The following is a 56,676-nucleotide window of genomic DNA, read 5'->3' on the forward strand; positions in this document are numbered from 1 at the left end:
CACCGCGACGACTTCACTCACCCGGTCCGGTGGCAACAACTCGCGCTTGCTGCCCTTGTGCCCGGGCTGGCCCCCGGGCTTCCGGCCGGTCGGCTCCGACTTCCTCGGCAGCGTACCGGGCGGGTCCGAAGAGGGAGGCTTCGAGGAGTTGCGCGAGGTGCTTCGCAGCCGCGCCTCCAACTCCGCGATGCGGACGTCCTGCTCCACGATTCGCGCGAGCGCCGCACTCAGCAGTCGCTCCAGTTCAGCGATTCGCGCATCTCTCGGGTCGGGCGTGGCCACGTCCCTGTATTTCTAATCCGTCCTCGGTCCACGTCGAGCGGGGTGAGGCCCACCGTTCGCAGCCCAACTGGCCCCTCAGGCGTGCACCACCCCGTGAACGCTTACGCCGTGCTTACCTTTCCCCTTCGAGGGGAGCCACACGAAGTGCGGGGGAGCCGCCGAAGCGGGTGCCGCTCACTCCACGCCGCCGATGGACGAGGAATCACCAAGCGGAGGTCCTCGACTCCAACCTACCTGAGGTTGCGCTAATGTCTGCCCGTTGTGGCTGCCACCACCATTGCTGCTGCACACCAATATGCCTTCTGAGCTCACTATTTTTCCTACTGGGGCGTCAACGGAGGAAGAATTCATTGCGCAGTGCGAAGCGGACTATGTGTCCGCTGAAGTCACGACCGTCGCTCACTCGATTTCCGGTAGGCCGCCGTTTACCCATTTGCTTGGAGTAGTGGAGTTGCTCCATGGCGGACTTGAGGCGAATCCCCTAATTGGCCGCAGTCCGTCTGCTGGAGGGTATCCTCGACGCTGCGATCTCGGAAAACGTGGAGGAAAACTCTTCGTCCAACGCTGGGTACTTGAGGTCCGAGCCGGTCTACTCTGGTACAGTCAATGCAGAGCGGGGTCTATGAGCGTTCCGGGAACCGATAAGCCGGTTCAGCTTGGACAGCTTGCGAGTGACCCACCTTGGCCTCACTTTGTGGTGGAGGCAGAGAACTTCTGGCGCTACTCCGAATTCTGGGGGCACCGGCCAGGGAATTCGCGCTGGCATCGTTTGCTGTCATCTAGTCCGGTCGACGTCACCTCTGGTTGGGAGCTCGATGAATTCAGGCGGGCGCGTGAGTGGATGTCATCCGAGGTGCATATCGATCTTTTCTCGCGGTCGGTCCTTCTTGGATCTTGCCACCTTCGTCTTCCCAATCCGGTCTACCGCAAGCTCGACAGCCATATCGGCGCTGACAGGAAGAGCATTACTTTCGACCTCGTTCCTTACCCGAACAGAGCTTCTGAGGAATTGGAACTGACCTTCTGGAATCGCCGCGCGTGGGGATGTTCTGAAGTTCGCCGCTTAGTCCTCCGTGCAGGCAAAAATCTGCTGCGTATCCCTGAGGGCGTTGAACAGGCCACTCATGCTGTCACCTCTCCGACACGGGGGATTCTTGAACAGTCAGGTCCATACATCTTCCTCGAGACAATTCGAAGTGAAATCAGGTACGCGACCGAGCGTCGGCTCGTGGATGGCGTGCCTAAGGCAGATGGCACCGCGTCGCAAAGCTACACGATAGATGTCTCTGGACACGAGCAAGTCATCAGCGTTGGCGAGCCACAATCCAACGAGACACTCGGACGACTGAGGGCTGATGAAGCCGAGCAGCAGGTGGAAAAGGCGTGGTCGCAGCTTGCCATTCAGTGGTTCGACGAAAATGAGAGGGCAGGAACGCATGCCATCCGAGACATCATTGGGATGGCGCATGAGCGGATTGACTTCCTCGACCCATACTTCGGGCAGAGTGACTTGCGAAGCTTTGCGCTCGCAACCACTCGGCACGGCCTGCCCGTTCGGATCCTCACCTCCGCAGATTTCTGCACGAAGAAAGACCCTGGAGTGAGCATGGAGAATGGCGACGCTCTCCTGCATGAACTCGCATCGATTAGAGCGCAGGACCCGCGACTCGCAATTGAAATCAAAGTCATGGCGGGTGCGAAATCGCCAGTTCATGACCGTTTCCTTGTCGTGGATGACGCTGTCTGGGTCATCGGCGCGTCGCTTAACGAGTTTGGAAGTCGAGGTACGCTGATATTGCGCCTCCCACCACCGGCGATGCGCGGACCGGGCGGAGCCCCTTCATTTTCTTTCTCGAAAGATGTGTTTGATGCCCACTGGGGCCGACCGGAGGCGCTGAGCACTCCGCTGCAGGAGTGGGTCGCGCAGCGCGGCCTCCGTCGGACTGGTCCTCAGGTCCGTGCAGTCCGTAGAACTGTCGCGGAGCGACTTCGAGAGACCCAGAAAATTATCGCTGACGGTTTGCGCCGTATTGGGGAGGTATGGCGTGCGTGACCCTCGATTTGCGTTCACAGAGACGACGGCCGACACACAGGCACAAGTTGAGACTTCGCGTCTACTCGGCACCGCCGAAGAACGACACGACCTCGAAGTCATCCTCCAGGATTGGTGGCTCGAGGCAATCGCGAGACCCGGCGCTGACAAGGATTCCGCTACCACTGAGGCGGAGTGCCTTCGGCGCAAGTGCGGCTCCTTACTAAGAGAGAAAGTGGAACTCGGGGTGTTCGCTTGCTCGGCGCTTGTCGCACGCGGTGACGGGCCTGAGTACCATGCAGGCGCATTCATGCTCGGGACTGCTGCCGCTACCGCCCTGCGGAGCGAGACGAACAGTGATGATCGGTTCGATCGGGTTGTGAGTGTGCTTCTCCGCGCGAACTGTTGGTCGGCGATCGAAGTCATGTTGAATGCTCTTGACCAAGAGCCGCGCTGGCCCGCTGACCCGGGCAGACTCTCGCACCTCCCGAATACGCTTGATGAGCTTGTCGGCAAAAAAGGCCGCAGGGTACCGGATGACGTCCTGATCGCTGACGAGAAGGCAGCTCGCGCGCGCGGTATTTTGAACTATCTCTGGGGTCGCCATCACGAGGGAGTTGTTTTGAACCAGCGTGTGTGGTGCCGGCTCTCGCTGTTGGCGCGACGAGATTGGGGCCAGCTTGCTGCGGCGGCAGAGACTCTCCCGGTCCGGGAACTCCGTGAGGATCTCTGGTCACGCCTCCATATCTTCGAGGACAGGGAGGCGATTCTCGCGCTCCTTCGTTCCTCTGCCCCTGTATTCAAGGACGGCACGTGGACCGGGTCTACCGTCGCGCTCTCCATGCTTGAGAACGCTGTGACTCACGCAGATCAATTGCGCCTCCGGGTGCAGCAGAGTGGGTGGAGAACACTTACCTCCGAACACGCTCCTTATGCGGAACTCACACGCCTCGAAAAAGAGGAACTCCCGAGCTGGTTCGGGCAGGTTGCGAATGTCTTGCAAGGGCGGATCGACGGAAGACTACTGATGCTGTTCTTCGCGTCGTGGCTGGTGGAAGAAGCATTGCGACCTGGATCGGCACACAACCGCTGGTCATCAGTGGGGCTTGTCATCTCTGCGATGGCCAAGTTGTTGCAGCCAAGTCCGACTGCCCGTGAGATGAAGGAGGGGGCGCAGATTAGTCTTCCGAAGAGTGTGGAGGATAGGAGGTCTGCCGTTGCCCTCGTAACTGGTGCGATCCTCGGCGGAGATGAGAAGGCGCGTTGGAGTGAGTACCGTTTACTGCTGTTGGCGAACGACGAGAGTCTATGCTGGCATGCACGGCAATGGAAAAAAGCATGCTGTTATGATGCTCTCGCCAAGGTTTTGGACACGCTGCCTCAGCCTTTTGAAGAGTGGATGTCTGCTTGGAGTTCTATATTCGTGACAGATCGAGAGCGTGCTCGCTTTGACCTCACCAGTCAGAATGCGCTGTTGCCAAGTGTCCATTTAGTTCGCGTTGGTGTAGCGTTACTTCGACGCTCTCCTGGACGCGACGGCTCTCGATCATTTTATCCCGCATTGCGCGGACATATTCGGAGTCTTGTCGAGAATGACGCTCGCCAGGTGAGCCCCCTTGCTGACGGATTTGTTACAGAGGCGCTCGATGTTGCACCCGCTGTGCTTGGGGACATGCTGTCCGATGCTCTCGCCGTCGAACGCCCGAGTTTGAGGACGTCCAAGATGCAGATCTATGCAGTCGGCACGTTGCTTGAGGGCGGCGCACGTCTAGAGGTGATTGAGGCGGCGCTCGAAATACAAACATTTCAGTTAGTCGAAGTAGTTCGTGCGATGGAAAGCAACGGCGATTTAGATAACTTGATTCGGCCGTACTGCCAGTTGATCCGCGGCGCATATGAGGGAAGGGGGCCCAGTTGAGAGGGGAGGGAGGGTGCAGAGGGGCCGAGGAGGGCCGCAGCCGGGGCCGCCCGAGCGATGCTCCCGGCCGGTGGACAGGCCGCGCGAGCCCCTTGGGGCACACGCCTGCCCATGCCGCGCGCCCATCAGGTGCGTGGCAAGAGCCTGGGCCTGTTGGCGCCTCTTGAGCCTCAACACCACACGGCCTGGGGTGGCCCTCGTGCCGGGGCCCACCTCGCACATGCCGCGGGCAAGCCCAGGACGTGTGTTCGTGACGCTTGGAAAGGAGCGGAGTCACACGCGGGGGAATTCGCGCCCCACCCGCGTGGCGAGCCACGCCATCGGCAGGTAGGCCCCCACGATGTCGATCACGATGAACCACGTCGGTGCGGGAATCATGAAGCTCGCCGCGATGCCGCCGGCCAGGAAGAGCGTGCCGACCGCGAACGCGAAGACCCTGCGACGACTCCCCGCGATGAGGAACGCGACCAGTGCTCCGGCGAGCGTGCCGAGCGCATGAGCCAGGAACGGAAACACGAAGTGCTTTGGCTCGAACAGGTGAATCGAAGCGGCGAGGTTTGCGGAGTTGGAGGCAACGACACCGGCGGGGGCGGGAATCACCCGCGGGCCGAGCGTCACGAGCGCCATGTTGACGACAGAGCCCACGGCAAAGCCGATGATGACCGCGAGGATGTTGCGAACGATTTTCATGGGGGGCCGCGCAGTGTGACGCGCCTCTGCGCGGCCGTCCCTCTGCCCGTGGCTACGGTGTTGTCGTACAGGCGTACGGCGTCCAGGCGGAGGCGCCTGCCGCGTTCTGGGAGCGGATGGCGAAGCACATGTACGTGCCAGACGCGAGGCCGCCCCAGGTATACGTGGTGGTGTTGGCGCCGAGGTTCCGCGTGGTGACACCGTTGGTCATCTGGAACTCGGTCTCGTTGCCAGAGGTGTCCGTCCAGTTCACCCGGATGCTGGAGCTGCTGATGGCGGTGGCCGTCTGGTTCGTCGGCATGGCGGGCACCGCGGGCGTGGTGGTGCGGGCGTACGGCGTCCATTCGGAGGTACCCGTGGCGCTGTAGGCGCGGATGGCGAAGCACATATAGGTGTTGGGCGACAGGCCCGTCCACGTGTGGGTGGTGGTGTTGGTGCCTACGCTTACGGTCGTGACACCGTTGGTGATCTGGAACCCGGTTTCATTGCTGGACTTGTCGGTCCAGTTGACCCGGATGCTGTTGCCATTGAGCGCGGTCGCGGTCTGACCGGTCGGCGCCGCCGGAACGGTGAAGAAGGCGCTCTTGTTCGCGGCGAGGGAGTTCCGGTCGTAGTCGTTCAGACCGATGGTCGGATAGTCCCACCAGAAGCCCATCACGGAGGTCTCCATCCCCCAGCCCACGCTATCGGGGTGGGGAAGTCCGAAGCCGTGGCCGAGCTCGTGAGCGACGGCGCCGGTCTGCTTGCGCTGGCCGGACCACCAGTATGCGCCCTCGGCCACGTGGCCCTGGAGGCTGTCGATGGCCCAGTCGCCGACGATGGCCTGGCCGCCGTTGCCGCCGGTATACCCACGGCCTCCAGCGAAGCCGCCGGCGCCCTTGAAGAAGATCATCGTGACGTAGCCGCTCTCATTCTGCGCCGGAGGGGTAGGGAATCCGCGCGAGTGCAGCTCCGCCATGACGGCCCCCTCCATGTTGCCCGTGATGGTGATGACCCCGTCGTCGTAGATGTTCCCCGGACCCCACGAGATGCCGTACGCCTCCTTGGTGCCGTTGGCCTGAACCACCTGCACTGGGTTCCGCACGAAGGTCGCCCCGTTGTTGTGGGCCGCATAGAAGCGCTGGATGTCGGCCATCGCGTTGTTGATGGCGGTGGCCTCTGCCTGCACCTCGGCGCTGCTCACGCTCCAGTCGGTGGGCACGAACAATACCGGCACCACCGAGTAGTCCGGCCAGGGATACGGAAACGTCGGGCTGGCCGTCGCGACTCCTGGCCCCAGCGCGCCGGAGAGGAGGAGGGCCGCCCAGAGGATGCTGAGATATCGATTCATGAGACGCTCCTGAAGCAGGATTGCCCCGGTCAGGGATTCGAGCCGAGGAGGGGATGGCGCGTGGGAGTGTAAGCCGCGCATGTGTTGCCCGATAGAATGCCTGGGGGGCGGGGCGGCCCTGCTGCTGGTGGTAGTTTACAATGGCAGTGCGATTGTTCGGTGAACCCATACTGCTCGGGGGCTCCGGGCTCGGAAGCTTTCGCCTGTCGAGGTGGCTTTCGACCTGTCAATGACCCCGCCGGCCTCGCGCGGCTTGCGACTCGGGCGGAGCTGATGCGCCCGGGCACCGGCGAGTCCGCGTTCGGAGGACCGGGCTTCGGCGGCATCGGGATGGGGACCTGCTCGCTGGAAGCGTGCTCACGAGCCCCGCAGGCATCACGATGGGCAGCACATGCGAGTGCAGGCGGTTGAAGTGCCGTACACAGACGCATTCAAGACGCAGAAGGTGAGTGGCAGGAGCCTGGGCCTGTTGACTGTCTTGAGCCTCAACACCACAAGACTTGGGGTGGCCCTCGTGCCGGGGCCAACCTCGCACATGTCGTGGGCAAGCCCAGGTACTCCAGAGTAGCCCGCCCCCCCCGGGGGCCCTTCACTTACGCCAAGACCCTTGAGCCTGCTTCCACACCTCACGCAGGCGAACAGGTCGGAGTCGAACGTTCTCCTACCTCGCGGTACTGCCGAATCCGAGGCTGAGCACCGAGGAATACAGACTGGAAAGCGATGCCGCCTTCGCGGACTTGGAGACTTTCCTGGCTGCGATCGGATCGCCATTTCCCTCAGGAAGGTGAGGGCGGCTCGGACGTCCACCGAGCAGGCTGTTCGCTTGGCGGGCTCAGTGCTCCTGCCCGACGACGCAGGCCCGCGTCACCGAGAACGGAACGACAGGGCGTGGAGGTTCCGCCAGTCGCCCATGTGCCGGACGGGCGCGAAAGAGGGCGGTACGGGGTGGGAATCGGGACAGGTGAACGGCTCGAAGCCTAGTTGACCACCCAGATCAGCTCCTGCTTTGCACGCGTAATCGCAACATACTCGATATTGCATTCTTCCGTCCCGATTCGGCTGAACGTGTCCTTGAGGAGAAACACCCTCTCGCGCTCCAACCCCTTGGCCTTGTGGACGGAACTGCAAATGATGAGAGGCTGGGCGCTTTCGGCGACATCGTCGAAGAGGTTCTCGATGCGGGCCTCCAGCTCCTTCGTCGTGAGGAGGTCCTCGCTGAGCGCCAGGAGCATTCCGGCCTGGTCTGCGATGCGCTCGATGACCGGCTCTGGGTCCTTCGCCGCCAAGCGAGCGCGCTGCGCCTCGCGCTCTTCCCATGCTGCGAGCTTGGAGAGGAAGCTCTCGATGGTCGTCCCGCCGAGCTTCTTGACGATGGTCAGGAGGCTGCGCCCGATGTCCTTCCCCTCGACCTTCGCCCTCTTGCCCCGCTTGAGGAGCTTGATGCACGTCGAGACAAGCGGCGCGTTCTTGCGGCTGAGGATGAAGCATCCGGGCGTGGCTTCCTCGACCAGCTTCGAATCCGACACGTCGCGAACGATGCCTGCGGGGGCGGTGTCTGCTGCCTTGTAATCAGGCACAAGCTGCTGGGCGAGGGCCACTATTTTCTTCGGGCAGCGGTAGGTCGTCGTGAGGAAAAACTCGACCGCGCTCAACTCGCGCTTGAGCCGGTCAATGCTCTTCGAGTCGGCACCGCGGAACCCGTAGATTGCCTGTCGGTCATCGCCCACGACCACCGTGCGCCCACCCTTGCGGACCAGTTTCTGGGCAAGCAGGAGCTGGGTCAGGTTCATGTCCTGCGCCTCATCGATCACCACGAGGTCGTACCTCGGATGGATCATCTTCATCGCCACGGGGGCGAAAATCATGTCGTCGAAGTCCACGGTGCCGTCGCGCTGAGTGGCAAGCTGCATGGCTTCGTGCGTGCACCGGGCGACCGTCTCGGTGTCCCAGCCGCGCTCCCTCCATTCCGCGTCGGGTTCGACTTCGAACTGGATCGCCAACTCGACCAGGTCGGCTATGGAGCCGAACGGAGCGACGTTCTTGCCGAACGAAGCGAGCTTCCTGACGAGCTTGACCATCGGGTCGGGACTGTTGTTCCCGGCTGCCCGGCGGGCGAGAGTCAACCCCCGGTCCTTATCGAGCGCAGTGCCCTTCCAGTACGTCTTCACCGCAGCGAAGCCGAGCGCATGCAGGGTCTTCGCCGTGGCGGCGGGGTTCTTCAGCTTCGTCACCAACTCGTCCGCGATTCGCTTGTTGAACGCTGCAAGCACGATGTTCTTCTCGGGTGCGTAGGTGATGCCCTCCAGGATGGTGGTGGTCTTGCCCGTGCCCGCCCTCGCGCGAACGACCGCGTTGCCCGTCCCCGTGGCAAAGAAGTCGAAGATGGCCTTCTGCTGAACCGACCATTGTGTCCCCGCCTGAGCCTCCGAAAGGGAGGGCTGTCCTGGCTGCTGTTCGCCCGCCCGGGACGCAGGCACCTCTGGCACTACAGCTTGCGGAGGAGCCAGAGGAGGTACGGGGGCGGCGATGGGGGCTGCCTTCACGGGGCTCTTGTCGAGCTGTCCCTGGGCGAGACGCTGTGGAGTCTCACCGTGGACGTCGGCGGCGCCGATACAGAGGTCGATAGTTTGGCGCTTGCGATTGATGGGGACGGCTGCCTTGGGGGCCTCTGGTAGAGGGTCGGAGCGCTTGAGCCCGCCGTAAGTGACCCAGATGACGAGCAGCTGCACGGCGATGAGCGGCGGCCAGAACAGGTTGATGACCGTCAGCGCCGTCCAGATCAGCGCGGCCCCTTGCAAGTGCCTTGGTGAGATGAGGCGAACCAGGACCAACGTGACCACGATCGCCAACTGGTACCCGAGCACCGCCATCGGCCACTCCCGTTTCGCCCGCCAACGTGGGTGGGAGGAGGGTAGCACCGCAGGCGCCCTCATCTGAGCCGTGCGGGGCGAGTGAGGCAGCCTGTTTTGAGCACGGGGCTGGCCATATGGGAGTAATCCGACTGCCAGGCCGGCCCTGGTGGATGCGCTGCGGAACTCTTGGCGCATAAGAGGGAAGGGGCGCTGTTGAGGGGAGGGAGGATGCAGAGGGGCTAAGGAGGGCCGCTGACGGGGCCGCCCGAGCGAAGCTCCCGGCCGGTGGACAGGCCGGGCGCGCCCCCTTGGGGCGCACGCCTGCCCAGGCCGCGCGCGCATCAGGTGCGTGGCAGGCGCCTGGGCCTGTTGGCTGTCTTGAGCCTCAACACCACACGGCTTGGGGGTGGCCCTCGTGCCGGGGCCAATCTCGCACATGCCGAGGGCAAGCCCAGGTGCTTCAGAATCGCCCGCATCCCGGGAGCTCCTTCACGTGCGCCAAGACCCTTGAGCCTGCCTCCACACCTCACGCAGTAGGCGTGACGCCGGGCCCCATCAATGGCGCCGGGGATGCACGGCCGGGCAGGCGCTTGCCGCCTGTGCAGCCGGGCACCCCACCCGTGCAGTGGGCTGCACACTCGGTGGGGGCGCGGGGCGGCGGCCGGGCCCATCTCCTCGGAATACGGGGGGCTTCCCGGCTGGCCCTGTTGGTGCATTGCTGACACTTCATGTGCCGGGAACGCGCCGCCCCCCTTTTTGACGGCCTTCGCGCCGCCCAGCCCAGCGAGCACGCCCGCTGGCTGGCGGAGCCCGATGAGCCCGCGCTGCGCGAGCTGCTCCACGCGCGCTACGCCGGGAGCTACTCCTACCGCTTCCTCCATGAGCCTGGAGGGGCCTCGCGGCTCTGGCGGGCCGGCGCGCTGCTCAGCCTGGGGGAGTTCGACGCCCAGGGCACGCTCCTCTGGCACACGGGGCTGTGGTGCAAGCCGGGGCGGGACTCCCTGGACTCGGGGCTCTCCCTGGCCCTGCCCAGCCGGCGCACCGCCATGGATCGCTCCGAGCACCAGCGGCTGTGGAGCCACCTCCTGGCGCTGCTCAAGGCGCACGTGGGCTTCATGCACCAGCAGACGTCCACGCTGCACCTCATGGCGCAGCGCTACGCGTCGCGCTTCATGCGGGCCGTGCCGGTGGGCCTCATCGTCGACTACACCGAGGGGGAGAGGCTGGTGGGGGTGGAGGCCTCGGGCCTGCCGATGCAGGCGCTGGCGATGACCACGGTGCTCGCGCCGCTGCCTCCGCGTCGGCGCTTCCTGCCCGCGGGGCCGTGGGGGGAGTGGCTCGCGTCCATCCTCGCCGCCTCGGGCCTGCCGGGGACGGTGGAGCTGACTCCGCTTGCGCGCCGCCCTCGCGCTGGGGGCCTCGTGCCGCGCCCGCTCGACTGGAACGAGTCCCTGCGGCTCGAACGGCGGGAGCTGGTGGGGCCCGCTGGGGAAGGGCAGGGGGCCACGGCGCTCCCGTCCTCGCGGGCGCGCGTGGACCTGGTCCACCTGTCCATGGGCGAGCCCCAGCGGGTGGCCGAGGCCACGCCCGTGCTCCTCGCGGCCGGCTACCTGCCGACGGGCCTCCGCCCGCGCCTGGACGCGCCCGACGACATCGTCTTCCAGCACCTGCCGGCACCGGAGCGGGCGCGCGAGGCGGTGGGGCGGGCGCGGCTGGACGGCGAGGCGGCCCGGGCCCTGTGGAGCGGATGGGTGGAACGATGCGCGCGAACTTCGTAGACACGCTCCTCGCGCGGCTGGACGGCGAGGTGGCCACCATCTGGGCCACGGTGCTGCTGCGCATCGACGCGCGGCCCGACGTGGCGCGGCTGCGCGGGGCCTTGCGCGCCCTGGTGCGCGAGAGCGAGCGCCTCAACGTGGCCTGGGACGACGCGCGCGGTGCGTGGGTGCCCGCGCCGCGCACGGACGAGGCGGTGGACGCGGCCCTGCTGGAAGGCGCCGAGCCGCTGGACGAGCCCGAGGCGGTGACGCGGGTCATCAACACCCGGGTGGACCTCGCGAGGGACGTGCCGCTGCGGCTGCACCTCCACCCCCTGGCGGATGGCGCGCCGGGCCCGTGGCTGCTCGCCATCCAGCTCCACCACGCGATTGGGGACGCCAAGGCGCTCGCCCACCTGCTGGAGCGGCTCTGGCTTCACTGCGCGGGGCGCGCGTCGGAGTCGCCCCCGCTGGGCCCCTCGACGCTGACGGATGGCAAGGTGCTGCTCGCGGCGCTGCGCGGGCCGGGCCGGGTGCTGGGCCTCGCGAGCCCCCGCCGCCGGCTCCTCGCGCAGCGGGGCCTGGGCCTGCGCCGCAGTGGAGACACCGCGGGCCGCTCGTTGATGGCGACGGCGCGCCTGACACTCCCGCCTGGCCGCACGGACGTCCAGGCCTCGGAGGTCTTCTTCGCCGCGCTGCTGGCGGGCGTCGCGCTGCGCGAGCCCACGAAGGACGGGCTCATCCGCCTGCGGGTGCCGGTGGACCTGCGGCGCATGCTGGGCCTGGGGCGGATGCTGGGCAACGGCTGCTCGACGGTGCCGCTGGAGTTTCCCCTGCGGGAGGTCCGCGCCCGGCTGGAGGACGCGCCCGCCCTGGCGGCGCTGGTGCGCGAGGCGCTGCGGCGCGTGCTCGACGAGGGCGTGCACTGGACGACGGCGCTGGAGTGCATGGCGGTGGCGCGGCTCGCTCCGGGGCCCGTGCTGCGGCGCAACGCGCGCCCCGGGCTGGTGGCCGAGCCCCGCACCAACACGCTGGTGGCGACCTACCTGGGGCGGCTCGACAAGCACTTCGTGGACGCGCCCTTCCGCATCCACTCCCTGCGCAGCCACACGCCCACCTGGGGCGCGACGGGCCTGGGCTTTGGCGACACGCTCAACATCAACACGGCGACGTTCGAGGGACTGTGGACCCGAGGCGAGCTGCGCGACTTCACCGAGCAGCTCGCGGGCTGGGCGTCCTCGGGCTTCGGACTTCCGGCGGAGGTGGTCGGATCATGAAGGGGCTTCGCGACGCGCCCGCGCTCTACCTGGGCTTCATCTCGCTGCACCTGCTGCTGGGGCACCTGGGCGCAAGCCTCGTCTACCGCCTGCGCTTCGGCCGCAGCCCGCTGGCCTACCGGAGCACCGGGGCCGACTCCGCCCACACGCGCCTCACGCGGCGCATCAGCGGCGCCTCGCTGGTGTGGGCGGGCTCGGTCGTCGCGGCGGCGCTCTGGCCGCGCTGGTCCGAGCTGCCCTGGGGCCGGCCCCTGCTGGCCCTTCCGCCGGAGGTGGGCTGGGCGCTGGGCGTGCTCGGGCTGGTGGGCATGCTGGCGGCGCAGTACGGCATGGGCGCGACGTTCCGCATCGGCGTGGACGCGGGGGAGGCCCCGCCCGTGCTGCACGAGCGAGGACTCCACCGCTCCTCGCGCAACCCCATCTACGTCTTCTCCTACCTGTACCTCGTGGGCGCCTCGCTCTGGGCTCCGTCGCTGGTGACGCTCGGGGCGTGCGCGGTGCTGGGGGGGCTGTTCCACGGGTTGGTGCTCCACGAGGAGCGCTACCTCTCCGCCCGCCTCGGCGAGGCCTACGCGCGCTACCGCCAGCGCGTCCCCCGCTACCTCTAAAGGCCCCATGCAGCCCACCCTCGCCCCCGTCCGCGCTTCACCCGCTGCCCCCGCCGGGCCGGGCCCCTCCCGCGACGAGTTGGTGGAGCTCTTGCGCATCCGCCCCGCGCGGGCCCTGGGCATGGCGGCCCTCCACCTGGGCGTGTGGGGGCTGGCCGGCGTGGGGCTCGCGCACGTCAGCGGCTTCTGGCTGAAGCTGCCCCTGTGGCTGCTGGGGGCCCAGGGCGTCATGGGGCTCATCCAGCTCGACCACGACGCGTGGCACGACACCCTCTTCCCGAGGCCCTGGCAGAACCGCCTCTTCGGCAACGGGCTCAGCCTGCTCGTGGGCATCGCCTACGAGCCGATGCGGCACGACCACCGCGCGCACCACCGCTGGAACCGCACCGAGAAGGACCCTGACGCCTACAACGCGGGCCGCCGCTCGCCCGGGCTGTGGGCACTCTTCTACGCCACCGTGCTGCTGGGCCTGCCGCTCAGCCTCGTCTACTTCAACGTCCTCTACCCGGTGCAGCACTTCGACGCCGCCCGCCTGCGCCGCCATGCGCTGGTGCTGATGGGCTACGGGGCCTTCTACGCGCTGCTCTTCTGGCTCCTGGCGGTCCACGGGCTCCTCGGGGGCGCGGTGGAGTGCTGGCTGCTGCCGGTGCTCTTCGCCAGCCCCCTCAACGGGCTCAAGTCCATCTCCGACCACCACGCCAACGTCTGGCGCGGCGACCGCTTCCACACCGCGACGACGGTGCGAAGCACCCGGCTCGTCACCTTCCTGTGGAACGGCCTCAACCACCACCTGGACCACCACCTCTACCCGCGGGTGCCCGGCTACAACCTCGCGCGGCTGCACGCGCGCCTGCGCCCCGAGCTGCTCGCGCGCGGGGCCCCCGTCTTCGACAGCTACCTCCACGTCATGTGGCGGGCCCTCCTGGCCGGCCCCATGGTGGTGGAGGAGGACGTGCGACTCGTCACCCTGGAGCGAAAGCGCCCATGAACGCCCTGCGCCGGCTGTACGCGGACATCCGCTACGAGGACGGCCGCTGGCCGCTGACCCGGTGGGACCTCAACCTGCGCTACCTCACCAAGAGCCTCCTGCACCTGCCGGAGCCGCGCTCGGCCGAAACCGGGGAGCACTTCGCGCGAGTCGCCCGGTACCTCGCCTCGGGGAGCTGGCGGCACGCGGGCGCGCCGGAGCTCCGGCTGAGCGCCGTGGGCGACATGATGTGGATTCGCAGCGGCTTCCACCGCGCCCTGTCTCCCGGCGTCCGGGAGGTGATTGCGGGGGACGCGGTGGCCTTCGCGAATCTGGAGACGCCGGTGGACCCGTCGCGGCCCGTGCCCCGGCTCGTCTACGAGACGCTCCACTACAACGCCCCGCCGGACTACCTCGCGACCTGGGAGGGCACGGCGCGCCACCGCGTCTTCTCCCTCTGCAACAACCACGCGCTCGACCAGGGCGCCGAAGGGCTTGCGCGGACCCGGGGGACGGTGCTGGCCTCCTCCCAGCACCGCTGCGTGGGAGGCCCACGGCCGGAGGACGCGGTGGCCGCCCTGGAGGTGGACGGGGTGCGGATGGGCATCGCCGCCGTGACGTATGACATCAACCACCTGGTGGGGGCGCCGCCCGCCGGGGTGCCGGTGACGCGGCTGGGCAGCCCCCTCCACGCGCCGGACTGGGCGCGGCTGGGCGCGCTCATCGACGCCGCTCGCGCGGTGGGGCCGGACCTGGTGGTGCTGATGCCGCACTGGGGCTTCGAGTACGAGTACTGGCCCGAGGCCCTCCAGCGCGAGCACGCCTGCCGGCTCATCGAGCGCGGGGCGGACGTCCTCCTGGGCTCCTCGCCGCATGTCCTCCAGCCGGTGGAGTGGGTGTCCATCGACGGCGCGGACGCCACCTGCCCCACGCAGGTGCGCCGGGGCGGGCCCGCGCGGATGGGGCTCATCGCGTACTCGCTGGGCAACTTCCTGAGCATCATGCCCACGCTGGCGTGCCAGACGGGGGCCGTGCTGAAGCTCGCGCTCGCCCGGGACGCGCGGGGCGTGCTCCAGCCGGTGGATTTGCGCGCGGTGCCCACCGCCTGTGGACGGGGACTCGGTGGGGAGGGGTTCCTCGACGCGGGCGTGGTGCGCCTGGACGAGCTGCCCCGCAAGCGGGCGGAGCCGCACCTCGCGCATGCCCGGCGGACGTTGGGCGCGCTGCTTTCGGAACGGAGGGACTGAGGATGTCGTCGATTGAGGAGCAGTTGGAGGCGCTCACCGTCGGGATGGCGCGGCAGGTCGCGAGCTGGCTGCCGACGGTGACGCCAGAGCGCTACGTGGCGTTCCTCGACATGATGTACCACTACACGCGGCGCAGCGGAGACCGGCTGCGGCTCGCGGCCGAGCGCGCCACGCTCCCCGAGCTGAAGGCCTTCTTCGCGGAGCTGGCGGGGGACGAGCAGTCGCACTACCTGCTGGCCCAGGCGGACCTCGCGGCCTTCGGGCGCGAGCCCTCGTCCGACACGCCTCGCGAGGTGGCCGACTTCCACGCCTTCTGGGAGGGAATCGGACCGGAGCGGCAGCTCGCCTTCCTGGGCGCGCTGCGCGTGCTGGAGGGCGTGGCGGGGCACCTGGGAGGCGAGGCCCGCCAGGGGCTGGGGCGGCTCGGGCTGGAGCGGACGAAGGCGCGCTTCATCCTCGTCCACCTCGACGTGGACCTGGAGCACGGCGCGCGGGCCCAGGCGCTCTGCGCGGCGCTGGGGGCCGGGCACCCGGAGCCGCTGCTCGAAGGGGCCCGGCGGGCCGCCGACTTCTGGGTGGCCATCCACCGCGCGGCGCTGGCCGGTGAGGCGCGGCCCTGAGCGGGCGCCTCGGCGTACGGAGAGGACGCGGCGCTCCTCGTAGACGAGGCGCCGTCATGGGAGGCAGGGACCTCCTCAGGATACGTGGATGGCGACCTTGCCGCGGGCGTGTCCCTCCTCGAGGTACGCGAGGGCCTGGGGCAGCTCCTCGAACGGGTAGGTGCGGTCGATGACGGAGCGCACGGAGCCGTCGGCCAGGCGGTCGCGCAGGTACTCCAGGTCCTCCAGGTTGCTCTTCATCGTCAGGGCGCCCATGCGCTTGCCGCTACCGAGCGAGCGCAGCGGCCCGAGCAGGAGCGCCGCCGCCATCTGCTTTCCCGCTCCGCCCGTCATCACGTAGCGGCCGCCGGGCGCGAGCGCGCGCTCGTAGGCGCTCAGCGAGTGGTAGCCGTTGGCCGCGAGGATGACGTCGTAGCGCTGGCCGTTGCGTGTGAAGTCCTCCTTCGCGTAGTCGATGACCTCGTCGGCTCCGAGCGAGCGGGCCAGGTCCTGGTTGCGGGCGCTGCACACCGCTGTCACCTTCGCGCCCAGCGCCTTGGCGAGCTGCACGGCGAAGGTCCCCACGCCTCCCGAGGCGCCATTCACCAGCACGGACTCGCCCGCCTGGAGGCGACCCTCGCGACGCAGACCCTGCAGCGCCGTCACGCCGGCCAGCGGCGCCGCGGCGGCCTCTTCGAAGCCGAGGCTCGCGGGCTTCGAGGCGAGGACGCCCTCGGGCGCGCAGACGTACTCCGCGAAGGCGCCCCAGTTGCTGCTGCCCAGCTCGCCCATCACTTCATCTCCGGCCTTGAAGCGCGTGACGCCGGAACCTACGGCCTCGACCACGCCGGCCAGGTCGCAGCCGAGCACGTTGTACCTGGGCTTGAAGAGTCCGACCGCGAGCCTCGCGAGGAAGGGGTCGGCGCGCAGGAGGTGCCAGTCGGCCGCGTTGAGCGCGCAGGCCCGCACGCGCACGAGGACCTGGCCTGCGCCCGGTGTAGGGACGGGGCGCTCCTCGTGCTTCAGGACCTGGGGTGAGCCGTACTCGTAGAAGGTGATGGCGCGCATCAAAGGGACGGCTCCAGCGGCAGGGGGCACGAGGCCCGGGAAAGCGAGGAACTTGTTCTGCCTATCACGTGAACAGATCCACCTGGCGCGGCATCGCTCCTTCCAACCGCAGCAGGAACTGCTTGGTCGGCAAGCCGCCGCCGAAACCGGTGAGGCTGCCGTTTGCGCCGATCACGCGATGACAAGGCAGCACGATGGGAATCGGATTGCGCCCATTCGCCGCGCCCACTGCGCGCGTCGCCGTGGGTCTGTCCACGCGCAGCGCGAGTTCGGCGTAGCTGATCGTGCCGCCAAATGGAATGTTGGCGAGTTCCGACCACACCTGGCGCTGGAACTGCGTCCCCAGTGGCGCCAGAGGCAGTTCGAAGCCCCGGCGTTTGCCCGCGAAGTATTCGTCCAGTTGCTTCTGGGTGTCCCGCAGTACCGCGTGGTCGCCTTCATGCCAATCCTCGCTACGACGCATCGGGTGGCGCGGTGCATGGAACTCGATAGTCCGCAGGCCCGCGTCATTGCCGGCAATCAGCAACGCCCCGACCGGGCTTTCGATGTGGCGATAGAACAGTTTGCTTTGCATTACGCGGTCACCTCCATCGAATCCTTCCACAGATGAATCACCGCATAGGCGCGCCAGGGACGCCAGGCTTCCGCCCGCGCGGTCAGCGCCTTCGCGCTCATGCGCGAACCATCATTGGGTACCGCGCGCTGCAGCACCAGGTCGTCGGCGGGGAATGCATCGGGATGGCCCAGTGCGCGCAGCGCGATGTAGTGGGCGGTCCACGGGCCGATGCCGGGCAACGCGACCCATCGCGCCGTGAAATCGTCCAGCGTGCGCTCCGGCTTGAAGTCGACGTGGCCATCCAGAAGCGCGCGCGCCATGGTCCGTACGGTCTGCGCACGCGCGCGTGTCAGGCCGATCGCACCCAGGTCGGCGTCGGCCAGGGCATCGGGCGTGGGGAAGATGTGGTCGAGTCCAGGCGCGAGGGGTGTGGGCAGTGGCTGACCGAAGTGATGCGAAAGTCGCGTCGCCAGTGTGCGTGCGCCGGCGACGCTGATCTGTTGGCCGATGATCGCGCGCACCGCGATCTCGAATCCGTCCCAGCCGCTGGGAACGCGCAGTCCCGCGCGCTGCTTCAGCAACGGACGCAGCCGCGCATCGGCGCCGAGCGCTTCGATGATGGTCCGCGGATCCGCGTCGAGATCGAACATGCGTCGCAGCCGATGGACGATCTCCAGCATCTGCGAAGGGCGCGCGCCGTGCAGTTCGAGCCGCAGGGCATGGTCGTCCGCCAGGCGATGCGATGCGGGCCATTGCGAAACACGCAGCCAGCCCGGCGCATCGCTCGAGCCGATCACTCGCGAGTAACTCGTGGCATCCACCACTTCGACACCGGGCAGCGCGCGCCCGCGCAGGAAATCGAGCATCGCGACGAAGTCGTAGGGTGGGCGATAAACCAGGCGCAGCGTCAAGGTCTCGCCGGGAACTTCGACTCGTTGCTTGCGCAGGTCGCGCGGAGCCATCCGATAGGCTTGGAGGAAGGCGGCGTTGAAGCGGCGCAGGCTGCCGAAACCGGCCGCAAGCGCGACTTCGGTGATCGGCATCGCCGTTTCCGTCAGCAACTGTTTGGCGAACAACAAGCGCCGCGTGCCATGCACCCCCGTTGGCGACACGCCGAGGCGTTCGACGAACAGCCGACGCAATTGGCGTTCGCCGATGTCGACGCGTTCGGCGAGCGCCGACAGTGGCTGTTCGTCGAGAACGCCTTGTTCGATCAGTTTCAAAGCGCGCGCCAACAGCGCATCACCACGACGCCATGCGCCGTCGCCGGGTGACAGTTCCGGGCGACATCGCAGGCAAGGCCGGTAGCCGCCGGCTTCCGCGGCGGCTGCGCTGGCGTAATACGTGAAGCGCTTGGCCGTCGGCGCCGGACAGACGGGGCGGCAATAGATTTTGGTGCTGGTGACCGCGGTAAAAAACAGCCCGTCGAAACGTGGGTCGCGGGTGAGTCGCGCCTGCTCACAGGTGTGCGCGTCAGGGATCGCAGTGGCGTTGGCAAGCGTCGACATAAGTGCAGGCTAGCACCGCGCCGGGAGGCGGACTCGCCGGATTCGGACATCGTCATGAATGTCCGGTTCGTTCAGCGATTTTGTTCAGCCGACGCCGCTCAACCGGTCACTTCAGCGCGCGCATCAGAGGGACGGGGGCGCTGTTGAGAGGGAGGGGCAGAAGGGTGCCGCGGGATTCCTCGAGTGGCTCACCCATCCGCATCTGGGCGGCGTGACGCGGATGCTCGGCGGAGGTGGATTGGGCGCTCGCGTTGGCGGGCGTGTCGCTGCCTGTGCGGAGGCTGGAAATCGTCAGGCGGTATACGCTGGCGACGTGAACGAGGCCCTGCACAGCTACTTGGAGCGCGCGGCGGAGTCCTTCGAGCGGAAGGAGGAGGAAGAGGCCTTCGGCGCGGTGATGGATGCGTGGCGCGAGTGTCGCGCGAGCGAGCTGGTCTTGTTCGCCCAGCAGTTCGAGGCGCGACTCGACTCGACGCATGCGGGGCGGGAGGGGGAGTACGCGCAGGCTCGTCACGCGGCGCGGGACCTGGCTCGCGGGCTGGGGGCGCAGGGGCAGCCGCGCGAGGTGGAGGCGCAGCTCGATGCCCTGCTCGACTGCCTGCCCGACCCCCGGTTCATCCCCGGGTTGCTCGCCATCGCGAGCCTCCCCTCGGCGGAGGAGCCTCAGCGGGTGTCGAGGCTGTGCGCGGCGCTCCGGCACGTGGGGCCGCCCTTCGACGTCGAGCCCCTCGATGGACTGTATGAGCGGATGAGGCCGGAGTCTTGGGCCTCGGCCGCGCGGCTGTCTTTCGTCATCAGCCTGGGGCGTGACTGGGTGCCGCGGGAACTCGACGCGAAGGCGCGGGAGCTGCTCGCGGCGCTGTGGGAGGCCATGCGTGTTCGCGCGGATAAGGAGTCGCGAAACGTCAGCATCCGGGAGCAGTGGTTGCCCCGTGTCTATGCCAACCCCGAGGACGACGACGTGCGGCTGGTGATGGCGGACCAGTTGCTGGAGACGGGCGACCCCCTGGGCGAGTTCATCGCGCTCCAGTGCTCTCCCATTCCGGACGAGAAGCGCATCGACGCGTTGCTCGCGACGCACCTCCGGAGCTGGGAGATGCCGCTAGGTGACCACATCGATAGTGGGGCGACCCGCTTCGAGCGGGGCTTTCCCGTGGCGGTGCGGATGGCGAGGGAGGCGGCCTCCCTGATTCTCCCCGAGCCGGGACCGGCCTGGAGCACGGTGCGGGAGATCGACTGGGCGGCGGTAGCCTGGTCGGTGGTTCATGCGCAGTGGCTCGCGCATCCGCATCTTCGGGGCGTGACGCGGATGCGACGGGTGGAGCTGTACTGGGCCCGGTTGATGGGGCAGCCGCCTTCCGTCAGTCGGCTGGAGCTGTGGGGGTCTGTCGCGATCGAAGCGGTCGGCACGCCCGCGCTGGGGGATGTGTTCGACAGGCTGGCCCTGTGGCCGAACCTGTCGTGGCTGGAGGTGCGCGCCGGGCACGCGTCGGACGTGAGTCTGTGCGCGAGCTCCACGCTGGCGACGAAGCTGGAGCGCTTCGATGTCACCCTTCCGGGCGTCTGGACGCTCACGGTTCGCCCGGGCGACGAGGTGCCCATCGAGGCGATGCTGGTGAGCGCCCGGGCTGTCGAGTCGTTCGCGAGGCTCCTTTCCGCGGCGGAGGGTTTTGGGACTCGGGGCCTGCGGGTGCGCTGTCATCCCGCGGTCGACGCCGCGAGCATCAATGACCTGCGGTGGGCCACGTCTGGCTTCTCCCACGTCGAATGGGTGAGCGTGTCCGCCTTGCTGTAGAATGGCGACGTGGATGACATCGCGTACGCTCACCTGGAGCGCGCCGCGGACGCCTTTGCCCGGCACGACGAAGCGCAGACGCTCGCCGAACTGTTGGCAGCCTGGCGGGCGTGCCACTCACCGGCCCTGGTCAGGATTTGTGACGAGGTCGAGAGGCGCTCGGTCGCGATGCGCATCGCCGTGGATGCCGACGCCGGGCCACTGAGGCCAGTCCCGTGTGCCCGTCGAAGCCTCGGCGCATGAGAGGAAAGGAGGTGCTGTAGAGGGGGAGGGCCCCTTCACGTAAGCCAAGACCCTTGAGCCTGCCTCCACACTTCACGCAGACGAACACGTCGAAGTCGAACGTCCTGCTGAGCAACTCGGCGTAAGTCCAATCGCGGTGTCCTCTCTTTCATCCGTTCCTTCCTGGCCGCTGCCTCAAGCCCCGCGCTCGCCTCCTCCTCATCTGCTTGAGGGAGCACGGGAGGACGCCATCGCCGCGCGAATCCCTCGCGGCGACGTGTTGGTGTTGGGAGAGGTCATGCAGATGTCGCTGGATGTAGCCGTTGGTCGTCCATGTCTGGGAATGCCGCGATTCGCGACCAGCCTGCATGGGTCGGTGCGTATTCGGTTCGAGGCGCCGTCACCGTCAATTGCGTGGGGTCGGCCGCCTTGAGTGGATGACGTTCAACGTGTGGCACATCCAGGGAGAAGACAAATGCGAGGATTCATTGCGGTGCTGGTGGCGGTGGGGGCGTTGATGACTGGCTGCGGAGGGGTGGAGGCCGACGCGACGGAGGCGGACCTCCGGACGGAAGACTCGGGTGACAAGAGCGCACAGGTCGTCCACTGCTCTACCTGCACCCTCGCGTACAACCGGTGCCACACTGCCGCCAATGGCGACCCGGCGAAGGAAGCTGTGTGTTCCGACACCTTGGTGGACTGTCTGGCCATCTGCACCTGACCGTCGCTCACGAGGCTCGAAGGGTGCGGCCGTGCTGCTCAGGCGGTCGCACCCTGGAGGTGGCTCGTGCGGGCTGATGGCCGCATCAGGTCGGCGCTTCCCGCACCATAGGGAGGGGGGCGCCAGTTCAGCGATGAGGCTGTGCGTGTAGCCCTCCAGCGCCTTGGGCAGGGCAACGCCCGCCGGGCGCTCCACGAGAGCTTCGGCATCCTCCTCGGACATGGTCTGAAACAGGGTCAGGGGAACTCTCTGGCCAGGGAATGCCCGAGCCTCACCGTGCGGCGCTTCGCCCAGGACGGACAGGAGCATGTGTCTCGCTCCTGGCGCCAGTCCGTGGTGTAACGGCCCGCCTCAGCTTCTCGAAACGGGAACGGAGCGCGGCAGCCACACGGTGAACGTGGTTCCTTCCTCCTGGCTGGAGCGGGCCTCGATGTGCCCCCCGTGCGCGCGAGCGATCTCCTGGGCGATGAAGAGCCCCAGCCCAAGGCCGGACGTCGGATGCCCCTTGTCCGTCGCCCTCCTGAAGGGCTCGAAGAGGTGCGGGAGCAGGTCCGAGGGAATCGCCGGGCCTTCGTTGTGAATCTCCACGCACACCTGCTCTCCCTCGTCGCGCAGCACGAAGTCCACGGGAGTGTCCACGGGGCTGTAGTCCAACGCGTTCTTGCCCAGGTTGCCGAGGAGCTGCGTGAGCCGGTCGGCGTCCCACTCGCCCTGGAAGTGGCCCTCGTGGACGCTCATCCGGAGCGCCCGCTGCGGATGGCCGATCTCCAGCTCCTCCCTGACTTGTTGACAGAGGGCGCGCAGATTGGCGGGGCGGGGGCTGATGGGGATGCCTCCTCCCAGCCGCCCGCGCGTGAAGTCGAGCAGGTCGGAGATCATCCGCCCCATGCGCTCCGCGCTGAGCGCGATGCGGCGCACGGCTGTCAGGTGCTTCGGGATGATTTCCTCCGAACGCATCAGCGCGTTGACGGACAAGAGGATGGCGCCGAGCGGACTGCGCAAATCATGGGAGACGATGCCGAGGAATCGCTCGCGGAACTCGGCCGTCTGCCGCAGCTCCTCCTCGATGCGCTTGCGCTCGGTGATGTCGGTGTTGACGGCGACCGCCCCGATGATGTCGTCCCCGATGCACACCGGGGCGGCGGCGCAGCGCACCACCACGTCCTGGCCCGTCAGCAGGTGGCGTGCACGGACCTCCTGGGTGGTGGCCTTCCCCCGGAAGGCTCGCATGAAGGGCTCCTCCTCGGGCGTGAGCCGGTGGCCGTCCTCGGCGGAGTGGTTCCGCAGCCGCTCTCCCAGGCTGGCGACGTTCTGGTTCAACTCCTCCAGGGACTGGAAGCCGAGCATCTCCAACGCGGGGCCGTTGGCCAGCTTGATGCCGGTGGCATCGCCCACGTACAGGGCATCCGGGATGGCCTGGAGGATGGCCTGAAGGATGGCCGCGTCACGGGTCATCTCCTCCGCGGTGCGCGTGCGCTCGGAGAACAGCCGCTCCTGGGTGGCGCGCAGCGTCTCGGTGGCGAGGGCCTCCCTCCGCCGGCGCGAGTGCACCCGCTCCGTCACGTCCGAGGCGACGACGATGACGGCCTCCACCGGACCCTGGGCGTCGCGGACGGGCTCGTAGACGAAGTCGAAGTACACCTCCTCGAGGGCTCCGCCTCCCTGGCGCATCAGCCGGGCCGGGACCTCCCGGCCGACGTAGGGACTCCCCGTGGCGAGCGCTCCATCCAGGAGCGTCTCGAAGCCCTGGCCCACGACCTCGGAGAGCGCCTCGAAGAGAGGCTTGCCCAGCACCTGCTCGGGACTTCGGCCCCAGATGCGGCACATGTGGGGATTGGCCAGCTCGATGACGTAGCGGGGGCCGCGGAAGATGGCGATGCCCGTGGGCGCCTGCATGAAGACCGTCTGGAGCCATTCCCGCTGGCGCTCGGCCTCCGTGCGTGCCTGGGTGGCCAGTGTCAGGGACTCGTTTCGCGCACGCACCGCCTCGCGCAGCTCCTGGTTGGCGGCCTGGAGCTCCTGGGCCCGACGCGGCGATTCCCCTTCCATTTCCGCGGTGCGCCCCAGGAGGGCCGCCGTGTGCTCGCGAGACAGGCGCACGAAGTCGGTCACGTCCTCCAACCGGTGGAGGACGTAGCGCACCTCGCCCTCGGGGGAGAGGACGGGGGTGTTGAGGGGACGCCAGTAGCGCTCCTCGAAGCCGCCGCCTTCGGCCTCGGGTCGCTGGAGGTCGTGCTTCTGCACGGCCATGGTGTCCGGCGCGCGCGTGGTCAGGGCCCGCTCCAGCGAGGCGCGCAGGTCGCGGACACCGGCGGCATGCGCGTCATCCAGGCGGTGGCCGAGGAGGCCCTCGCGCGTCGTCCTGGTGGCGCGCAGGTAGGCGTCGCTCACCGCCACGAGGGTGAAGTCCGCGTCCGGCAGGATGGCGAGGTATGCGCCCGGGAGCTGCTCGAAGAGCTGCTGGAAGTCGGGAGGATGGGACGGAGGCATGGCGAATGTGAGCCAGCTTGTCCTGGTGAACTCACGGCGGTGAACCGCGACCACGGGGCCGTGGGCCGCAGCGTTCCCAGGCGGACGGTCCACGGCTCATCGCCGCTCCGCTCGTGGGGGATGACTGCTGTCAGGGCCCTGATGACCGCAGACATCAGGACTCGCTCCTGGCCTTGCGAGTCCCTGCCTCCAACCCATTGAAATCAGGGAGGCGGCTTGGCCACATCGGGCCACTTGAGCGTGGCATGTCGGGTGCAATCAGACAGGACATCGCCGCACTGACCGACCCCACCCGCCGCACTGCTTGAGGAGCCTCCCATGCGTAGCCGCCGCCTCGGTTCGTCCCCCTCCCGTTCCTCGACCTTCTCCTCCTCCACGGCGTCCAAGCCGAAGCCGCCCGCGCGAGCCAACACGCTGCCCGCCTCGTCGCCGTCTTCGCAGACGCTGAAGCCCTCGCAGACGAAGCCCGTCGCGAGCACGCCGACGGCGCCGGAGTCCAAGCCGGTGAAGCACCCGGGCATGCCCGAGGGAGGCCCGTCCTACAGCCCCTGGGAGAAGACGACGGGCCAGGCCTCGGACATCATGGTGAGCGGAGGAGACAACAAGCTGACGGCGCCCGCGGGAGCGAAGCAGAACACGCTCGTGGACAGGCCGGGCCGGCCCTTCGAGCGGGACACCTACGGCGGCGGCAAGCTGAGCGGCAACGTGGGTTCGATGCAGGCGTCCACGACGAGCTACAGCGGCAATGGCGTGCGCTACAACTCGGCGCAGGCCGAGGTGAATGGGCCGAGCGCCGCGTACGAGTTGCAGAAGACGCACGAGGGCCGGTTCGGCACGACGAGCGGCCAGCTCACCGCGGACGCCACCAGCTTCAAGGGCCAGGCACAGGCGGGGTATTCGCTGGACAGGAACTCTCACGCGTATACCGGAGCGCTGACGGCGAAGGCGGAGACGGGCGTGGGCGTGGGGGCGAGCGCGAGCCACGACTTCAACCGGCACGTGGGCGGTTACGTGAAGGGCGAGGGAAGGGCCTCCGCCAATGCCTACGCGGAAGGCGTGGCGAGCCTGGACCCGAAGACGGCGACGGCGATGCTCTCGGGGCAGGTGGGCGCGTCGGCGACGGCGGGAGCGTACGGCACGGCGGGCGGGCACCTGGGCCGTTTGCACGGCTCCGTCACGGGAGGCGTGGTGGCGGGAGCGGCGGCGCAGGCGGGCGGCAAGGTGGGGCTGGAGAATGGCTTCTTCAAGACGGCCGCGGACGTGAATGCCGCGGCGGGCGTGGGCACCCACCTGAAGTCGGACGTGGCGGTGGACCTGCGTCACCACATCAAGCCGGGAATCGCGTCGGGCCTGCGTCCCAGCCTCGCTGGTGCCACGAGCGTGGCGTCGCCGGCGAGCACCATCCAGCCGGAGAAGTCGCGCATGGAGAACTTCTTCGCCAAGGCCTTCCACACGACCTGATACGCCCCAGGGGGCGGCGGCTTCGATGGCCGCCGTCTCCACGCAAACGTCCCCTACATCAGCCCTCCGTGAAAGCGGCCGAAGTATCGGGCGAGCAGGAAGGACGCCGCCACGAAACCGCAAGCGGCCGGCAGCAGATGCGGCCACTTGCGGTGGTCGAAGTTCCCGACGCGCCCGAGCAGCGCATACGCGACGGTAAGATTGAACAGACCCTGCAGCGGGTGTCCGCCCCGCTCGACACGCGCGACCTCCTCGACTTCGACCGCATCGCGAAGAAGCTCATCGCCGCGCTCGACAGGCCCGCCGCCGAAGAGGGCACACCGACGAGCACTTGAATGACCCACCCAAGGTCCGTTTGAGTCGAAGCGCGGTTCCTGTCCGGCAAGCCCGGGTCGGCCAGAACAACGGTGGGCGTGTCGATCTGTCCCAGGCTCGTTCGTCGCCACGTTGGAAGGCGGCCGAGCACAAATGGCGCAGGCGAGGCCTGTGCCGAAAGGAGTGACGGGATGTCGAGGCTTCGGGTCAACGCATTCTCAATCTCAATCGATGGTTACGGCGCGGGTCCCTGCCAGGACCTGGACAATCCGCTGGGAGTCGGCGGTACCGCGCTGCACACGTGGGTCTTCGGCACGCGGACGTTCCAGAAGCTCCACGGCGACTTCGCCGGGGCGCTGATCGGCGACGAAGTGGGGCGGGCTGGCCCGGATGACGACTTCGCCGCGCGCGGCTTCGAGAACGTCGGCGCCTGGATTCTCGGCCGCAACATGTTCGGGCCGATGCGTGGCCCCTGGGTCGATGACGGTTGGAAGGGCTGGTGGGGACCCAACCCGCCCTACCATGTGCCCGTCTTCGTGCTCACGCACCATGCGCGCGAGCCGCTCACGATGGAGGGAGGAACGACGTTCCACTTCGTGACCGATGGAATCCATGCCGCGCTGAAGCGCGCGAAGGAGGCGGCCCTGGGCAAGGATGTCCGACTCGGTGGTGGCGTCGCCACCATCCGCGAGTACCTCACCGAGGGGTTGATCGACGAGCTCCACCTCGCCATCTCCCCCGTGCTCCTCGGTCGTGGCGAGCACCTCCTCGCGGGCATCGACATGGTGAGCCTCGGCTACCAGTGCACGGAGCACGTCGCCACGAGTCACGCCACGCATGGGGTCCTGGCGAAACAGCCCCCAACCAGGTGATTGGCCCTGGGGTTCTTGGACCCCAGGAGGGAGCGTGGTCACTGTTTCATTCTTCGGGTCGAGCGTGCGTGGGCTTGTCTGGCTGAATTCCATCCAGGCTGGTAAATCTGTTAAGTCGTGTAGTTTGATTAAGACGGCTTAATCCGGTTATGTTCCCGGGGTCGGTCATCTCGCCGGCACACACCCCAAGGACAATCACCCGTGAAGATGAAGACCCTGATTATCGGGCTGGCGTTTGGAAGCCTGTTGACGGCGTGCGGCGGCGCGCCGGAGGAGGTGGCTGACACCGAGAGCCCCATCGGCGAGGCGGAGCAGGGTGTTTGCGAGGGATATGACCAGGGCGCGCGGCACTGCACGTTCAAGTGCACGGCCAACGACTGGCGTCACTGGTATGGCTACAACGACGTCGCGTGGGGGCAGTGCGAGAACGTAGCGCGCCGCGACTGCGGCAGGGAGCCGTACAGCGTCTGCTGGAGCATCCCCTGAGTCAGGCCCACCACTCTTCGTCCCAGGAATCCCTCCCATGAAGAAGCTGACGAATCCCTTGATGATGGCGCTGGTGTCCATGGTGTGCCTCTCCGCGTGCGGCGGAGCTCCCGAGGAGACGGCCGAGGAAGCCGCTCTACCGGACCCCTCGTCCGCCGTGCTGTCGAGAGACCGCGTTCCGGGAGAGGTCAGCGCGTCCTGGACCGCGAACTGTGCCGGCTGGGAGAACGGCGCGCGCACATGTTCGTGGCGCTGCCGCAGCTCCAGTGAGTGGATGTGGGCCACGCAGAGCGTCGCGTACGGGCAGTGCAATGCCTACGCGAACAACTTCTGTGGCCTCAATGCCCACGCGACCTGCTGGAGCAGCAACTCGCATCCGTAGTCGCGGTTGACGGCGTCGAAGTCTCGGAGGCCCCGGGCTCTCTCGTGAGCTCAGGGCCTTTCTTCATGTCCGGTGGTGCACGCGGGCCGGGCACAAGTCAGGCGCGCAGCGCGATGGCCGCCACCTCGGGATTGGCGACCTTCAGGAACCCCTCTCGCTGGACGAAGATGGAGCGGTCCAGCCGGCCCGAGTTGAAGACAATCTCTTCGTGCGCCAGCAGGCCCGGGTCCACCACGAGCTTGAGGTCCGGGTGAAAGGACACCGGTGGGACGGCGCCCATCTCGCAGCCGGTGAGCTCCTGGGCCACCGGTGGGGGCGCGAACATCGCGTGCGTCCCCCCGCCGAGCGCCTTCACCGCTTCAAGGTCCACCCTGCAATCTCCAGGCACCACGGCCAGGAAGTAGCGCCGCTCCTTCTTGCCCTGCTTCACCATCAGCACCATCGCCTTCGCCGCCTGCGCGAGCACGTTGCCTCGAATCTGGCTGATGAGCTCCGTGCGCCCCTCGGGCTCATGCTCGACCACGCGGAAGCTCGCCCCGTGCTCCTGGAACAGCGCGATGAGCTTGTCATGCAGGTCCGTCGTCATGGGGTCAGCCTTTCGTCAGGGGGTGAGGAACCGCGGGCGCCCGCCCCAGTCCGGGCAGGCGTTTTCCCAGCACGACGAGCACCAATCCCGCGAGCACCAGCAGCGCGGCGGCCACGTGCATCCCACTCAGTCGCTCACCCAGCACGAGCATGGAGGACGCCATGCCAAACACAGGCACGAGCAGCGCGAAGGGCGCCACCACGTTGGGGGAGTACTTGCGGAACAGATGTCCCCAGATGCCGAACGCGACGATGGTGGCCAACAGCCCCGTGTACAGCACCGCCCCCAGCCCCTTGAACGTCCCCAGCCGAGGCAGCGCCTCCCACTGGCCCTGCTCGAAGAGAAACGACAGCACGAGCAGTGGCAGCGGCGGCACCACGCTCATCCACACCATCAGCCGGAAGGTGTCCACCGCCGCCTTCTTGATGAGGATGTTCGCCACCGACCAGGCCATCGCCGCGCCGATGACGAGCGCGAAGCCCTCCCTGCTCACACTGCCCTGACGCGTGCTCGCCAGCAGCAGGATGCCCGACAGCGCCACGCCCATCCCCACCCGTTGCCACGCGGAGGGCGCGTCCTTCAACACATACGCGGACAGGACCGCCGTGAAGATGACCTGCGATTGAATCGCCAGGGAAGACAGTCCCGCCGGCATCCCCAGCTTCACGCCCAGGTAGAGCAGCGAGTACTTCACCACGCCCAGCACGATGCCCACCTTCAGGAGGGTGCTCCACGCAATCGTCCCCCGACGCAGGAAGAGCACCGCCGGGAAGGCCGCCGAGAGGAAGCGCAGGGCGGAGAAGAAGAGTGGCGGGAAGGTGTCCAGGCCCTCCTTGATGACCACGAAGTTGAAGCCCCACAGCGCGGCGACCAGCACGGCGAGGGCGATGTCTCGGAAGGCCATGGGCACTCAGCTCCAGACCACTGCCTCGTCCAGGGTCTCGTTGGGGAGGCCGATGAAGAAGGCCAGCGTCAGCCGGTCCGCTCCGCCCACCCGTTCAATCGCATGGTAGTACGTGGGGTTGAGCAGGTACACGTCCCCCGTCCTGGGCTTGAAGACATTGCACGCATGGCCTTGGACGACCCCTTCGTCGTATCCCAGCCCGCCCTTGATTTTGAAGGCCTCGTCTTCCGGGTTCCACTTCTTCCGGTAGTGGTACAGCTCTCCTCCCGCGTCACACTCCTGGAGGCACACCACGCAGCTGAGCTGGTGTCTGAGCTGGGAGACCTTCATTCCCAGGGAGGCCGCGTCCCGCATGATGTTGTCGTTGTGCAAGGGGTTGCGCACGCCGTCGGCATGGATGCGCACGATGCACTCGGCATAGGGGCGCCCATCCGGCTCGCGGGCGGGCTCGAAGGCGCGCAAGCCGAGCGTCTCCTTCAGCCGCCCTCTCACGCGGGTGGACAGGTCGAACCCCAGCTCCCGGAAGAGGTCGTGGGTCTGCTCCGCCTCCCGGAAGTACGGCTCCGGGTCGGGAAGGAAGCGGGCCAGATAGGGGCCAATGGTGGTGAGCGCGCCATTGACATAGCGGGTGGTGGTGGCGCGCGCGAACTGGCCCTTGATGCGCTGGCAATGACTGTCGAACGTCTCCCGGGGGAGCAAGTCCCTCAAGACGACGACGCTGACGTCTCCTCGTACGAGCTGGCCGAGCACCTCGGGCCCGAGCGTCTGCCCTTGCCCCACGTGGTGAACCACGCTGCCCCAGTCGCCAGTCGGTCCTGTCGTCATGTTTCCACCCACCTTCAAGAAAGGGGAACCTCGATGACCTGCTCGGGAGGCAATGTCTCCCACCGCTCCGCCGGGGCGAGTGACGGGATGATTTCCGAGGCGAAAACGCAGAAGCCCGGCCCCATCAGCCGCCGCATGTTGAAGTAGCGAGGGTAGGGCGTCGTCGCGGGAGTGTAGTGGAGGAGGTACGCCCGACGGGGAGACACCGCGATGGCATTGCCCGACGAGCCGCCCGGCGGAATGGCCCGCAGCTTCGCCAGCGTGGCGCCGGGGTCCAGCGTGTCCCTCCGCGCGTCCACGACGTAGTCGAAGTACTCCGCCGAGTCGAAGCGTGACTCCGCGAGCCCCAGCAGCGTGTGCACGGTGGGCAGGTAGCCGTTGTGCATGAAGTACCAGGGCCCGGCCTGGCCATGGCGCTCCAGGGGATGGGTGAACTCCAGGCCCGCGTTGCGTGGGACGGTGGCGTGCCGCACGTGCACCGCCAGGAAATCCGTTTCGGTGTCCCAGGCTCCGCAGGCCCGCGCCCGTTCGGAAGACAGGGTGCTCGGGTCCCGGTGAAGTGCCAGGCCATGGGGCGCTCCCGCCTGACGCCACACCGCGCCCCAGCCGTTGGGGTGACAGCGGAACGGACTCTCATGGTCCGCCGTGCGCCCTTCTCCCATGGCGACGGCCGCGTTGATGATGGCCCGCGTGTCGAAGCGGCCCGAGGCGAGGATGAGTCGGCACATGCTCATCCCCCCAGTCGGGCCGCGATGCAGCCCTGCAAGTGGTGGCGGACCTCGTCGAGAGTGGTCCCGCTCACCACGATGCGCCCCCTGAAGCCCGTGTGGCGCAGCTTGTCGGAGGCGAGCGTCTGGGCTCGGGGGCTCGCGCTGGCCTCGGCCGCGGGCCCACCCGCCGCGAGGCGCAGCACCTCCACCGTCACGCCCTTCTCGCGCAGGGCCTCGCCTTCGCGCAGCTCGTCCTCGGAAGCACACGTCACCTGTCCCACGCAGGCTCCGGGGCCTTCACGCGGCGGTGGGAGCGTGGGAGTGCGCTCGCCCAGGTGCGTCTCGAAGACGAGCTCCGCCCACTTGATGCCCGTGGCCCGCTCCACCAGTCCGACGAGTCCTCCTCCCGAGAGGCGGAAGCCCATCTCCACGAAGAAGGCGCCGCGAGGATTCTGGAGGACGTCCACGTGGAAGGGGCCCTCCCGGTAGCCGGTGGCATCCAGACAGGCCTGGGTGAGCGCGCGCAGGGCAGGCGCCGCCCGGTCTCCATGGGTGGCGATGTGTCCGGCCTCACGAAAGCCGCGCAGCTCCGGCGTGCCCGGAGCGGATTCTCGGGTGATGAGCTTCTCGCACGTGGTGAGGATGAGCGCCCGACCGTCATGGGCCAGCCCCTGGATGGAGTGCTCGCGTCCCTCGATGAACTCCTCGAGGAGCACCCGCTCGAAGCGCGCACCGTCGTAGTTGGACAGGGTGCTCAGCGCGCGCAGCGCCCTGTCTCGTTGCTCCGCGTTCTCGACGAGGAAGACGCCCAGGCCCCCGCCTCCGTTGGAGGGCTTCGCCACCAGGGGAAAGCCCACGCGCGTGAGCGTCTCCGCGGCCGCGGGTGAGCCCAGCTCGAAGCTGACGTGGCGCGGCTGGAGTACGTCGGGGCACGCATGGGCCAGGGCCTCGCGCTGTCCCCACTTGTCCAGGGGACTGAACGCGCCATAGGGCCAGCGCTGGCGAGGGCTGTCCTCCAGGATGGGCGCGAGCGCGAATGAGCAGTCCACATACCGCTCGAAGCCCGCGAGCAGCAGCGTCACCTTCACGCCCAGCGACTCCAGGGCGTGCTGGACCTCTTCGGGCTGGGCGGGGTGCTCCACCGGCACCTCCAGGTCGAAGGGACGGCGCCCCAGTTGCTGACGCCAGCTCAGATAGGCGGGCGTCTCCACGAGGAGGGTCTGCAAGCCGCGCCTGCGAGCGGCATCGAGATAGGGGTCCAGGCCATCCCGGGTGGCCCCGAGCTGGACGAAGGCGCCCGAGGAGTTCGTCGTCTGAATGGGCATGCGCAGTGCCTCAGCGGCCCGAGAGGGTTTCCAGCACCACTGGCCCGTGGGGGGAATGGCGCGTTTCGATGACGCCCTTGTGCGGGTCTCTCTCGAGGATTGCCCCCAGCAGATTCTTCTTTCCGCTCGGGGGCACCCCGGTTCCGAGCGGACGCAGGTAGAGCGTCCTCAGTTGGACGATGTCCAGGCCGCTCACCTGTTCGAGCGTGTTCTGCAGAGCCTTGCTCTCGTCGGAGAGGGCAGGTGCATGGGTCGCCCGCAGGAGGGCGTGGATGTCAGTGATTCGCGCTGACAGCGCCGGATGTTCCGCGTGGAGATAGCGCTCCAGGTTGCGTCCGGCGTCCGTGAAGGGGGAGTAGACCATGCAGACCAGCTGCGCTTCGCTCAGGCCGTAGGTCCGCGCGGCGAAGGTGTCCATGGCCTCGCGCATGCGGGTGACGGCCGCTTCATCCGAATAGCGGGCGCGCATCTTGTCCACGAGCGACGGTGGGAATTGCTTCTGGTGCATCAATGAGAGGGCGAACCGCACGTACTCGTCGATGCCCTCGCGGTAGGCACGTCCGAAGAGGCGCTCGCACTTGAGTCCGCGCAGGTGCGCCATCAGCGCGGGATTGGCGCAGTCGGACTCCGTGAAGCTGAACGCCAGGTCATCGAACTCGAAGCCGAGGTAACCGGTGAGCAGCTCCCAGTGGTCCCCGGACGCGTAGTCGGTGTCGTCGTAGATGGAGAAGAAGCGCAAGCTGTCGCTCACGCCCGTTTCGATGCGCCGCTCCTGGATGGCCTCCGTCGCATCGCCGCCATGGATGTCCCGGAAGTACGCTCGGGCGAGCTCGTCCATGGTCCCCAGGAAGCCCTTGAACCCCTTGTGAGCCGTGCCCTCGGGGCCCTCCAGCCCGAACTGCTGACCGAGTCGATGGACCCAGACCAGGTATGTGCGCTGCTCGCGGCGCGAGTCCCCCGTGACGATGACGTTGACGCCCCCTCCATGGGCCGCCGCCAGCCCGAAGGCATTCACCATGCTGAGGTTGCAGGCATTGCAGAAGGTGGGGCGCGCGTCGGCCTGGGTCCGGTGGCCGGTCATCAGGATGTCCACGCGGTTGCGGCGGACCAGGGACTCCGGAGGCGGGAGCTCCACGTCGAAGGCGCGCACGGTGCCGCCGTCGACGAGCAGCAGCTCGCAGTCGGGGTCCTCGAAGAGATTGAGCGCCTGGTAGCAGCGTTGGATGTTCTCCATCACCGCCTGGGGCATGCCCGCATGCCGATTGGTCACCACCCGCATCCGGAAGGTGCTGCCGTGGATGCGAAAGAGGATGAGCTGGATGGCGCGGACGAAGGCCAGCGTATAGGAGCTGTCCTTGCCTCCACCGTAGGCCACCAGGAGCGTATTGCTGGCGAGGACGTGCTTGTCTGGCAGTGCCGCGTACAGCTTCGTCACACACCGGATGGCGCCCTCCAGGTTCTCCGGGGAGAGGTAGGCGCGCAGCCTCGTGAAAGTCTCATCGCGCAGATGATGAACGGGGTGCGCGGGCTGAGCCCGCCCCGTGGCGCCAACGACTTGCATGAGGCATTCCCCCTTGTGTACGGCTTTGAAGGCCGGGGCACATGAATACCCAGGGAAATGGTCAATGCATGGGAAACGTGGCGTGCGCGAGGGTGACTGTCTGTGTGCTCGGTGACAGGCTTTGTGTGTCTGGGATTGTCCTTCAAGTGGGAGTGCCCCGCGAGGTCTCAGCCCGCACCTCGCGGAGCACTGCGGGCCTTTCAGCGGGAGGGTGAGAGGGTCTCCAGTCCCGAGGCGAACAACACCGCCGCTTCCGCCTGCTGAACGGCCTCCTGCTGACGCAGGTGCAGCAGCCGCAGGTCCTTCAAGGAGCGGAGCGCGTCGAGCAGCTCCAGGATGCTCCCGCGTCCTTCGCGATATGCGTCCTCCGCCATCTTCCTGAGAATGGGGAGCCGCTCCACCACCTCGTGCTCCAGCGTGGCGAGGGCCTGGCTCCGGCCCGAAAGGACCGCATGGGCGCGGGCCAGCTCCGCTCGCGCCTCGGCGACCTCCGCGTCCAGTGCACGTGACTCCGCGTCCACTTCAGCCGAAGCCCGGGCAATCGCGCCCTGGTTGCGGTCGAACAGCGGCACCGGCAATGACAGGCCCAGGTACACCGACACACTGTTCTCCCGACGAGTCAGCAAGGTGCCCGCGGCCAGGGAGGGCACGGGAAGCCGCTCACGGCGCGCCAGGGAGAGGCTGCCCCGAGCCATGGCCTGTCGCTCGCGAACCGCGACGAGCGACGGTCGGTGCTCCCGAGCCTGTTCCCACAGGCGCTCCAGGTCAGGCATCGCGTGGGTGTTCCCCAAGGTCCCCCGTGCACGAGGACTCCACTGGGGAAAGCCGAGCAGGCTCGCGAGCTGTCCGGCAGCATCCTCGACATCCGCCCGCGCGTTCCGCACCTCGACTTCCAGTGAGCGACTCTCGACGCCGATGCGCTCCACGTCGTAGCGACTGGTCTCACCGGCGGAGGCCCGTCCCCGGACGACCTGCTCCACGCCGCCCAGGTCCGTCTGGTTCTCCTCCAGGATGCGCAGCGACTCCTGTCGCGCCAGCAGCGCCGCGAAGGCCGCGCGCACCGCCAGCGTCCGCTCCGCGAGGGATGAGGCCACTCGCGCCTGTTCGGCCTTCACGCCCAGGTCCGCCACCTCGCGGCGAACGCCTCGCTGTCCGAAGAGGAGCAGCGGTTGCTCCAAGGTGAGCTGGTGCTGGGACACCGCGCCGGTATTGGCGCCCGAGGCCAGACGCTGTCCGCCGTAGCTGAGCGACGGATTGGGCAGCATGCCCGCCGTGACTCGCTCCGCCGCGGCCACGTCTACACGCGCCCGCTCCGCGGCTGTCCACGGACTGTGCTCGGCCAGCAAGCTCAGGGCTTCCTCGAGGGTGACGGACTCCGGAAGGCGCGGGTCCTGGGCCCGCGCGCCGCCGGTATTGAGGACCATCCACAAGACACCGAATGCAATGAAGTGCTTCATGCCGCCGCCACCTCCACCGGGTGCTCCTTCCTGTCTTCGTGCGGGTTGTCGGGCAGATGGACCAGGTCTTCCTCTGGCTCCGCTGTCGTGCCAGACGTCTTGCTCGCGAGGACGCTGTACAAGGCTGGCAGCGCGAACAGCGTCACCAGCACCGTGGTCACCAATCCACCGATGATGACGACGGCGAACGGGCGCTGCGTCTCGCTGCCCACGCCCTGGGAGAGCGCGGCGGGCATCAGGCCCAGCATGGCGAGCATCGCCGTCATGAGCACCGCGCGGAACCGGCTCGCCGCACCCGAGGGCAGGGCGGAGGCCAGTGCTTCTCCGGCGCGTCTGCGTTCATCCACGGCGCTCACCACCAGCAGGGAGGCCAGACACACCTGACCCAGCAAGGTGATGAAGCCCACCGCCGCGCTGACCGACAGGGGGATGCCACTGAGGGCCAGCGCGAAGACGCCTCCGCACATGGCGAACGGAGCCACGCCCAGGACGGCGGTGGCGCTGCGCAGCGAGCCCAGCGCGGCATAGAGCAGGGCGAAGACGACGACGAAGGAGATGGGCACGATGACGGCCAGTCGCCCGAGCGCCCGTTGCTGGTTCTCGAACTCGCCGCCCCACACCAGGAAGTTCCCATCGGGGACCGTCACGTCGCGGCCGACGCTCTCCATCGCCTCCTGGATGGTGGAGCCCAAGTCCCTTCCTTCGACGTTGAATTTCAGCGCGAGCATGCGGCTGTTGCCCTCGCGGTTGATGTTGGCGCGGCCGATGGCCTTCTCGATGTGAGACACCTCCCGCAGGGGCACATGTCCACCGCTGACGGTGGGCACGAGGATGTTGCCGATGCGCTCCTCGTTCTCGCCCTCCGACGGCGCGAACTTCACGCGCACGGGAACGGGGCGCTCCTGCTCCCACAGCTCCGTCACCACCCGGCCGCTGAGCGCCGTCTCCACCACGTCCTGCGCTGTCGTGACGTCGATGCCCGCCCGGGCCAGTGCCGGCCGGTCCAGCACCACCTGGAGCTGCGGCACGTCCGAGTCACGGTAGAGGCCCAGGTCCACCACGCCCTCGACCTCCTGGAGCGAGGCAATCGCCGCCTCCAGCGTGCCGCGCATCACCTCCAGGTCCGTGCCGAACACCTTCAGCACCACCTTGCCGCGCACGCCGCTGACGGCCTCCTCGACGTTGTCCTTGATGGGCTGCGAGAAGTTGAAGCCCACGCCGGGAATCTCGGACAGGGAGGCGCGCATCTCCCGCACCAGCCGCTCCTTGTCCCAGCCCGGGCGCCACGTCTCGGTGGGCCTGAGCCGGACGAACGTCTCGCTCATGTTGACGCCTTCGTTGTCCGTGCCGTCCTCGGGGCGGCCCTGCTCGCTGAGGGTCTCCAGCACCTCGGGGAACGCGAGCGCGCGCTTGCGCACCTCCAGGAGGATGTCCGCGCCTTTCTCCAGCGAGATGCTGGGTGGCATCTCCACGAAGATGAGGATGTCCCCTTCGTCCAGCTCAGGCAGGAACTCGCTGCCCACCTGGGTGGAGGCCACTGCCGTGCCCAGCACCAGCGCGCCCAGGCAGGCGAAGACCAGGCGTCGTCGGCCGAGCAGGCCCTGGACGGCTCGGGCATACGCCTCGCGCATCGTGACGAGCAGCTTCGGCTCCTTCACCTCGGCGTCCTGGGGCCGCAGCAACAGGGCGCAGAGCGCGGGGACCACGGTGAGGGCGAACACGAGCGCGCCGATGAGGGCGAAGCCGTACGTCAGTGACAGCGGTCGGAAGATGCGTCCCTCCACGCGCTCCAGCGTGAAGACGGGGAGGAGGGCGGCGATGATGATGGCCATCGCGAAGAAGGTGGGCCGAGCCACGTCGAGCGCCGAGTGGAGGATGAGGCCGAGCATCTCCTTGCGTCCCTTGGGCCGCCGCGCCCCCGCCACGTGGAGCACGTTCTCCACCAGCACCACCGCGCCATCCACGAGGATGCCGAAGTCGATGGCCCCCATGGAGATGAGGTTGGCGGGAAGTCCCAGCGCCTTGAGGCCGATGAACGCGGTGAGCAGCGCGAGCGGAATGACGGACGCGACGATGAGCGAGCAGCGCAGGCTGCGCAGGAAGAGCCACACCACCGCGACGACGAGCAGCGCGCCGTGCAGCAGGTTGTGGTGCACCGTGGACAGCGTCTGCCCGACAAGCATGCTCCGGTCATAGAACGGCTCGATGCGCATCCCCTTGGGGAGCACGCTCTCGTTCAGTTCCTTCACCTTCGCGTGGACACCTTCCAGCACCGCGCTCGGGTTCTCGCCTCGGCGCAGGAGGACGACGCCTTCGGCCACGTCCATGGACAGGTCATGTCCCACGGTTCCGCGTCGCGGCGTATGCGAAGCCACCACGCGCGCCACGTCGCCCACCGTGACAGGCGTGCCGTCCTCGCTCTTCAGGACGATGTCCTGGACGTCTCGCGGCGAGCGGAGGTAGCCCACGCCTCGGATGAGCAGCTCCTGGTCTCCATGTTTCAGGAACCCGCCGCCCACGTTCCGGTTCGAGCGCTCCAGCGCTTCGGTGACCTGGGCCAGTGTGAGGTCGTGGGCGAGCAGTCGCGACGGGTCCACCTGGATGTGCAGCTCCTTGAGGAAGCCGCCGAAGCTGAGCACGTCCGCCACGCCCGGCACCTGTCGCATCAGGCGCGCGATGTTCCACTCCATCTCGGAGCGCGTCTCCGCGAGCGTGTGCCGCTCACTCAGCACGCGGAACTGGTAGATTTCTCCGAGCGGCGTGGCCTCGGGCGCGAGCCGCACGTCCGCGCCGTCCGGCAGGTCCGCCGAGGCGAGTCGCTCGCTGACGACGGTGCGCGCCTTGAATGGGTCCGCCGCGTCGTCGAAGGTGAGGGAGATGAGCGACAGGCCGAAGAGGCTCTCGCTGCGCATCTGCATCATCATCGGCGTGCCGTTGAGGACACGCTCGATGGGGACCGTCACCTGTCGTTCAATCTCCTCGGGCGCGAGGCCTGGGAATTGCGCGATGACGTTGACCTGGAGGTTGGTGACGTCCGGGAACGCCTCCACGGGCGTGTCCAGATAGGCCTTCACTCCATAGAGGCCGATGGCCAGGGTGATGAGGATGACGGGGATGCGTCGTCTGACGCAGGACTCGATGAGGGCTTTCAACATGGTTTTTCCCCGGCCTCAGAGCAACTGGTCCGCCGCGCCATCGAGGAGCAGGGCGCCCTGGGTGACGACCTTCTCTCCCGGGGACAGGCCGGAGATGACGCGCACCCGTCCCTCCACCGACTGCGCCACCGCCACGGTGCGCCGCTCGAAGGTGAGGGAGTCCTGTTGCACGTAGACGACCAGTTGTTTGCCATTGCGGATGAGCACCGCCTGGGCCGGCAGGGTGATTCCCGCGTCCGTCGCTTCGATGCGCACGCGGCCGAACATGCCGGGCCGCATTCCCGCGCCCGAGGTGTCCAGGTGGATGCGCACGGGCGCCGTCCGCGAGCCCGCCGTGACGACCGTGCCCACGGAGATGACCTGGCCGGACAGCGGCCCCCGCTCGGAGGGCAACTCCACCTGGACCTTCGCGCCCTCGCGAACCAGAGGCAGGTCCCGCTCGAAGACCTCGGCCACGACCCAAAGCGCGGAGGGGTCTCCGACTTCGACGAGTGGCTCGCCTCCTGGTTGGAGTGAAGCGCCCACGCTGGCGTTGCGCGACAGCACGGTGCCGGCGATGGGCGCGCGCAGCACGAGCGTGGAGCCCGTGCCTCCTCCCACGAAGCTGGAGGCGGACTGCGCGCGGGAGAGCTCGGCCTGTGCCTCGGCCAGACGGGTCTCCGCGGCCAGCCGCTCGCGTTCAATTCCCACGCCCTGCTCCTGCATGCGGCGCTCGCGCTCGACGGCGAGCTGGGACTCCCGCAGGGCCGCCGTCGCTGTCAGCACCGCCGTGCGAGCAGACGACGCCTCAGGACAGTCGAGCGTCACCAACGCATCGCCCGGCTTCACCGTGTCGCCGGTGCGGACATGGACGGTGACGACCCGGCCCGCGAAGGGCGCGGCCACGCGGGCGATGGCTTCGTCACGGAAGGCCACGCGGGCGGGGGCCTGGAGCAGCGCGCCACTGGAGTCCGGGCTCACCACGGTGGTGGTGACGAAGGCGCGAGAGCCCTCGGCGATCTGGAGGAGCCCCTCCTGAGCGGGCTTTGGGGGTATGCGCTCCGGTGGGGCATGGGCGGGAGCCCCGTCGGAACAGCCGGCGGCGAGGGCCAGCAAGGCGAGCAACGAAAGTCGGGTCATGCCCATCCCCTGGGCAAGTCCTGGTCCACGGCCTCTTCGACTCAACCTCTTGGAATCACGAGCATCAGGGCTGCTGCCCGAGCAGGCGTGAGTGGTGAATCTTGAACCATCTGTGCACTTTCGCCACAGTCGGCGCGGTGAGAATCTCGACGAAGCTCGGGCTCGGGCTGGCGCTCACGAGCGCCGTCATCCTGGGCTCCCACGGCTACCGGCAGCTCCAGCGCGAGGAGGCGGACCTGCGCGGGGCGTCCGAGCACGAGTCCCGCTTGCTCGGAGTCGCCCTCCAGGTCGCGGTGGAGAACGCGCTGCGCGACGGCCAGTCCGCGGACGTGCGGGAGATGCTCGAGTCGCTGGAGCTTCGAGACCCGAGCGTGGACGTGCTGGTCTTCGACGCACGCGGAGGGCTGAAGGTCCACTCCTGGGGCGGAACGCAGGCGCGCCTGCTCGTCGAGTCGGACATCCACGAGGTGATGGCGTCCTCCAGGGTGGTCAGTCGATTCGAGGGGCCCGAGGGCCTCTCCCATCTGTCCGTCGTCCTCCCGTTGCGCGGAGATGATGGCGCGCCGCTGGGAGCGCTGGCGGTGGTGAAGCCGTTGGATGGCTTGCGACAGGACCTCCAGGCCACGCGGCTGAGCGCGCTGCTGTCGGTGCTGATGCTCATCGCGGGAATCTCGCTCGTGGGGTGGCTGCTGGTGCTGCTGTACATCCAGCGCCCCCTGGCGCGTGTCGCGGGCGCGATGCGCACGGTGCGCGGCGGTGACTTCTCCGCCACCGTGCAGCCGTATCAGCGGGACGAAGTGGGAGAACTCACCCAGGCCTTCAATGCGATGATGAAGGAGCTGGCGGAGGCGAGGGGACGGCTCGACGCGGAGGTGGAGACGCGCATCGCCCTGGAGACGGGCCTGCGTCGCGTGGACAAGCTGGCGACGTTGGGACAGCTCTCCGCGGGACTGGCCCATGAGATTGGCTCTCCGCTGCTCATCCTCGGCGGACGTGCGCAGGCACTCGCCGCGAGGACCGAGCTGCCCGAGGACGTCCGTCGCAACGCGGGCATCCTCGTGGAGCAGTCCGAGCGCATCACCCGCACGGTGCGACAGTTGCTGGAGTTGACGCGCAGGAGGCCCACGCGGATGGAGACGCTCGACGTGCTCGTGCCGGTGCGCGCGGTGGTGGAGTTGCTGGAGTTGGATGCGCGCAAGCGAGGAGTGCGGCTGGCGCTCGACAGCGAGGCGTCACTGCCCGCTGTCCTGGCGGATGCCGATGGCGTGCAGCAGGTGGCGTTGAATCTCCTGACCAATGCGCTCCGCGCCACGCCTCGGGGTGGGACGGTGCGGGTGTCGCTGGCACGAGGCGCCTTCCGGCTCGCCCCAGCGCTGCGGGAGCGTGAGGGCGTGAGGTTGGTGGTGGTGGACACGGGCGTGGGCATCGACGCGGAGTGCCAGTCGCGCATCTTCGAGCCGTTCTTCAGCACGTGGCCCGAGCAGGGTGGCACGGGCCTGGGGCTCGCGGTGGTGAAGGCCATCGTCGCCGAGCATGGAGGTGCTGTCTCGGTGGCGTCGCGGGTGGGTGCGGGCAGTGAGTTCACGGTGCATCTGCCAGTCGCGGACGATGACTCGCGGGGAGAGGTGGCGGCATGAGCGCGGTGGAGCGGCGACTGCTCGTCCTGGATGACGACGCGGGAGTGGTGGACTTCCTCTGTGAGAGCCTGACCGGGCGTGGCTACACGACGGTGGGCTTCACGTCGCCGACGGAGGCGCTCGCGCGGTTTCGCGAGGAGTCGTTCGACCTGGTGATTTCCGATGTGGAGATGCCCGAGCTGCGGGGCACCGAGTTGCTGGAGGCGCTCCTGTCGGAGAAGCCGGGGCAGCTCGTGCTGCTCATCACCGCGTTCGGCAGCATCGAACTGGCGGTGACCGCGGTGAAGGCCGGGGCGTGCGACTTCGTCACCAAGCCCTTCAACATCGACGTGCTCGTGCTCTCCATCGAGCGCGCCCTTCGAGAGCGTCAGCTCCGACGAGAAATCGTCCGCCTGCGCGCGGCCGTGCCCATGGATGCGCCGGGAGGACTCGTGGCCCGCAGTCCCGCGATGCGCAAGCTGTTGGAGATGGCCCGCCGCGCCGCGCGCACGGACTCCACGGTGTTGCTCACTGGCGAGACGGGGACGGGCAAGAGCGCGCTCGCGCACCTGGTCCACGCTTCGAGTGCCCGGCGCTCCGAGCCCTTCCTCCAGCTCAACTGCGCGACCCTTCCACCCGGACTCGCGGAGAGCGAGTTGTTCGGCGCGCGGCGCGGCGCCTTCACCGATGCGCGCGAGGACCGGGCCGGCGTCTTCGCGGCGGCGGGGGCGGGGACACTCTTCCTCGATGAAGTGGGCGAGCTGTCCCTGGAGGTCCAGGCCAAGCTCCTCCAGGCGCTGGAGACGGGCAAGGTGCGGCCCCTGGGGGCGAGCGCGGAAGTCACGGTGCGCGCACGCGTGGTGGCCGCGACGAATCGTCCGTTGGAGGAGCTGCTGCGCGAGGGCCGCTTCCGGCCAGACCTCTACTACCGCCTCAACGTCATCCGCCTGGAGGTGCCTCCGCTGCGCGAGCGGCGCGAGGACATCGTCCCGCTGGTGGACTTCTTCCTGGGACGGCTCGGCGGAGTCCAGGCGCGAGAGGTGCTCGGCGTGTCGGCGGCGGCGATGCGCAGGCTGGTGGGGTACGCGTGGCCCGGCAATGTGAGGGAGCTGGCCAACCTGCTCGAACGCGCGGTGGCGATGACGGACCACGACACGCTGGTGCCCGAGGACTTCGACCTGCCCGGCGCTGGAGACCCGGGCATGCGCTCCCTGTTCTCACGTGCGACAGGAGAGGAGCCGCCGCTGGAGGACGTGGAGCGGGCCTACGTGCGCCGCATCGTCGACGCGCACGGTGGCAACAAGGCCGCCGCGGCGCGCATCCTCGGCATCAACCGCCGCACGCTCTACCGGAAGCTGGGGGAGTGACGCGTCAGTCCCAGACGAAGAGCCACTTGATGCCCTTGCCGAGCCCGTAGAACACCCAGCCCAGGGGCCCGGGGCTCACCGGTCGCTTGAAGTCCAGGAACACCGAGGACAGGGTGATGTTGCCCTCCAGTCCCTCCAGGTGCGCCTTGACGGTCTCGTATTCGAGGGTGATGCGCTCCAACTCCTTCTCCACCTTGAGCGTGTCCTCGACGGTGACCGCGCGCTGGAGCAGCTCCAGGTAGCGCTCGCGGATGCGTGTCAGGTTGTCCAGGCGCACCTTGAGGTCGCGGTGCGCGTCCGTCACGTCCTCGGCGGAGACACTCTTGCTCGCCACCGTGCCCAGCGCGGGCACCGCGGCCAGGAAGCCCTCCAACTGTTCGGCCGGAATGCGCACCAGGACGGTCTCCGTCATCACCTGTTGGGCATAGCCCCCGTGGGTCTTCGCCAGCGCGGTGGCTCGCGCGGGCCCCTTCTCCGGCTCGTCGCACTCCACCTGCAGGGAGGCGCGATGGATGATGGACCGCCCCTCGATGGCCGCGCCCGGGGCACCTCCCCGCGCCGACAGGCCGTCGCTGACCTCCGCCCGCGCGTGCGGTCGAGAGGTGGAGCACGCCAGGAGCGCGAGGACGGGGACGAGGAGGAGCGGGCGCACGGAGTTCCTTGGGAAAAGAGGACAGTCGCGAACTTCCTCAGGACGCCCCCGCGCTTTTCCGCGTTCCATCCTCCGGCATCAGGGGCCCCGATGAAGAGGGCCCCTGAGCGGAACCTCACGACGACTGCTAGGAGACGCGGGCGACGGGGGCTGGCTGCACGCCATCGCCCTCGTAGTAGATGCTCGCGCACCCCTTCTCGTAGACGACGAGCACGCGATCACTCTGGCCCAGCAGGTCGGAGGCTTTCTCCGTGGCCTTGCGGACCAAGGTGTCGAACTTCGCCGAGCTCTGGCTCTGCTTGCTGCTGGCCCGGACTGTCACGACTGGCATGCGGTGTCCCGCTCCTTGGTGCCCCATGGTGGGCGGCTCCAGGCAAGGCCCGGCTCCGTACCCATCCGCAGGTAACCAACGCGTCATAGCCAACCCAACACTTCGTTGACAAGCGCTCCGCTCCGTGGCGGGAAGAGGGTTCCTATGCACCGCAAGCTCTTCGTCCTGCTGGTTTTTACGCTGGGTCTTGTTTCCACCGCCCAGGCCCAGTCCAAGTCCCGGTCGAAACGCGAGCACGTCTCGCCCACGCCCGCCTGGTTGCCTCGAGGCGTCGTCCTGGGCGCCTCGCTCCGGGATGAGCTGCTCACCTCCCGTCTGAAGGTGCAGTGGCAGTGGGCCTTCTTCCAGGACCGCAAGGACGCCTTCGTCTTCCTGGTCGAAGGTGGGTTGGGGTGGGGCACCGCGATGCCGAACCCGGTGGTGGGCAAGCCCGAGACGCTCCTGGGCTCGTACTACGAGCACACCGCCCAGGTGGGCGTGGGCTACCGCAACCACCTGCCCAACAGCCTGCACTGGGGGTTCCAGGTGACGGGCGGGCCCGTCTTCTATGGCGCCCACTTCGACGGCGGCGCGCCTCCGGACAAGCACACCGTGGGTATCATCGAGGGCCGCATCCAGGTGGGCTACCAGTTCGAGCAGATGGCCGCGGGCTTCACCGTGGGCTACGGCGAGCCCTTCGGACTCAAGCGGCGCTACCTGGGCCGGAGCTTCGTGGGCGGCCCCATGGTCGGGTTGTTCGTGGATTGGCGGTAAAGTCCGCGTAGACTGGGTTTCGCGGGAATCTCCCCCTCCCGCGCCCCTCGTATGCCCGAGCTGCTGAGCGCCCATGTTTCGCGGTACCTGCGCAACCGGGGCGACCTCGAGCGGCAGTTGCCGCCCGGGCTGCTCGTCTTCTCGCCTTCGCCGCCGCCCGAGAGCCTGTCGGAGCAGGAGGAGTACCGGTTGAAGACGGTGACGAACGCGGGGCCGCCGACGCTGGGGGCGAACGAGCCGGTGGTGTTTCCGGTGGTGAAGTCCCGGACGAACGCCTTCGGGCGGGGAATCACGGTGGGCCGCACGGGCAACAACGACGTGGTGCTGGATGACGGCAGCGTGTCGCGCTTCCACGCCTGGTTCGCCCGCGACGAAGCCCAGGCGGGCATCCTCTTGACGGATGCCGGCTCGAAGAATGGCTCATGGCTCGGCGGGGTTCGGCTCGCCCCTCGCAAGCCCGTCCTCCTGGAGGACGGTGTCCGGTTGCGCTTCGGACAGGTGGAGCTGGCGTTCTACACGGCAAGCGGCTTTGTCCGGATGCTCGCGATTCGGATGGCTCCCTGAGCCTTGCCACGTCTCCAGCGGCCTGCATAACGTGCGGAGTCGCCTACAGTCACACACGGGAGTGTTCGCGGTGGCCTTGACCACAGAAGCCTTCGGACTGACCGACGTCGGCCGCAAGCGGCAGCACAACGAAGACGCGATGCTGGTGGACGTGTCACTCGGCCTGTACGTGGTGGCCGACGGCATGGGTGGGCACGCGGCGGGTGAGGTCGCCAGCAATCGGGCCACCGAGGTGGTCAAGCAGCACATCACCTCGAACCGGCATCTGCTGAAAGACCTGGGTAACAACCCCACGGCGGATAGTCGGTCCGCGGCGGCGGCGCTGGTGGAAGTGGCCGTGCAGCGCGCGTGCGCGGACATCTACCGCACGGCGATGACGGACTCGACCAAGCGGGGCATGGGGACGACCTTCGTGTGCCTGGCGGTGGGAGGCAACAAGGCCGTCATCGGCCACGTGGGCGACAGCCGCGTCTATCTGGTGAGACATGGTCAGTGTCACCGGCTGACGGAGGACCACACGCTGGTCGCCGCGCAGCTCAAGGCCGGCACCATCACCAAGGAGCAGGCGGCCACGTCGCAGTACCGCAACGTGATTACGCGCGCGGTGGGCATCCAGGAGTCGGTCCAGGTGGACACGCTCATCGTGGACCTGGTGCCCGGCGACATGTTCATCCTCTGTTCGGACGGCCTGCATGGCTACGTCGAGGACGAGGAGATGCTGCCGTTGGTGTCGGGGCTCCAGCCGGGGGACCTGCCCAAGCGGCTCATCGACGTCGCGAACGAGCGCGGCGGCAAGGACAACATCACCGCGGTGGTGGTGAAGGTGGCCGGCGACAGCGCGGCCATGGCGAACGAGGAGACGAGCGAAGCGCAGTCGCGCATGGAGGCGCTGCGCAAGATTCCGCTCTTCCGTCACCTCACGTACAAGGAGCAGACGGCGGTGCTGTCCATCGCCACCACGCGCACGTATCCCGCGGGCCGCGAAATCGTGGTGGAGGGACAGCCGGGCGAGGAGCTGTTCGTCGTCATCCGGGGCCGGGTGGCGATTGAAAAGAACGGCGTGGAGATCGCCGAGCTGCGCTCCGGTGGGCACTTCGGAGAGATGGGGCTCATCGACAACGCGCCGCGCTCGGCGACGGTGCGAGCGACGGAGCCCACCCGGACCATGGTCATCTCCCGTCCGGACTTGATGGGCTTGATGAAGCGCGAGTCCATCCTCGCGGTGAAGATGCTTTGGAGCTTCGTGCAGGTGCTGAGCGACCGGTTGCGCGCGACCAACTCGGAGTTGAGCGAGGCCCGACAGGAGCTCGCCGTGGCGCAGGCCATCCAGCCCTTCGCGGAAGAGTGAGGGGGCGCGCACATGAGCGAGCGAACGCGTCGTGCCCCTATTGCTTCGTCCCGTTCACGTCAGACCCGCCACGTACCTTCCCGCCAAACCGTGGTGGGAGGTCGCATGGCGAGGGCGGTGGGGCGGGACGTGATGGTGCGGTTGATCGGCGAGGTCGCGGAGCTCCGGGAGGAGATGAAGACCACGCGAACCCATACGCGCATCATGTCGTCGGGGATGAGCTACGCGCTGACGAGCCTGGGGTCCATGCGCGAGAACATGGGCGCGATGCAGGTCAACATGGGCGTCATGCGCGAGAACATGGGCGTGATGCAGTCCAACATGGACGCCATGCGGCAGAACATGGACGCCATGCGGCAGAACATGGACGTCATGTGGCAGAGCATGGACGTCACGCGGCAGAACATGGACGTCATGTGGCGGAACATGGATTCCTTCCGCTCGAATGCGGATGTCATGATGACGCACGTGGAGTCGGTGGTGGGCGAGCTTCGCGCCCTGTCTGGCGGACTCCAGCGAATGGATGCTCACGCTGGCCGCATGGCCCGGCTGCTCGGCTCGCTGGCGGATTCGACGAACGCGCGCTTCGAGCAGGTGGAGAAGCGCCTGACCGCGCTCGAGGACGACGAGAAGCACTGACGGGCGCATGACGGTGTCGTCCCGGTGGCAACGCAGGCCACCGGGTGGGAACGCGTCATGGGGGGAGCGTCCGGGAGACGACGAGGTCCGGAATTTCCGGTGGGAATCACCCGTTCCGGGCCCGGCCGCGGGCTAAGGTCCGAGAGACGTGCGCATGCGCAACTGGATTCTCATAGGGGTGATGTCAGCCCTGGTGGTGGCCGGGGCCGCCTGGCTCTGGTCCCATTCCGAGAGCGGACCTGGGAGTACTTCGTCCACCGCGTCCCCGCATTCCACGCCGAAGTCGCTGCCCGAGTTCTCCGCGGTGGAGGTCTCCTCGGGAGGCCAGGAGGGGCTGGCGCTCACCGGCCGCGTGCTGGACTCGGCCGGCAAGCCCGTGTCGGGCGCGGAGGTCTTCCTCGCGGCCAGCGCCGAGCGGACGCTGGTCGACGTGCGCTGCGATGAGTGCGACCAGGCCCTCTTGTCCTGCCCCGCGCGCGAGTCCACGCTGCACACGCTCGCCTTCTTCGAACAACAGCGGGGCTTCCTCAGTCCTCGCGCCACGGTGCTCACGGATGCGGAAGGACGCTTCCGGTTCGAGCACCTCGTGGGTGTGTCCTTCTCCGTGTGGGCCCGCGCCTCGGGCCTGGGGGTGGCACTGAGGGACAGGGCCGCCCCGGGAGACCCGGTGGAGCTGTACCTGCCGCCCTTGCGCTCCATTCGCGGCCAGGTGGTGGACGATGCGGGGCAGCCGCTCCTGGGCGCTCGCGTGCACGCCGTCTCCCGCCGCGTGCCGCTGCCCTTCGAGGCGGAGTCCGGCGCGGAAGGTGTCTTCTCCCTGGAGGGACTCGGCGAGGGCCCGTTCTATGTGCTGGCCATGGCGGAGGGATATCTGCCCGCCGTGGAGGCTCACGTCGAGGCCGGGCCCCAGCCGGTGCGGTTGCAGTTGACGCCCGCGCGCACGCTGGAGGTCCGAGTCATGCGACAGGGCAAGCCCGCCGCCGCGACGGTGCGCCTGCGTGCCGACCATCTCTCGCGTGAGCTGCGCACCGAAGGCGAGGTGGTGCGCTTCACCGGGCTGTATCCGGATGAGCTGGTGGTGACGGCGGAGGCCCCGGGGTTGGGCTCGGCCCCGCGGACGCTGACGCTCGATGCGCGCGTGACGCAGGTGACGCTGGAGCTGGAAGAGGCGGGCAAGCTGCTCGTCACCGTGGTGGATGAGGCTGGCCAGCCCGTGCCCGCTCCGGAGCTGATGCTGCGCACCGCGCGGGGTGAACTGGTCCGCCGCGAGCGCGCCGCCACGGGCGCCCTGGTGGAACTGGGACCGCTGGCTGTCGGTGAGTACCTGCTGGAGGGCAAGGCGGAGGGCTTCCGCGACACGCAGCTCCCCGCGCGCGTGGGCAAGGGCGAGACGACGCTGGAGTTGGAGCTGGAGCGCGCCACGCTCATCACCGGACGGGTGTTGGACGAATACGGCCGCCCCGCGCCCCGCGTGTCCGTGCTGGTGCAGCCCACGGGCGCGACGGTGCTGGCGGACGGGGAAGGGCACTTCTCCGCGCAGGTGCCCACGCCGGGCCTGTACGAACTGCACGCGCACCACTCGGAGTGGGGCGGTGGTCAGGTGAAGGTGACGGCGCCGGCCTCGGGCGTCGAGCTTCCGCTGGAGCCACACGCCGCGCTGGAGGTGACGGTGTCGTCCGGTGGTCGCCGCGTCGAGGGCGCGGACGTGGTGCTGTGGGTGGACCAGGAAGGCATCTTCCGGAGCGACAGGCCCTCCGGTCCGGACGGCGTCGTGCCCATGCGCGGGCTTCCGGAAGGGACGTACTCGATGGTGGCTTCGCATCCGGACTACCAGCCCTCCGAGCGGCGGCAGGTGACGGTGGCGGATGGCCAGACGCTCAAGCTGGAGGCGGAGCTGAAGCCCGGCGCGCCCCTGACGGGCGACGTGGTGGACATGCAAGGCGAGCCCGTGGCCGGGGCCTCGTTGTCGGTGGTGCCACGCGGCGCGGAGCCCGTCATGAGCGACGCTCGGGGACACTTCGAGTTCCGCTCGCTGCGCCCGGACCGGGGCTACCGCCTGGAGGTGAAGCACTCCGGTTATGACCAGACGGAGCGCGCGGAGGGCAAGGCGGGCGGGCCGCCGGTCAAGGTCGTGCTCAAGAAGCGCGATGTCTTCCGGGGACGCGTCGTCGGGGATGACGGCGCGCCGGTGCGTCGCTTCCGGATGGACGAGCATCAGGTGGACAGCCCGGACGGCCGCTTCGAACTGGCGCTGCCCACGGCGGGTGACCGCGTCATCGTCGCGGTGGACGCCTCCGGCTACGAGCCGCTGATGGTGGACCGTCCCGCGTCACCCGAGCTGGGAGACCTGGTGCTGGAGAAGCTGCCGAGCATCAGTGGCCTGGTGCGCGACGCGAGCGGCGGACCAGTGGCGGACGCGGTGGTGTCCTGCGAGGTGTGCGACGAGTCGGTGCTGTCGGGGCCGGACGGCCGCTTCACGCTGGCGAGTCCCCCATATGTCGCGCGCTACACCGTGTCCGCGCGCAAGGGCCGGTTGAGCGCGACCCAGGCGGTGGAGCGAGGGAGTCGCGCGGCGCTGGAGCTGACGTTGAAGCAGGCCACCCGCCTGAGTGGCCGCGTGTTCCGCACGGGAGGCCAGCCTGCCGCGGGCATCGAGGTCGAGGCGGTGAATGGCGACCGCGGCGAGCCGCTCACCATCGTCACCGGACCGGACGGCGGGTACTCCGTGGAGGTGGCGCCGGGCAGCTACCGGTTCATGCTGGGCTCGGCACGCGAGTATTCGGGGGAGCCGGCGCTGGTGGTCCAGGTGGGCGGCGCGGAGATGCACCTGGACCTGGGGCCCTCGCCCGGGAGCGCGTCGCTCACGGTGCAGCTCAAGCCCGAGCGGGGCAAGGCGCTCTGGGTGGTGGCGGGAGAGGTCCCCGTGTCGACCAACCCGCCCGCGCAGGAGCTGATGCGCTCGCGGTGGGCGCACCTCGTCTACCAGCCGCGCTCCGAGCAGGTCGTCGTGTCGGGCCTGCCGCCCGGGCGCTACACCGTGGTGTGGGGCGCGTTCCATGTGGAGACGCCTGGAGGCCCGGAGGTGCGCGTGGTGGATGTGCCCTCGAGCGGCGAGTTGACGCTGGGGCGTTGAGGCGGCGGCGCCTGGCGCGCGGCTTCGGTTGCGAGCCGACGGGCGGGCGCATTAGGAAGCCGCATGGACGTATCGGCACTGAAGGGCCGTCGCATCGTCGTCGGCGTCGCGGGTGGCATCGCCGCGTACAAGGCCTGCGAGCTGGTGCGCGAGCTGGGACGGGCGGGCGCCGAGGTGCGGGTGGCCATGACGGAGTCCGCTCGCCAGTTCGTCACCCCACTGACCTTCCAGGCGCTCAGCGGGCATCCGGTGCTCACCGACTATTTCGACCCCTCGCAGGAGGGGAACTTCGGGCACCTGGACCTGGCGCGCTGGGCGGAGGCCTTCGTGGTGGCCCCGGCCACCGCGGACCTGCTGGCGCGGGTGCGCGCGGGCATGGCCAACGACGCGGTGACGACGTCGCTCTTGGCCTTCCGGGGGCCCGTGGTGCTGGCCCCGGCGATGAACGTGGCGATGTGGGACAACGCGATGACGCAGGAGAACGTCGCCGCGTTGCTGGCGCACTCGCGCTTCACCTTCGTCGGTCCTGGCGCGGGGCTGCTGGCCTGCGGTGACGTGGGCGAGGGACGACTGGCGGACGTGCCGGCCATCGTCGCGGGAGTGGCCGCGCGCTTCGCCCCGGGGCCGCTGGCGGGCAAGCGGGTGTTGCTGACGGCGGGCCCCACGCGCGAGTTCCTGGACCCGGTGCGGTTCATCTCCAACCCCTCCACGGGGAAGATGGGCATGGCGCTGGCACAGGCGGCGCGCTCGCTGGGGGCCACCGTGACGGTGGTGCTGGGCCCGGTGGGCTCGGTGGACCGCACGGGCCTGGAGGTGGTGGACGTCGTGTCCGCGGAGGAGATGGCGCGCGAAGTCCTGGGGCGGGTGGGGGACGTCGACGTGTTCATCGCCACGGCGGCGGTGAGCGACTGGCGCCCGGAGTCGCGGGCCGCGCAGAAGGTGAAGAAAGGCTCGGTCTCCGGTCCGGAGACGCTGAAGCTGGTGCGCACGCCGGATGTGCTGGCGGAGGCCTCGAAGAAGGTGTCGGGACAGGCCCGTCGCCCGCTGTTGGTGGGCTTCGCCGCGGAGACGGAGCGGGTGCTGGAGCACGCACGCGAGAAGCTGGAGCGCAAGGGGCTGGACGCGATTGTCGCCAACGACGTCACGGCGCCGGGCGCGGGGTTTGGCACCGACACCAACCGGGTGACGGTGTTGACGCGTGCCGGCTCGCCCAGGGAGCTTCAGGGGACCAAGGACGCGGTGGCTCGGAGCATCCTGGAGTTGCTGCTGCCGGAGCGCCCCCCCGCGAACGGCTGAGCCTGGGCGAAGCCCGTCCATCCCGCTGGAATCCCCGCGCGACAGGGGTGTGACGCGATGTGTGGGCCTGACCCGGTGGGGACGGGTGGGCTCACCATGGGGATGGGCGGATGGCCCCCACCGACGACCGCTTCCTTGCGCTTGGTCTCGCTGTCCGATACCGATCCAGCACCGTGAACGACGACTCGCCCGATGTCTCGCAGGAACTGAGCGCCGTGCTCGAGGACGTGCGCCGCCACCTGCTCTGGCAGGAGGACGGCGCGGGTCGGATGCTGATGATCGACGCCAAGGCGGCGGCCGAGCTCCAGCGTCTCGCCCCGTCCTTGCGCTCGCGGTTCACCCGGCCCGGTGGCGCGGCCGAGCCCACGGCTGCTTCCCCCGAGCGCCGACTGGGGCCCTCGCAGGGCGCACCGCCTCCCCTGGCCGAGCGCCGCTCCGACTCCTCGCAGTCGCCGCCCGTGACGACGCCTCCCGCCGCTCCCTCGCTGGCCGAGCGGCGCCCCGCGCTCACGCAGGCGACTCCCGCGACGCCTCCTGTCGGCGCGCCGCCTCCCATGGCCGAGCGCCGCGCGGGTCCGCCAGCGGGTCCGCTCGATTCGAGCCGCGCGACGCCTTCGGGGCCGATGGCTCGTCCGCCGACCGAGGCCCCCGCGGCGCCGCTCGCGCCGCTGTCCCGGCCCGCCGCTCCCGCATCCACTGGCATGTTGCTCGACGTGCCCCGGTCGTCTCCGGGTGGAACCACCGCGCTGCCGGGCAGTGTGGACGGTGAGCGGCCGACGCTGGACCAGGTGCGTCGCGAGCTGGGGGACTGCCGGCGCTGCAAGCTGTGCACGGGTCGCAAGAACATCGTGTTCGGCACGGGCAACCCGCGCGCGGAGCTGGTCTTCGTGGGCGAGGGGCCCGGTGAGAACGAGGACCTGCAGGGTGTCCCCTTCGTGGGCGCCGCGGGTGACCTCTTGACGAAGATGATTGAAGCGATGGGCTTCCGTCGCGACGACATCTACATCTGCAACGTCGTGAAGTGCCGGCCCCCGGGCAACCGCAATCCAGAGCCGGACGAGATCGCGGCGTGCGAGCCGTTCCTCCGGGCGCAGCTCGCGGCCATCCAGCCCAAGGTCGTCGTGGCGCTGGGCAAGTTCGCCGCGCAGACGTTGCTGCGCGATTCCACGCCCATCACCCGGATGAGGGGTGCCTGGCGCGTTTATGAGGGCATTCAGCTGATGCCCACCTTCCACCCCGCGTACCTGCTCCGCAATCCGGCGGAGAAGCGCAAGGCGTGGGAGGACCTGCAAGCCGTGATGAAGATCTTCGGCAAGAACCCGGGCTCGCGCGCATAGCGGAGCACGGAGAGGGGAGACTCGGATGAAAGGGTTGCTGGAAACGCGCGAGGTGCAGTCGCCCGCGTTGGAGTCCAATCCGTTGGGCGACCCGGCCCGACGCCGGCTCACCGTGTACCTGCCGCCGGGTCATAGCGAGGGAGACCGTCGCTTCCCGGCCGTGTACTTCCTGCATGCGTTCGGCAGCGGCGGAGGAAGCTGGACGAATTCCTCGGGCTTCGCGCCCTCCGTGCCGGAGCGACTGGATGCGCTCATCGAGTCCGGCGCGGTGCCGCCCGTCATCGGAGTGTTCCCCGACGGCTGGACGTCCCTGGGCGGCAGCCAGTGGATCAACAGCGACGCCATCGGCCGCTATCGGGACTACCTGGCCAAGGACATCGTCGGCTTCGTGGACCGCACCTTCCGCACGCTGCCCAAGGCGGCGTCGCGTGCGGTGCTGGGACACAGCTCGGGCGGGTACGGCGCGCTGGTGATGGGCCGCTACCACCCCGAGATTTTCTCGCACCTGGGCGCGCACTCGGCGGACTCGTATTTCGAGTACTGCTACCTGCCGGACCTGCCGAAGGCGGCGAACGTGCTGCTCAAGGCGGGTGGCATCGAGGCGTGGCAGGGCGAGTTCCGCCAGCGCGTGCGCGAGACGAAGATGCGCGGCGATGACTTTCCGGTGGTGAACACGCTGGCGATGGCGGCGGCGTACTCGCCGAAGAAGGGTGAGCCGCTCAACCTGGAGCTTCCCTTCGATATGCAGACGGGCCGGCTGAAGCTCGACGTGTGGAACCGCTGGCTGGTGCAGGACCCGGTGCGCTTCGTGCCCAAGTTCCTGGATGCCTACAAGAAGCTCAAGACGGTCTATCTGGACTGCGGCACCCGCGACGAGTTCAACCTGCGCTGGGGCACGCGCATGCTGGCGGACGACCTCAAGAACGCCGGCGTGGAGCTGGTGCACGAGGAGTTCGAGGACGGCCACTCCGGCGTGAGCTATCGCTTCGAGCGCTCGTTGTCGGTGCTGCTGCCGAAGCTCGCGACGGAGTAGCGAGGAGGGCGCGGCATCGGTCCAGGGTGGCCCCCAAGGCGGACCTGGGGGCCCGGGACTGATTGCCGCGCGACGTCATCCCCCGGAAGCGTGACGTGGCGCTGGCCATGCCCCCGGGGGAGCGGGTAGAGGCAGAGCGCCCGCGCGCCACGGTGGCTGGGGTGGTGGGCGTGGATGACCTTCAGGGAGATGGGAACATGAGCAACGACCTCTACGGGCTGTCTCGCGTCGTCGGAGAGAAGGGCGTGCTGCCGCAGCGTGCGCGGAAGCTGGACCCCTCGCTGCCGTGCCGCGACTCGGAGGTGCTCATCGACGTGGAGAGCCTCAACATCGACGCGGCGTCCTTCAAGCAGATCAAGGGCGAGGTGGGGGGCGACGCCACGCGCATCGGCGAGCGCATCCAGGAGATCGTCCGGGAGCGGGGGAAGATGCAGAACCCCGTCACGGGCTCGGGCGGCATGCTGATTGGCCGGGTGAAGGAGATTGGCGCGAAGCACCCGGCGAAGGGGCAGCTCCAGATAGGAGACCGCATCGCCACCCTGGTCAGCCTGACGCTGACGCCGCTGGTGATTGACGAGGTGAAGGCCGTCCACGTGGACATCGACCGGGTGGACATCCGAGGGCACGCGCTGCTCTTCGCCAGTGGCATCTTCGCGAAGCTCCCGTCGGACATGCCGGACACGCTGGCGCTGGCGGCGCTGGACGTGTGTGGCGCGCCCGCGCTGGTGGCTCGGTACGTGCGTCCGGGCATGACGGTGGCGGTGCTGGGCGCGGGCAAGAGCGGGGCGCTGTGTCTGGCGCAGGCGCGGCGCAACCTGGAGAGCCGGGGCAAGCTCATCGCGCTGGACGTGTCGCAGCCCGCGCTGGACATGTTGTCGGCCATTGGCCTGTGTGACGTGGCGCTGAAGGTGGATGCCACCCAGGGCGTGGACGTGATGGAGGCGGTGAGCCAGGCCACGGACGGGCAGCTCTGCGACCTGGTGGTGAACTGCGCCAGCGTGGGCAACACGGAGATGGCCACCATCCTCTCGGTGAAGGACGGCGGCACGGCCATCTTCTTCTCCATGGCCACCAGCTTCACCACGGCGGCGCTCGGTGCCGAGGGCGTGGGCAAGGACGTCACCATGCTGGTGGGCAACGGCTACGTGCCCGGCCACGCCTCGCTGACGCTGGCGCTGCTGCGCACGGAGCCGGAGCTGCTCCAGCTCTTCGCCACGCGGTACGTCTGAGCGAAGCGGGCGCTTCCGCCCGCGCTACCTCGCGGCGGAGGAGTCGCTCGGGGCCACGGGCGCGGGAGCGACGGGGGCCTGGGGCTCGGTCTGGGTGCGCGCCCAGTCGTCGACGCTCCGGCCGCTCGCGTCGCGAGCCTCGGGTGACGCGCCCTTCTCGCGGAGCTGGTCGACGACCTCCTGTCGTCCGAAGAGCGACGCGAACATCAGCGCCGTCTGGCCCAGGCTGTTGGCCTGGTCCACGGCGCAGGGCTGCTGGTTCAGCAGCGTGACGACGTCGCGGTAGCCCTTGAAGGCCGCGCCCATCAGTGCGGTGTTGCCGCGCTTGTCTCCCGCGCACGCATCCGCGCCGGCGGCGAGCAGCGCGCGCACGGTGTCCAGGTGGCCGTGGTACGCCGCGAGGATGAGCGGCGAGAAGCCTCTCGAGTCTCGCGCCTCCACGGGCGTGCCGGCCTTCAGCAATCCCGTGACGATCTCCGTATCGCCGACACGCGAGGCGGCGAGCAGGTAGTTCTCCGCCTCGCTCGTGGCCAGGAGGCGCCCCTGGGGCGCGGGCTCCGCGCGCAAGGAGAACCAGGCGGCGGTCAGCACCGCGCACACCAGCACCAGCAGGCCGAGGGCTCCGAGCAGCAACTTGCGAAACATGGTCGTCCTCCAGACGAAGTCGGCGGGAGAAGTCCGGGGCACGGGGGCGCGAGCTGGCCCATGCCCTGGTCTCCTCAAGAGGGGAGGGCCCCGGCGACACGCTGGCGCCGGGACCCGAGTGAAACACCGCGAGCGTCAGCGCGTGGCGAGGGGAGCCACGGCGGCCTTGGCGTCGTCCACCTTCACGCCCACCGCGTTGGCCAGCTTCGTGCCGTACTCCGGGTTGGCGACGTAGAAGTGGCCGACCATGCGCGCCTTCACGCGGGCGTCGCGCACCTGGCCCAGGTCCGCGGCCAGGTTCTTCACCAGCCGGTCCTTCGCGGCGGCGTCGAGCGCCACGTAGAAGACGCCCGCCTGGGAGAAGTTGTCCGTCTTCTCGATGGGCTGCTGCTGCGTGGTGCCGGACAGCGGGGCGCGCGAGAAGAGGTCGGCGGGGGACTCCTGCGACTCACGGGCGATGCTCGGCTCGTAGTTCACGTCCGACTTCGTGTTGGCGAAGTTCATCCCGCCAGCCTGGTTGTTGCTGTTCACCGAGGCGCGCGAGCGGTTGATGGGCAGGGACTGGTAGTTGGCGCCCACGCGGTAGCGCTGCGTGTCCGCGTAGGAGAAGAGCCGGCCCTGGAGGAGGCGGTCCTCGGAGGGCTCGATGCCGGAGGGCTGCACGCCGGGGGAGAACGCGGCCTGCTCGGTCTCCTCGAAGAAGTTGTCCGGCATCTTGTTGAGGATGAACTTGCCCAGCTTGACGGAGGGCACCTTGTCCTCCGGCCAGATCTTCGTCGGGTCCAACGGGTTGAACGCGAAGCCGTCCAGGTCCTTGGGGTCCAGCACCTGCGCGGACAGCTCCCACGCGGGGAACTTGCCCGCGCCAATGGACGCGTACAGGTCGGAGGTGGCGTGCTGGTGGTCCTCGCCCGCGGTGCGCGCGGCCTCCTCGGAGGTCAGGCTCTTGATGCCCTGCTGCGAGGCCCAGTTGAACTTGACGTAGCGGTACTCGCCCTTGGCGTTGACGAACTTGAAGGCGTGGACGCCGTGTCCGTTCATCTGGCGGTAGTTCGCCGGGATTCCGATGTCCGAGTACAGCTGCGTCAGCATGTGCGTGGACTCGGGGATGTGGGAGAAGAAGTCGAAGAAGCGGTTCGGGTCCTGCTTGTTGTTGATGGGCGACGGCTTCAGCGAGTGCACCATGTCCGGGAACTTGATGGCGTCGCGGATGAAGAAGATGGGCAGGTTGTTGCCCACCAGGTCCCAGTTGCCCTCGTCCGTGTAGAACTTGAGCGCGAAGCCGCGAGGATCCCGCAGCGTCTCCGGCGAGCCGGACGGATGGATGACGGTGGAGAAGCGGACGAACATGGGCGTCTTCTTCCCCTTGCTGGAGAAGACGGACGCGCGCGTCAGGTTGGAGAAGTTGCCATAGCTCTCGAAGACACCGTAGGCGCCCGTGCCACGCGCGTGGACGACGCGCTCGGGAATGCGCTCACGGTCGAACCGGGCCAGCTTCTCGATGAGGTGGAAGTCCTCCAGCAGGATGCCGCCGCGCGGGCCGGCCGTCTTGGAGCTCTGATTGGTGCCCACGGCGGCACCGGTGTCCGTGGTGAGGGGCGGCGGATTGGCGGCGAAGGCCGGAACACTGAGCAGCGCGGCCGTCAGCAACAGGGA

Annotated in this window: 48 protein-coding genes (1 of these 48 only partly in view); 27 read left to right on the top strand and 21 right to left on the bottom strand. The window is 68.4% G+C overall.

All coding sequences use genetic code 11. From position 1 onward, the window contains the following. Positions 1-282: DUF6444 domain-containing protein (locus G4D83_RS09445; RefSeq protein ID WP_240356233.1), on the bottom strand; the 282-nt coding region annotated here is incomplete at its 3' end. A 295-nt stretch (positions 283-577) separates the two neighbouring features. Between G4D83_RS09445 and G4D83_RS09450 the strand changes: the two genes are divergently transcribed. Together G4D83_RS09450 and G4D83_RS09455 are read left to right on the top strand one after the other, a co-directional pair. Next, entirely contained in the window at positions 578-2,335 is a 1,758-nt protein-coding gene (locus G4D83_RS09450) for a VPA1262 family N-terminal domain-containing protein (protein WP_240356276.1), read from the top strand. A 403-nt stretch (positions 2,336-2,738) separates the two neighbouring features. Beyond that, a complete protein-coding gene (locus G4D83_RS09455) occupies positions 2,739-4,232 on the top strand; it encodes a hypothetical protein (protein WP_163864375.1) in 1,494 nt (497 codons plus the stop codon). Between the two features lie 273 nt (positions 4,233-4,505). On the opposite strand, the gene G4D83_RS09460 is transcribed toward G4D83_RS09455, so the two are convergent. From G4D83_RS09460 to G4D83_RS09470, 3 genes are all read right to left on the bottom strand, one after another. After that, a complete protein-coding gene (locus G4D83_RS09460; RefSeq protein ID WP_163864376.1) occupies positions 4,506-4,922 on the bottom strand; it encodes a hypothetical protein in 417 nt (138 codons plus the stop codon). A gap of 52 nt (positions 4,923-4,974) precedes the next feature. Further along, entirely contained in the window at positions 4,975-6,252 is a 1,278-nt protein-coding gene (locus G4D83_RS09465) for a fibronectin type III domain-containing protein (protein ID WP_163864377.1), read from the bottom strand. 977 nt (positions 6,253-7,229) lie between these two features. Beyond that, positions 7,230-9,122: a UvrD-helicase domain-containing protein gene (locus G4D83_RS09470; protein ID WP_163864378.1), complete on the bottom strand. Its 1,893-nt coding sequence runs from the start codon at positions 9,120-9,122 to the stop codon at positions 7,230-7,232. Between the two features lie 710 nt (positions 9,123-9,832). Between G4D83_RS09470 and G4D83_RS09475 the strand changes: the two genes are divergently transcribed. From G4D83_RS09475 to G4D83_RS09500, 6 genes are read left to right on the top strand one after another with little or no spacing between them, the layout of a single operon-like run. Beyond that, positions 9,833-10,882, top strand: coding sequence for a hypothetical protein (locus tag G4D83_RS09475; protein ID WP_163864379.1), 1,050 nt, complete (start codon positions 9,833-9,835; stop codon positions 10,880-10,882). After that, positions 10,864-12,138 carry a condensation domain-containing protein gene (locus tag G4D83_RS09480; protein ID WP_163864380.1) on the top strand — a complete coding sequence of 425 codons (1,275 nt, stop codon included), beginning with the start codon at positions 10,864-10,866 and terminating at the stop codon, positions 12,136-12,138. The genes G4D83_RS09475 and G4D83_RS09480 overlap by 19 nt, the downstream gene beginning before the upstream one ends. After that, the gene (locus G4D83_RS09485; protein ID WP_163864381.1) at positions 12,135-12,746 is read left to right on the top strand and encodes a methyltransferase family protein; all 612 of its coding nucleotides are present in this window, start codon (positions 12,135-12,137) and stop codon (positions 12,744-12,746) included. The genes G4D83_RS09480 and G4D83_RS09485 overlap by 4 nt, the downstream gene beginning before the upstream one ends. 7 nt (positions 12,747-12,753) lie before the next feature. Next, a complete protein-coding gene (locus G4D83_RS09490) occupies positions 12,754-13,734 on the top strand; it encodes a fatty acid desaturase family protein (protein WP_163864382.1) in 981 nt (326 codons plus the stop codon). Then, complete coding sequence (locus G4D83_RS09495; RefSeq protein WP_163864383.1) at positions 13,731-14,960, top strand: CapA family protein; 1,230 nt, start codon at positions 13,731-13,733, stop codon at positions 14,958-14,960. The genes G4D83_RS09490 and G4D83_RS09495 overlap by 4 nt, the downstream gene beginning before the upstream one ends. A gap of 2 nt (positions 14,961-14,962) precedes the next feature. Next, the gene (locus G4D83_RS09500; RefSeq protein ID WP_163864384.1) at positions 14,963-15,580 is read left to right on the top strand and encodes an iron-containing redox enzyme family protein; all 618 of its coding nucleotides are present in this window, start codon (positions 14,963-14,965) and stop codon (positions 15,578-15,580) included. Positions 15,581-15,655: 75 nt separating this feature from the next. Here the strand turns inward: G4D83_RS09500 and G4D83_RS09505 are convergent, their stop codons facing one another. From G4D83_RS09505 to G4D83_RS09515, 3 genes are all read right to left on the bottom strand, one after another. Further along, positions 15,656-16,627 carry an NAD(P)-dependent alcohol dehydrogenase gene (locus tag G4D83_RS09505; RefSeq protein WP_163864385.1) on the bottom strand — a complete coding sequence of 324 codons (972 nt, stop codon included), beginning with the start codon at positions 16,625-16,627 and terminating at the stop codon, positions 15,656-15,658. 64 nt (positions 16,628-16,691) lie between these two features. Then, on the bottom strand, positions 16,692-17,201 hold the full coding sequence (locus G4D83_RS09510; protein WP_163864386.1) for a methylated-DNA--[protein]-cysteine S-methyltransferase: 510 nt from the start codon (positions 17,199-17,201) through the stop codon (positions 16,692-16,694). After that, the gene (locus G4D83_RS09515; RefSeq protein ID WP_163864387.1) at positions 17,201-18,691 is read right to left on the bottom strand and encodes a DNA-3-methyladenine glycosylase 2 family protein; all 1,491 of its coding nucleotides are present in this window, start codon (positions 18,689-18,691) and stop codon (positions 17,201-17,203) included. Before G4D83_RS09515 ends, G4D83_RS09510 begins: the two co-directional genes overlap by 1 nt. Before the next feature lie 313 nt (positions 18,692-19,004). On the opposite strand from G4D83_RS09515, the gene G4D83_RS09520 reads away from it, so the two are divergent. The 3 genes from G4D83_RS09520 (at position 19,005) to G4D83_RS09530 (ending at position 21,429) form a co-directional block, all read left to right on the top strand. Further along, positions 19,005-20,486, top strand: a complete 1,482-nt coding sequence (locus G4D83_RS09520; RefSeq protein WP_163864388.1) for a TIGR02996 domain-containing protein — start codon at positions 19,005-19,007, stop codon at positions 20,484-20,486. Between the two features lie 9 nt (positions 20,487-20,495). Then, on the top strand, positions 20,496-20,729 hold the full coding sequence (locus G4D83_RS09525) for a hypothetical protein (RefSeq protein ID WP_163864389.1): 234 nt from the start codon (positions 20,496-20,498) through the stop codon (positions 20,727-20,729). Positions 20,730-21,183: 454 nt separating this feature from the next. Beyond that, entirely contained in the window at positions 21,184-21,429 is a 246-nt protein-coding gene (locus G4D83_RS09530) for a hypothetical protein (RefSeq protein ID WP_163864390.1), read from the top strand. A gap of 351 nt (positions 21,430-21,780) precedes the next feature. Here G4D83_RS09530 and G4D83_RS09535 read toward each other — a convergent pair whose 3' ends face one another. After that, on the bottom strand, positions 21,781-23,919 hold the full coding sequence (locus tag G4D83_RS09535) for a PAS domain-containing sensor histidine kinase (protein WP_163864391.1): 2,139 nt from the start codon (positions 23,917-23,919) through the stop codon (positions 21,781-21,783). A gap of 318 nt (positions 23,920-24,237) precedes the next feature. On the opposite strand from G4D83_RS09535, the gene G4D83_RS09540 reads away from it, so the two are divergent. The 5 genes from G4D83_RS09540 to G4D83_RS09560 all read left to right on the top strand — a co-directional run bounded on the left by G4D83_RS09540 (position 24,238) and on the right by G4D83_RS09560 (position 27,435). Next, a complete protein-coding gene (locus tag G4D83_RS09540) occupies positions 24,238-25,380 on the top strand; it encodes a hypothetical protein (RefSeq protein ID WP_163864392.1) in 1,143 nt (380 codons plus the stop codon). A 68-nt stretch (positions 25,381-25,448) separates the two neighbouring features. Then, positions 25,449-25,715: a hypothetical protein gene (locus G4D83_RS09545; protein WP_163864393.1), complete on the top strand. Its 267-nt coding sequence runs from the start codon at positions 25,449-25,451 to the stop codon at positions 25,713-25,715. Positions 25,716-25,886: 171 nt separating this feature from the next. Further along, positions 25,887-26,567, top strand: coding sequence for a dihydrofolate reductase family protein (locus G4D83_RS09550; protein WP_163864394.1), 681 nt, complete (start codon positions 25,887-25,889; stop codon positions 26,565-26,567). A gap of 207 nt (positions 26,568-26,774) precedes the next feature. Next, positions 26,775-27,053, top strand: a complete 279-nt coding sequence (locus G4D83_RS09555; RefSeq protein ID WP_217911429.1) for a hypothetical protein — start codon at positions 26,775-26,777, stop codon at positions 27,051-27,053. A 37-nt stretch (positions 27,054-27,090) separates the two neighbouring features. Then, positions 27,091-27,435: a hypothetical protein gene (locus tag G4D83_RS09560; protein WP_163864396.1), complete on the top strand. Its 345-nt coding sequence runs from the start codon at positions 27,091-27,093 to the stop codon at positions 27,433-27,435. Between the two features lie 97 nt (positions 27,436-27,532). On the opposite strand, the gene G4D83_RS09565 is transcribed toward G4D83_RS09560, so the two are convergent. The 9 genes from G4D83_RS09565 to G4D83_RS09605 form a co-directional block, all read right to left on the bottom strand. Further along, positions 27,533-28,021 (bottom strand): YbaK/EbsC family protein, encoded by a 489-nt coding sequence (locus G4D83_RS09565; protein WP_163864397.1) that lies wholly within the window; start codon positions 28,019-28,021, stop codon positions 27,533-27,535. A 4-nt stretch (positions 28,022-28,025) separates the two neighbouring features. Next, positions 28,026-28,925, bottom strand: a complete 900-nt coding sequence (locus tag G4D83_RS09570) for an EamA family transporter (RefSeq protein WP_163864398.1) — start codon at positions 28,923-28,925, stop codon at positions 28,026-28,028. A gap of 6 nt (positions 28,926-28,931) precedes the next feature. Continuing rightward, the gene (locus tag G4D83_RS09575) at positions 28,932-29,750 is read right to left on the bottom strand and encodes a 2OG-Fe(II)-dependent halogenase WelO5 family protein (protein WP_163864399.1); all 819 of its coding nucleotides are present in this window, start codon (positions 29,748-29,750) and stop codon (positions 28,932-28,934) included. A 14-nt stretch (positions 29,751-29,764) separates the two neighbouring features. Next, positions 29,765-30,478 (bottom strand): class II glutamine amidotransferase, encoded by a 714-nt coding sequence (locus tag G4D83_RS09580; RefSeq protein WP_163864400.1) that lies wholly within the window; start codon positions 30,476-30,478, stop codon positions 29,765-29,767. 2 nt (positions 30,479-30,480) lie between these two features. Then, the gene (locus G4D83_RS09585) at positions 30,481-31,785 is read right to left on the bottom strand and encodes an ATP-grasp domain-containing protein (RefSeq protein WP_163864401.1); all 1,305 of its coding nucleotides are present in this window, start codon (positions 31,783-31,785) and stop codon (positions 30,481-30,483) included. 10 nt (positions 31,786-31,795) lie between these two features. After that, entirely contained in the window at positions 31,796-33,346 is a 1,551-nt protein-coding gene (locus tag G4D83_RS09590; RefSeq protein WP_205522602.1) for a hypothetical protein, read from the bottom strand. 200 nt (positions 33,347-33,546) lie between these two features. Then, entirely contained in the window at positions 33,547-34,803 is a 1,257-nt protein-coding gene (locus G4D83_RS09595) for a TolC family protein (RefSeq protein WP_163864402.1), read from the bottom strand. Beyond that, entirely contained in the window at positions 34,800-37,958 is a 3,159-nt protein-coding gene (locus tag G4D83_RS09600) for an efflux RND transporter permease subunit (protein ID WP_163864403.1), read from the bottom strand. The genes G4D83_RS09595 and G4D83_RS09600 overlap by 4 nt, the downstream gene beginning before the upstream one ends. Positions 37,959-37,973: 15 nt before the next feature. Beyond that, on the bottom strand, positions 37,974-39,077 hold the full coding sequence (locus tag G4D83_RS09605; protein WP_163864404.1) for an efflux RND transporter periplasmic adaptor subunit: 1,104 nt from the start codon (positions 39,075-39,077) through the stop codon (positions 37,974-37,976). 137 nt (positions 39,078-39,214) lie between these two features. Between G4D83_RS09605 and G4D83_RS09610 the strand changes: the two genes are divergently transcribed. Together G4D83_RS09610 and G4D83_RS09615 are read left to right on the top strand one after the other, a co-directional pair. Beyond that, positions 39,215-40,714: a sensor histidine kinase gene (locus tag G4D83_RS09610; protein WP_163864405.1), complete on the top strand. Its 1,500-nt coding sequence runs from the start codon at positions 39,215-39,217 to the stop codon at positions 40,712-40,714. Continuing rightward, positions 40,711-42,060 carry a sigma-54-dependent transcriptional regulator gene (locus G4D83_RS09615; protein WP_163864406.1) on the top strand — a complete coding sequence of 450 codons (1,350 nt, stop codon included), beginning with the start codon at positions 40,711-40,713 and terminating at the stop codon, positions 42,058-42,060. The genes G4D83_RS09610 and G4D83_RS09615 overlap by 4 nt, the downstream gene beginning before the upstream one ends. 4 nt (positions 42,061-42,064) lie before the next feature. Here G4D83_RS09615 and G4D83_RS09620 read toward each other — a convergent pair whose 3' ends face one another. Together G4D83_RS09620 and G4D83_RS09625 are read right to left on the bottom strand one after the other, a co-directional pair. Further along, positions 42,065-42,712 carry a DUF4349 domain-containing protein gene (locus G4D83_RS09620; RefSeq protein WP_163864407.1) on the bottom strand — a complete coding sequence of 216 codons (648 nt, stop codon included), beginning with the start codon at positions 42,710-42,712 and terminating at the stop codon, positions 42,065-42,067. Between the two features lie 127 nt (positions 42,713-42,839). Further along, positions 42,840-43,043, bottom strand: a complete 204-nt coding sequence (locus G4D83_RS09625; protein ID WP_163864408.1) for a hypothetical protein — start codon at positions 43,041-43,043, stop codon at positions 42,840-42,842. A gap of 144 nt (positions 43,044-43,187) precedes the next feature. Between G4D83_RS09625 and G4D83_RS09630 the strand changes: the two genes are divergently transcribed. From G4D83_RS09630 to kdd, 9 genes are all read left to right on the top strand, one after another. Beyond that, entirely contained in the window at positions 43,188-43,796 is a 609-nt protein-coding gene (locus tag G4D83_RS09630; RefSeq protein ID WP_163864409.1) for a hypothetical protein, read from the top strand. 51 nt (positions 43,797-43,847) lie between these two features. Beyond that, positions 43,848-44,360, top strand: a complete 513-nt coding sequence (locus G4D83_RS09635; protein ID WP_163864410.1) for an FHA domain-containing protein — start codon at positions 43,848-43,850, stop codon at positions 44,358-44,360. Positions 44,361-44,421: 61 nt separating this feature from the next. Then, positions 44,422-45,708: a Stp1/IreP family PP2C-type Ser/Thr phosphatase gene (locus G4D83_RS09640; protein ID WP_163864411.1), complete on the top strand. Its 1,287-nt coding sequence runs from the start codon at positions 44,422-44,424 to the stop codon at positions 45,706-45,708. A 105-nt stretch (positions 45,709-45,813) separates the two neighbouring features. Then, a complete protein-coding gene (locus tag G4D83_RS09645) occupies positions 45,814-46,347 on the top strand; it encodes a hypothetical protein (RefSeq protein ID WP_240356234.1) in 534 nt (177 codons plus the stop codon). Positions 46,348-46,501: 154 nt separating this feature from the next. Beyond that, on the top strand, positions 46,502-49,480 hold the full coding sequence (locus G4D83_RS09650) for a carboxypeptidase-like regulatory domain-containing protein (protein ID WP_163864413.1): 2,979 nt from the start codon (positions 46,502-46,504) through the stop codon (positions 49,478-49,480). Positions 49,481-49,543: 63 nt separating this feature from the next. Continuing rightward, entirely contained in the window at positions 49,544-50,776 is a 1,233-nt protein-coding gene (gene coaBC, locus G4D83_RS09655) for a bifunctional phosphopantothenoylcysteine decarboxylase/phosphopantothenate--cysteine ligase CoaBC (protein WP_163864414.1), read from the top strand. A 173-nt stretch (positions 50,777-50,949) separates the two neighbouring features. Continuing rightward, positions 50,950-52,113, top strand: a complete 1,164-nt coding sequence (locus tag G4D83_RS45995; RefSeq protein ID WP_240356235.1) for a uracil-DNA glycosylase — start codon at positions 50,950-50,952, stop codon at positions 52,111-52,113. 25 nt (positions 52,114-52,138) lie between these two features. Further along, the gene (locus G4D83_RS09665) at positions 52,139-53,146 is read left to right on the top strand and encodes an alpha/beta hydrolase (protein ID WP_163864415.1); all 1,008 of its coding nucleotides are present in this window, start codon (positions 52,139-52,141) and stop codon (positions 53,144-53,146) included. 197 nt (positions 53,147-53,343) lie between these two features. Beyond that, the gene (gene kdd / locus G4D83_RS09670; RefSeq protein WP_163864731.1) at positions 53,344-54,375 is read left to right on the top strand and encodes an L-erythro-3,5-diaminohexanoate dehydrogenase; all 1,032 of its coding nucleotides are present in this window, start codon (positions 53,344-53,346) and stop codon (positions 54,373-54,375) included. 24 nt (positions 54,376-54,399) lie between these two features. Here the strand turns inward: kdd and G4D83_RS09675 are convergent, their stop codons facing one another. Together G4D83_RS09675 and G4D83_RS09680 are read right to left on the bottom strand one after the other, a co-directional pair. After that, positions 54,400-55,020 (bottom strand): ankyrin repeat domain-containing protein, encoded by a 621-nt coding sequence (locus G4D83_RS09675; protein WP_163864416.1) that lies wholly within the window; start codon positions 55,018-55,020, stop codon positions 54,400-54,402. A 135-nt stretch (positions 55,021-55,155) separates the two neighbouring features. Next, positions 55,156-56,676, bottom strand: partial view of a catalase gene (locus G4D83_RS09680; RefSeq protein ID WP_163864417.1) — the 3' portion only. It continues 12 nt past the right edge of the window; the window shows 1,521 of its 1,533 coding nt (coding positions 13-1,533); its start codon lies off the right edge, out of view — the gene reads right to left on this strand; its stop codon occupies positions 55,156-55,158.

The organism is Myxococcus eversor (assembly GCF_010894455.1).
GTDB lineage: Bacteria > Myxococcota > Myxococcia > Myxococcales > Myxococcaceae > Myxococcus > Myxococcus eversor.

What these genes read in the sequence shown, in the direction of transcription:
- G4D83_RS09575 (WP_163864399.1), bottom strand. Translation starts at nt 29,750, where the DNA reads ATGACGACAGGACCGACTGGCGACTGGGGCAGCGTGGTTCACCACGTG.
- G4D83_RS09465 (WP_163864377.1), bottom strand. Translation starts at nt 6,252, where the DNA reads ATGAATCGATATCTCAGCATCCTCTGGGCGGCCCTCCTCCTCTCCGGC.
- G4D83_RS09615 (WP_163864406.1), top strand. Translation starts at nt 40,711, where the DNA reads ATGAGCGCGGTGGAGCGGCGACTGCTCGTCCTGGATGACGACGCGGGA.
- G4D83_RS09635 (WP_163864410.1), top strand. Translation starts at nt 43,848, where the DNA reads ATGCCCGAGCTGCTGAGCGCCCATGTTTCGCGGTACCTGCGCAACCGG.
- kdd (WP_163864731.1), top strand. Translation starts at nt 53,344, where the DNA reads ATGAGCAACGACCTCTACGGGCTGTCTCGCGTCGTCGGAGAGAAGGGC.
- G4D83_RS09475 (WP_163864379.1), top strand. Translation starts at nt 9,833, where the DNA reads ATGTGCCGGGAACGCGCCGCCCCCCTTTTTGACGGCCTTCGCGCCGCC.
- G4D83_RS09560 (WP_163864396.1), top strand. Translation starts at nt 27,091, where the DNA reads ATGAAGAAGCTGACGAATCCCTTGATGATGGCGCTGGTGTCCATGGTG.
- G4D83_RS09490 (WP_163864382.1), top strand. Translation starts at nt 12,754, where the DNA reads ATGCAGCCCACCCTCGCCCCCGTCCGCGCTTCACCCGCTGCCCCCGCC.
- G4D83_RS09535 (WP_163864391.1), bottom strand. Translation starts at nt 23,919, where the DNA reads ATGCCTCCGTCCCATCCTCCCGACTTCCAGCAGCTCTTCGAGCAGCTC.
- G4D83_RS09625 (WP_163864408.1), bottom strand. Translation starts at nt 43,043, where the DNA reads ATGCCAGTCGTGACAGTCCGGGCCAGCAGCAAGCAGAGCCAGAGCTCG.
- coaBC (WP_163864414.1), top strand. Translation starts at nt 49,544, where the DNA reads ATGGACGTATCGGCACTGAAGGGCCGTCGCATCGTCGTCGGCGTCGCG.
- G4D83_RS09600 (WP_163864403.1), bottom strand. Translation starts at nt 37,958, where the DNA reads ATGTTGAAAGCCCTCATCGAGTCCTGCGTCAGACGACGCATCCCCGTC.
- G4D83_RS09645 (WP_240356234.1), top strand. Translation starts at nt 45,814, where the DNA reads ATGGCGAGGGCGGTGGGGCGGGACGTGATGGTGCGGTTGATCGGCGAG.
- G4D83_RS09565 (WP_163864397.1), bottom strand. Translation starts at nt 28,021, where the DNA reads ATGACGACGGACCTGCATGACAAGCTCATCGCGCTGTTCCAGGAGCAC.
- G4D83_RS09515 (WP_163864387.1), bottom strand. Translation starts at nt 18,691, where the DNA reads ATGTCGACGCTTGCCAACGCCACTGCGATCCCTGACGCGCACACCTGT.
- G4D83_RS09500 (WP_163864384.1), top strand. Translation starts at nt 14,963, where the DNA reads ATGTCGTCGATTGAGGAGCAGTTGGAGGCGCTCACCGTCGGGATGGCG.
- G4D83_RS09460 (WP_163864376.1), bottom strand. Translation starts at nt 4,922, where the DNA reads ATGAAAATCGTTCGCAACATCCTCGCGGTCATCATCGGCTTTGCCGTG.
- G4D83_RS09495 (WP_163864383.1), top strand. Translation starts at nt 13,731, where the DNA reads ATGAACGCCCTGCGCCGGCTGTACGCGGACATCCGCTACGAGGACGGC.
- G4D83_RS09665 (WP_163864415.1), top strand. Translation starts at nt 52,139, where the DNA reads ATGAAAGGGTTGCTGGAAACGCGCGAGGTGCAGTCGCCCGCGTTGGAG.
- G4D83_RS09510 (WP_163864386.1), bottom strand. Translation starts at nt 17,201, where the DNA reads ATGCAAAGCAAACTGTTCTATCGCCACATCGAAAGCCCGGTCGGGGCG.
- G4D83_RS09630 (WP_163864409.1), top strand. Translation starts at nt 43,188, where the DNA reads ATGCACCGCAAGCTCTTCGTCCTGCTGGTTTTTACGCTGGGTCTTGTT.
- G4D83_RS09470 (WP_163864378.1), bottom strand. Translation starts at nt 9,122, where the DNA reads ATGGCGGTGCTCGGGTACCAGTTGGCGATCGTGGTCACGTTGGTCCTG.
- G4D83_RS09590 (WP_205522602.1), bottom strand. Translation starts at nt 33,346, where the DNA reads ATGCAAGTCGTTGGCGCCACGGGGCGGGCTCAGCCCGCGCACCCCGTT.
- G4D83_RS09650 (WP_163864413.1), top strand. Translation starts at nt 46,502, where the DNA reads ATGCGCAACTGGATTCTCATAGGGGTGATGTCAGCCCTGGTGGTGGCC.
- G4D83_RS09570 (WP_163864398.1), bottom strand. Translation starts at nt 28,925, where the DNA reads ATGGCCTTCCGAGACATCGCCCTCGCCGTGCTGGTCGCCGCGCTGTGG.
- G4D83_RS09555 (WP_217911429.1), top strand. Translation starts at nt 26,775, where the DNA reads ATGAAGACCCTGATTATCGGGCTGGCGTTTGGAAGCCTGTTGACGGCG.
- G4D83_RS09550 (WP_163864394.1), top strand. Translation starts at nt 25,887, where the DNA reads ATGTCGAGGCTTCGGGTCAACGCATTCTCAATCTCAATCGATGGTTAC.
- G4D83_RS09580 (WP_163864400.1), bottom strand. Translation starts at nt 30,478, where the DNA reads ATGTGCCGACTCATCCTCGCCTCGGGCCGCTTCGACACGCGGGCCATC.
- G4D83_RS09485 (WP_163864381.1), top strand. Translation starts at nt 12,135, where the DNA reads ATGAAGGGGCTTCGCGACGCGCCCGCGCTCTACCTGGGCTTCATCTCG.
- G4D83_RS09480 (WP_163864380.1), top strand. Translation starts at nt 10,864, where the DNA reads ATGCGCGCGAACTTCGTAGACACGCTCCTCGCGCGGCTGGACGGCGAG.
- G4D83_RS09505 (WP_163864385.1), bottom strand. Translation starts at nt 16,627, where the DNA reads ATGCGCGCCATCACCTTCTACGAGTACGGCTCACCCCAGGTCCTGAAG.
- G4D83_RS09605 (WP_163864404.1), bottom strand. Translation starts at nt 39,077, where the DNA reads ATGACCCGACTTTCGTTGCTCGCCTTGCTGGCCCTCGCCGCCGGCTGT.
- G4D83_RS09455 (WP_163864375.1), top strand. Translation starts at nt 2,739, where the DNA reads ATGTTGAATGCTCTTGACCAAGAGCCGCGCTGGCCCGCTGACCCGGGC.
- G4D83_RS09675 (WP_163864416.1), bottom strand. Translation starts at nt 55,020, where the DNA reads ATGTTTCGCAAGTTGCTGCTCGGAGCCCTCGGCCTGCTGGTGCTGGTG.
- G4D83_RS09530 (WP_163864390.1), top strand. Translation starts at nt 21,184, where the DNA reads ATGCGAGGATTCATTGCGGTGCTGGTGGCGGTGGGGGCGTTGATGACT.
- G4D83_RS09585 (WP_163864401.1), bottom strand. Translation starts at nt 31,785, where the DNA reads ATGCCCATTCAGACGACGAACTCCTCGGGCGCCTTCGTCCAGCTCGGG.
- G4D83_RS09540 (WP_163864392.1), top strand. Translation starts at nt 24,238, where the DNA reads ATGCGTAGCCGCCGCCTCGGTTCGTCCCCCTCCCGTTCCTCGACCTTC.
- G4D83_RS09450 (WP_240356276.1), top strand. Translation starts at nt 578, where the DNA reads ATGCCTTCTGAGCTCACTATTTTTCCTACTGGGGCGTCAACGGAGGAA.
- G4D83_RS09595 (WP_163864402.1), bottom strand. Translation starts at nt 34,803, where the DNA reads ATGAAGCACTTCATTGCATTCGGTGTCTTGTGGATGGTCCTCAATACC.